Consider the following 40688-nt stretch of genomic DNA (forward strand, 5'->3'; position numbering starts at 1 on the left):
GGCTCTAAATCTATAAAATAAGATTTTATTTTCTTGATGATTGAATAATTAATGGTATCTTTGTGTTTGAAAGGAGAAAACTATATGGATACTTCTATAAATCTACCGGATAATTATTGGGATAAACTGTTATCACTGAGCGATGATATGAAATTACGCATCATAAATAAACTGTCAGAAAGCTTGCTGAATAGTGGGAATAAACGGCATGTGCATGCGCGAAAAGAGAAAACGGTGAAAGATGAAACAATGTTGCCTAAGGATATTCAAGAGCTGATAGGCATTGCCTCAGGTGTAGATGATGCCGAAGATGAGCGTCTTAATTATCTGTTAAACAAATGATGAAAGCTTTTATTGATACAAATGTCTTGATTGATTTGTTATCGGAAAGAGAGGGTTATCAAGATGCTGCAGCAATTTTATTTTGCCAAAAAAACGAAAATGTTCTTTATATCTATCGTCGTTGACAATGGCGAATATTGCATATATTCTTCGAAAGAAGTTCAAGGGAGTAGAATTATATAATGCTTTAAACAGATTAAAGGTGTTTTTTTGTGTTGTAGACTTAACTGCATCTAATGTTGAAGATGCATTGGCGTTACAAGCGAGTGATTTTGAAGATGCATTACAATATTTTTCCGCTTGCAAAGTGAAAGCAGATGTTATTGTGACGAGAAATGAGAAGGATTTCTATTTTTCTACAGTAAGAGTTGTGTCACCAAAATGTTTTTTAGAAGATTTTATTTAGCTATATCATCCGCATGGGTAGTTTACTATCACTGCTGATTTATAGCAACTTATAATTTTTTCTCAGAAAAACTGCTCTCACCGCCCTTTTTTCTTCTTTTATTAGGGATTTAATCCTCACCTTTGCATTATCGTTGATCAGCGAAGTGAATTAAAACGGAATTTAAATCTCTAAATGAAAAAAGTAGAATGAGTGTAATTTTTAGAACGGTGGAGAGACCGTCTGACCCTCGGGTGGAGAATTCTCCCAAAAAGTATTTCCCGCAATTAGTGACTTTAGGGCAAAGTGTAGATTTGGCATTTGTTGCCCAGAAAATGCAGGATCGTTCATCGTTGTCTATCGGTGATATCAGAAGTGTAGTACAGAACTTTGTGGAGAAGTTGAAAGAACAGTTGTTGGAAGGTAAGACGGTGAATATTGCCGGGTTGGGCGTATTTATGCTGGCTGCCAAGTCGAAAGGAGCGGATAAGGCGGAGGATATTACAGCCAAGAGCGTGGATAGTGTCCGTATCTGCTTTCAAGCCAATAAGGAGTTGAAGATAACCAAGACTGCTACCCGTGCCGGTGAAAAGTTGGATCTGGTCAGCTTGGACGATTATCTGAAAGGGTTATCGAATGTTCCTACGGGAGGTGGTTCGGATAGTGGTTCGGGAGACAACCCGGGCGGCGGAGGATTGGATGAAAATCCTCTCGGTTAACGAAAACTAATAATTAAAGCTAAAGAAGATTTCTATGAAGAAAACGAGTTGGAATGTGATATTAAAAGTGATTATTGCCGTAGCCACTGCCATTGCAGGTGTAATCGGAGTACAGGCAATGACGCAAGGATAAGAACTGTTTGAAATAAGCCGGAAGTGCATTTGATTTGCACTCCCGGCTATTTTTTTTAGTAGACTGGAAAGTTACTTTTCAATCCATTTCACTATTTCCTCCGATAACGGATTGGTACTTGAACCATAGGAAGCTACCCATTTCCCGTTTTCATCAATCAGGAATTTATGGAAATTCCAACCGACTTTTGCGTCTTGCACACCGTTCTCGCTCTTCTGGGTTAACCATTTATACAAAGGAGCAATGTCTTTTCCCTTTACAGAGATTTTAGCCATCATAGGAAAGGTTACTCCATAATTCAATGTACAAAATTCTTTGATTTCCTCATTAGTGCCCGGCTCCTGACTCAGGAAATTATTAGCAGGAAAGCCGATTATTACAAAATTATCCTTTCCATACTTCTCATATAACTCTTCGAGCTTAGCGTATTGCGGAGTAAATCCACATTTGGAAGCGACATTAACTACCAGCACTTTTTTGCCTTTAAAGGTGGAAAGTGATATATCTTCTCCATCAATGGTCTTGACTGTAAAGTCGTAGAAACTCTTTTGCTGTGCCTGAGCAGCTATTGCCATCATTGCCATAAAAATACTTATAATAATTGTTTTCATCTTTATATTCTGTTTATCTATAAAAACAAAATGGAGACTCAAATAGTTTATTATTGAAATAAAAAAAACACTACCTTTGCGCCCTGGTAAAAGATTAGTTTTTTGTAGGTAAAAATAGGCATGAAGAAGAGTCTTATCGCATTAGCATTCGGTACCTTGGGATTAGGAATTGCCGAATTTGTCATGATGGGTATCTTGCCCGATGTGGCTAAAGATTTAGGTATCAGCATCCCTGTTGCGGGACATTTTATTTCCGCATACGCTTTGGGAGTTTGTGTAGGTGCACCTGTATTGATCTTAGCCCGTAAGCATCCATTAAAACATATCTTATTGGCATTGGTTACCTTGATAATGGTAGGAAATACCTGTGCGGCACTGGCACCTAACTACTGGGTGTTATTGCTGGCACGCTTTATTTCCGGACTTCCTCATGGTGCATATTTCGGAGTAGCCTCTATTGTGGCGGAAAAGTTGGCTGATAAAGGAAAAGGTTCCGAGGCTGTATCAATAATGATAGCTGGGATGACCATAGCCAATCTGTTTGGAGTTCCACTGGGTACTTCTTTGAGCAATTCCATTTCCTGGCGTGTCACTTTCTTATTGGTGGGTTGCTGGGGCGTGATTATACTTTATTATATCTGGCGTTGGGTGCCTCATGTGGAAGGATTGAAAGATACTGGATTTAAAGGGCAATTCCGATTCCTGAAAACACCGGCTCCCTGGCTGATTTTGGGTGCAACGGCTTTAGGAAACGGAGGTGTTTTCTGCTGGTATAGTTATATCAATCCGTTGCTGACGGAGGTATCCGGATTTGCTGCGGAAAGCATTACCGGACTGATGGTATTGGCGGGCTTTGGTATGGTGGTAGGTAATCTGGTTAGCGGACGGCTTTCCGACCGTTATACTCCCGGGAAAGTGGGGACTACTGTGCAGGCTATGATCTGTATTGTATTGCTGTTGATATTCTTCTTGTCTCCTTACCCGTGGTTATCTGCATTACTGATGTGTCTTTGTACGGCTGGTCTGTTTGCGGTTTCCAGTCCGGAACAGGTGCTAATAATCCGTGTGGCAAAAGGGGGAGAGATGTTGGGGGCAGCCTGTGTACAGGTGGCATTCAATCTCGGAAATGCTATTGGAGCCTATGTGGGAGGATTAGCTATTAGTGGTGGATACCGTTATCCGGCACTGGCTGGAGTGCCTTTTGCTATGGTAGGTTTTATCCTGTTTCTGACCTTCTACAAGAAATATCAGGCGAAATATTAAAACATTTCAATATCTTTTCGTATTTTTGTCCGCAAGTATTAACTAAACGAAACGAATTATGAAAACTTTGAATGTTGGAAAAATATTACTGCTATGTGCTTTTGTAATAGGATTGGCGTCTTGTGGAGATGATGTATATTATACAATGGAGAATGATGATAAGAAGCTATGCGACAGGACTTGGATAGATGAATATGAAACAGAGGAGGGCTTACCCTGTACTTATCAGCTTCGATTCTACAAGGATAATCAAGGGCAGGAAGTTACAACAACGTACGATGCCGGTGGAAAGGTAATAATTGACAGAGGATTTACTTGGCGCTGGACCGATGGAAGTAAGGAAGCCTTGAGGCTGACTTTTAATGATGGGAAAGTTAAGTACTTTGAAAATGTATGGGTACGTGATCATTACCTCAGTGGTAAAATGGATGGAAAGATTGTAATGATGACGGATGCCAGCTATACGCAGAATTAATTAATAACTGAATAAAATGAAAAAATATCTATATATTATATTTGCATGGGCACTGACTATGAGCCTGACATCTTGTGAGGATGATGATCAGTATAGTATAGAATCAGTAATCATAGGACGTGCATGGACAGGAGATGTCGGCATGAATGCAGAAAACGGGGAGCCGATTTTTAGCACATTTACTTTTGGAGGTGATGGATTTGGTGAAGAATATCAGTATTACTTATATGATGGAAAACTGTATGATCATTTCCGTTTTCAATGGATGTGGGAAGATGGATATAGTAATAATCTTGTATTAGATTATGGTAGGGCAGGTATTTCATATATGGATGATGTTTTTGTAACCGGAAACAGATTTAGGGGTACATTCCATTTGTCGGCTGATAGTCCGGGATTTGATTTTGTACTTGAGATGGAGTAATTGCCAAAGTATATAAATAAAACAGGTCACTCTTTCGAAGTGACCTGTTTTTGTATTATTCATTATTTCTTCAAAAATAACTTCTTGAATTCATTCGGATAAGGCGTTTCAAACTTCATCAACTCTCCCGTAACCGGATGGTAGAAACAAAGCTTGAAGGCATGAAGCGCCAAGCGTCCAATGGGGTTTACGTCTTCTATTCCGTAGCGGCCATCACCAATAATAGGATGCCCTAAGTCCTGCATGTGCACACGAATCTGGTTCTTGCGACCGGTCTCAAGATCCAACTCTACAAGAGAATAACCGTTGGCACGCTTAATTGTGCGATAGTGTGTGATTGCTTTCTGCCCTCCGTCATCTGTTGGACTGGAATAAACATAAAGCGTACGATCAGTAAGCCAGGATATGACACAACCTGCATTCTTTTCCATTTCTCCTGTGACTACGGCTACATAGCGACGGTCGGTTACAATCTCATGCCAGTTGTCACGCAATGTGCGTTGCGTTTTTTCATCCTTTGCAAACATCATCAGTCCGGAAGTGTCACGATCGAGGCGATGAACGATGTATACGCTGCTACCACGTCCATTAGAGCGTTGAACATATTCATTTAGAATATGGTATGCTGTACGTTCCTTCTGGCGTTCACTGCTGACTGACAGCAGGCCTTGCATCTTTTCCACTACTATGATGTATGCATCCTCATATACAATCTTCAGCAGGTTGTTATGGAATTCTTTCTTGCCTTTATCACGACTGATTTGTACTTTCATACCCGGTTTTAACGGGAAATTATATTGAGTGGTTATCACACTGTCTACGAATACCACTCGCTTGCTGAGCAATGATTTTAGTTTGGTACGGCTGGCATCCGGCATCTTGGCTGCCAGAAACTCCATAAGTTCCATCGGTTCGTTTACTGTGTAGTCCGTATATTGGGTGCGGGCTCGCGCTACTATTTTTCCTTTTGCCACGTTGATAGTGATTAATGGTTAGTGATTAGTGATAAAATTCTCAGTCTTCATTTCTTAATTCCAGGAGCACTACGTTTTCTACGTGGTGGGTGTGGGGGAACATATCTACCGGTTGTATGGCTTTTACTTTATATTTTACGTCGAGCAGTTGCAGGTCGCGTGCCTGTGTGGCAGGATTGCAACTTACATATACGATACGTTTCGGTTCGGCAAACAGGATAACATCTACCACATCCTGATGCATTCCTGCACGCGGAGGATCGGTAATGATAACATCCGGGCGGCCATATTGATTGATAAAATCCTGAGTCAGCATGTCTTTCATATCACCGGCAAAGAATAATGTATTCTTAATCCCGTTGATTTCTGCATTTACCTTTGCATCTTCGATAGCTTCGGGTACATATTCGATACCAATAACCTGGCGGGCTTGTTTGGAAACAAAGTTGGCAATGGTTCCTGTACCTGTATAAAGGTCGTAAACCAACTCCTTACCGGTCAGTCCGGCGAAATTGCGTGCTATCTTATAAAGATTGTATGCTTGTTCGGAGTTTGTCTGATAGAATGATTTAGGACCTATTTTGAAGCGTAATCCTTCCATCTCTTCGAAGATGTGATCTTTCCCCTTGAAAGTGTACACATCCAGGTCGGTAATGGTATCATTACGCTTATTATTAATAATGTATAGGAGAGAGGTAATTTCAGGGAATGTATCTGCTACATATTGCAGGAGTTGCTTGAATAATCTCAATTCTTCTCCCTCTTCTTCTATTTTAGCTATGAGGATAACCATTAATTCTCCGGTGGTAGATGTGCGGATGATCATGTTGCGCAACATGCCTTCCTGTGTGCGGAGGTTGATGAAGGAATAATTGTGTTCGTAAGCATAATCACGTACGGCATTGCGGATACGGTTGGATATGTCATCTTGCAACCAGCACTTCTCTATAGCCAGTACTTTATCGAAAGCGTTGGGGATATGGAAACCTACGGCATTCATCTGTTCGTATACCACATTCTGTTTTATTTCTTCTTCCGTCAACCAACGTTTGTTAGAAAAAGTGTACTCCAGTTTATTTCTGTAGAATTGTGTTTTCTCTGAACCGAGGATCGGAGAAATTTCTGGAAGTTCGATTTTACCGATGCGGGTAAGGTTGTCCGTTACTTGTTTTTGCTTGTACTTGATTTGCTCAGAATAGGGAAGAACTTGCCATTTGCAACCGCCACATACGCCATAATGTTGGCAAAATGGGACAGCTCTTTCACGAGAATATTCGTGGAACTTCACTGCTACAGCTTCAGCATAATGATGCTTTTTTCTCTTAATTTGCAGGTCTACTACATCTCCGGGAACGACATAAGGTACGAAAATAACCAAATCATTAACCTTTGCGATGGCTTTTCCTTCGGCAGCCACATCCGTTATTGTCACTTTCTCCAGTAGAGGAAGCTCTTTTCTATTTCTTGCCACTTTTACACCAGTCTAATAAATTATTCTGCAAAAATAGACATTTTTTCGGGAATTCTCTATATGAAGTGAAATATTAAAGATTGCAATGTCGAAATTGCATTTTGATAGAAAGTTTTTTCTCAAAAAGTTTTCTAGTATGCGAAATATACTTAGATTTGCGAACAGAAAAAAATCACAATTGAGAAACTTAAATTTATATTATGGACAAGAAAAGAGTTTATACCTTTGGTAACGGTCAGGCAGAAGGAAAGGCTGACATGAAAAATCTTTTGGGGGGTAAAGGCGCCAACCTTGCCGAGATGAACCTTATTGGGGTTCCGGTTCCTCCCGGTTTTACAATCACGACTGAGGTTTGTACCGAATATAATGAGATGGGGCAGGAAAAAGTGGTTGCTCTGTTGAAAGGCGAAGTAGAAAGCGCCATAGCAAGAGTGGAAGAATTGATGTCTTCTAAGTTCGGTGATATAGAAAATCCCTTACTGGTTTCAGTACGTTCCGGTGCTCGCGCCTCCATGCCGGGTATGATGGACACAATCCTTAATCTGGGTCTGAACGATGAAGTGGTAGAAGGATTGACACGTAAAACTGGCAATGCCCGTTTTGCATGGGACTCTTACCGTCGTTTCGTACAGATGTATGGTGACGTGGTATTGGGTATGAAACCGACTAATAAGGAGGATATCGATCCGTTCGAAGCTATCATTGAAGAAGTGAAGCATGCGAAAGGTGTGAAGCTGGATAACGAATTGGAAGTGGAAGACCTCAAAGAATTGGTGAAGAAGTTTAAAGCTGCCGTGAAGGAGCAAACCGGAAAAGATTTCCCGGCTTGTGCTTATGAGCAGTTGTGGGGTGCTGTTTGCGCAGTATTTAACTCCTGGATGAACGAACGTGCTATTCTGTATCGTAAGATGGAGAGTATACCCGATGAGTGGGGTACAGCTGTCAACGTACAGGCAATGGTATTCGGTAATATGGGCGAAACTTCAGCTACAGGTGTTTGCTTCAGCCGCGATGCCGGTACGGGTGAAGACTTGTTTAATGGTGAATACCTGATCAATGCACAGGGTGAAGACGTTGTGGCAGGTATCCGTACTCCGCAACAGATTACAAAGGTCGGTTCGCAACGCTGGGCAGAACTTGCAGGCGTTAGCGAAGAAGAGCGTGCAGCCAAATATCCGTCCATGGAAGAGGCTATGCCGGAGATCTACAAGGAACTGGATATGCTGCAAACTAAATTGGAAAACCACTATAAGGATATGCAGGATATGGAGTTTACCGTTCAGGAAGGTAAGCTTTGGTTCCTCCAGACGCGTAACGGTAAACGTACCGGTGCAGCTATGGTGAAGATTGCAATGGATTTGCTGCATCAGGGTATGATTGATGAAAAAACAGCTTTGATGCGCTGTGAGCCCAATAAATTGGATGAATTGCTTCATCCTGTATTTGATAAGACTGCTTTGAAACAAGCTAAAGTTCTGACTCGCGGTCTTCCTGCATCTCCGGGTGCTGCTACTGGACAAATTGTGTTCTTTGCAGATGATGCTGCAGAATGGCATGCTGCCGGTAAGCGTATTATAATGGTACGTATCGAAACTTCTCCAGAAGACTTGGCCGGTATGGCAGTTGCAGAAGGTATTCTTACTGCCCGTGGTGGTATGACGTCTCATGCAGCAGTAGTGGCCCGTGGTATGGGTAAGTGTTGTGTGTCGGGTGCCGGTGCTTTGAATATTGACTATAAGGCTCGTACGGTAGAAATAGATGGCGTTCTGCTGAAAGAAGGCGATTATATTTCATTGAATGGTAGTACAGGTGTGGTTTATAAAGGTCAGGTAGAAACGAAGGCTGCTGAACTTTCAGGAGATTTTGCAGAACTGATGGATCTAGCTGATAAGTATACGAAACTCCAGGTTCGTACCAATGCGGATACTCCTCATGATGCTGCTGTGGCTCGCAACTTTGGTGCTATTGGTATCGGTCTTTGCCGTACGGAACACATGTTCTTTGAAGGTGAAAAGATTAAGGCTATGCGTGAGATGATTCTTGCGGAAGATGCAGAAGGACGTCGCAAAGCGTTGGCTAAGATATTGCCCTACCAGCAAGCTGACTTTAAGGGCATCTTCCAGGCTATGGAAGGTTGTCCGGTAACTGTTCGTCTGCTTGATCCTCCTTTGCATGAGTTTGTTCCCCACGATTTGAAAGGTCAGCAGGAAATGGCGGATGCTATGGGTGTTAGCCTGCACTATATCCAGCAACGTGTAGAATCGCTTTGCGAACATAACCCGATGTTGGGACACCGTGGATGCCGTTTGGGTAATACATATCCTGAGATTACTCAGATGCAGACGCGTGCCATTCTTGGTGCTGCTTTGGAACTGAAGAAGGAAGGCGTGGAAACACATCCGGAAATCATGGTTCCGCTGACTGGTATCTTGTATGAGTTCAAAGAACAGGAAAAGGTGATTCGTGAAGAAGCTGCTGCACTTTTCGCTGAAGTGGGTGACAGTATTGACTTTAAGGTGGGTACAATGATTGAAATACCTCGTGCTGCCTTGACTGCCGACCGTATTGCTTCTTCTGCTGAGTTCTTCTCATTCGGTACGAATGACTTGACACAGATGACATTCGGTTATTCACGTGACGATATTGCTTCCTTCCTCCCGGTTTATCTGGAAAAGAAAATCTTGAAAGTAGACCCGTTCCAGGTTCTCGACCAGAACGGTGTGGGACAGTTGGTGCGTATGGCTACTGAAAAAGGTCGTGCTATACGTCCGGATTTGAAGTGCGGCATCTGTGGTGAACATGGTGGTGAGCCTTCTTCTGTGAAGTTCTGCCATAAAGTTGGTTTGAATTATGTGAGCTGTTCTCCGTTCAGAGTGCCCATAGCACGGTTGGCGGCGGCTCAGGCAGCTATTGAAGACCTGAAATAACGAAATAATAACCCGTAAGTAATTGATAATAGGCTATATAACCCTTTTGTGAGGGTTGTGTAGCCTATTTTGTTTTATTGACGAAATGCACGAAAAATATGCCTAATAGTTGGTAGTGTTTAGAAACTGTTTCGTATTTTTGTGCATGAGTTTAGAACATGTTTAGAGTATGTATTAAACTGTAAATCAATATAATTATGGCAACTTTTAAAACTTGTGTTCAGAAACAGAGAAAAGATGGCTTCTATCCGGTGTATATTCGAGTGACTCATAACCGGAAGTCTGCCTATATCAAAACCGACAAATTGATAGATTCTAAAGGATTGAGTGCTGCTGGTGATGTGAAAGATACTTTTGTCCTGAAGTACTGTATTGATAAGATAACGGAATTTATTGATCGGCTTAACAAGGTTGATACGGAGAAGTGGACTATTAATGATGTAGTAGACTTTCTTCAGCAGATAGATGAAGATATTTGCTTCTCTGATTATGCTCGCAAATATAAATTTGAGATGGCTAAGAATGGACAAGAGCGAAATGCCCGGAACTATGAATTAGCTTATCAACATTTAGAGCGTTATGCTGGAACAAATAAGTTAATGTTCTCTCGATTCACAACTAATTTTGTTGATGGATGGATTCAATCTTTGATGTCAAGCGCGAGAGCTAAAGAGATGTACCCAATCTGTATTCGGCAAATATTCAAAGCTGCCATACTTGAGTATAACGATTATGACCGTGGGCTTATAAGGATAAAAACAAACCCATGGTTGAAGGTAAAAATACCTGCTGCTGATGTGCCTGAAAAACGTGCGATTGATCCTGAAAAGGTCAGAGAGTTCTTCTCTGCCGCAATACCGGAAAGCAACTATAAGTTGTCTGTCCCAGAACTTGGTAGAGATGTAGCAATGATGATAATGTGTCTTGCAGGAATTAATACGGTTGACTTGTACCATTTAAAAAAGGCAGATCTGAGAGATGGTATTATACACTATAATAGGCGCAAGACAATGAAGTTCCGTCGTGATCATGCTTATCTTGAAATTAAACTCCCTGATATACTAATGCCGCTTTTTGATAAGTACAAGGCTGGGCCTGATAGCCCCTATTTATTCATGTTTGCGGAGAGATATAGTAGTGAAGACAGTTTTAACGCTAATGTGAATATCGGTATAAGAATTCTATGTGAAAAAAGTCTGGGGATGCAAAAGGGGGAACAATATTGCTGTTATACTTTTCGGCATACGTGGGGGACTGTGGCACAAAATAATTGTGGCGCAACTCTTGAAGAAGTAGGCTTTGCAATGAATCATTCGTCTGCTCACAAGGTGACACAAGGATATATCAAACCTGATTATACTTCTGTTTCTGTTCTAAATCAGAAAGTAATTGATTTTCTTTTTTTCTGTGCACCGGAAGAAAAGAAGAAAGAAGAGAGTGATGGCATGGAACTGAGAATTTCTCCTAAATATCAGGTTAGGGGAGAAGCTTTCTTCCGTGGAAGAAAGATAGCCTCACTTTGTGATATTGGGTTTAATAATAAAGAAGAAGTTATCACTTCATTAGTTGGGCAACTCCCTGATGATATTCCGAACAGATGTATGGTACAGTTCCGGGTGGAAAATGTGGATAAGGATCAGGTAGCTATTTATGAAAGGATGAAAGGGAAAGGTTTTTAACTGAATAGAATGTAAAAAATACAAATACTGGCAACTATATACAAGGTTTCTTTGTTTATTTGCCACGATGAAAAGGAACATAGTAATACATAAGATTGACATATCCTCAAGTCTGCCATTACCCTATGCAGACGAAGGGGTTCGTGCAGGATTTCCCAGCCCTGCACAAGACTATCTGAAAGAAGCTATAGACCTAAATAAAGAAATAGTTAATCATCCAGCAACAACTTTCTATGCACGTGTAGCAGGCGATTCTATGCGTGATGAAGGCATAGAAGACGGTGACATTCTTGTTGTAGATAGATCGTTGGAATTGCTGGACGATGACCTTGCTATTTGCTATGTTGATGGCGAATATACCCTCAAGCGGGTACGATTAGAAAAAGATGCCGCTTGGCTTGTTCCTTCAAATTCTAACTATCCCCTAATTAAAGTCACTCCCGAAAACGAATTTGTAGTTTGGGGAATTGTAACTTACACAATAAAGAAAAATCGGAGGAGACGTTAATGTACGGTCTTGTAGACTGCAATAACTTTTACGCATCATGTGAGAGAGCTTTCAATCCCTCACTGAATGGAAAGCCCGTCATTGTACTAAGCAATAATGATGGATGTGTTATTGCACGCTCTAACGAAGCAAAAGCATTAGGTATTAAGATGGGAGTTCCGGCTTATCAGATAAAGGACTTGGTAAAGCAATATGATATTGCCGTGTTCTCTTCGAATTATGTCCTATATGGCGACATGTCTGGGCGTGTTATGACACTGTTAGCTGACATGGCGCCTGAAATTGAAGTCTATTCTATTGACGAAGCATTTCTCAACCTGGCGGGAATTAAAGACCTGCAATCACTCGGAGCAAACATTGTACGGAAAGTATCTCGTGGTACCGGTATACCTGTAAGTATTGGCATTGCACCAACTAAAACACTTGCAAAGATGGCAAACAAATTTGCAAAGAAGTACCCGGCTTACAACCGGCTATGTATCATTGACACCGAAGAAAAGAGAGTTAGGGCATTAAAACTGTTTGAAATAGGCGATGTATGGGGAATTGGTCGCCGGCAAGCGGCAAAACTGGAAAAACGAGGCGTAAAAACAGCTTTTGATTTTACACAACTGCCCGGTTCATGGGTTAGAAAGAATATGACTGTTGTCGGTGAACGTACATGGAAAGAACTGAGAGGAATATCGTGTATTGATATGGAAACGGCACCACCAGCTAAAAAACAAATATGCACCAGCCGCTCTTTCGGTAAAATGGTAGAAGATATTGATACCATATCAGAGGCTATAGCAACTCATGCCTCCACTTGTGCGCAAAAACTTCGGGAACAGAAATCTTTCGCCCAGTCACTCATGGTTTTCATCCATACAAATAACTTCCGGGAGGATCTTCCTCAATATTGGAAGAATACAATTGTACAACTGCCGGTTCCTACCTCTGATACTTTAGAAATAGTGCATTATGCGCTGGAGGGATTAAGAAGAATTTTCCTTCCTGGATACCAATACAAAAAAGCAGGGGTTATCATCACTGAAATAACTGATAATGCACAATTGGGACTCTTTGATTCTGTTGATCGAGAAAAACGAGAAAGACTAATGCAAGTAGTAGATAAGATTAATGGAAAGTTTCAGCATCATGTCAAACTTGCAGTACAGGGTTCAGGAAGAGATTGGAAACTTAAACAAGAACAACTATCTCAATGTTATACTACTGATATCAATGAAATAATAATCGTCAAATGTAAGTAAGCTATGTGTTTCCATAATTCCATGAATGCTAAGGCAATCAAACTGGCTGCTCGATATGGCCGGAAGTCGGATATAGTTGAGATATACCAAGACATTCTCAATGAGCAATATCATGTTAATGCTTTCAACTTTCCAAAATACCCAATAATCACAAAGAGTGATGAAGTTCAGGTTTTCAATTGGGGATTAATACCTTTCTGGACGAAGGGTGAAACTAATGCTGACGAGATCCGGAGAATGACACTTAATGCCCGGGCAGATACTATCTTTGAAAAGCCCTCATTCCGTGAGCCGATTATGAAGAAACGTTGTATAGTCCCATCAACTGGTTACTTTGAATGGAGACATGAGGGAAGTAAGAAGATACCCTACTATATTTATCTGAAAGATGAGCCTATTTTCTCTATGGCCGGAATATATGATACTTGGCTGGATAAAGTGACTGGAGAGGAACATACAACATTTTCCATCATTACGACAGATACCAATCCTTTGACTGATTATATCCACAACTCCAAGCACCGTATGCCGGCAATCTTATCTCCAGAGGATGAAGAAAAATGGTTGAAATCAGATTTATCAAAAGCAGAAATATCATCTTTATTGAAGCCCTATGATGCAAAACTGATGGACGCCTATATTATAGAGAATGACTTTATAAAAAAAGCACCAACTGATCCATCAATTTTGCAAAGAGCATAAAAAAGGACGGTTACTCCGCCGTCCCTTCTACGAATTCCTTCAGTCTATAAAGTCGGTCAATTGCCGGGTTATAGAATGCATCTGGGTAATGTTGCTTAATGTCGTTGATATTAGCACGAACATATATCTTGGTGTCGGTAATATGTTCAGCCTCACTTAAAGTTACCTCTTGGGGTAACTGCGCGGTCTCAGCCCAGTTAATTAGAGCTTTCACGCTCTCTTCATCATAATTGTATGCCATATTGTTTTTGAAACAAAGATAAATCATAGCAGGGAAAAGGCAAAGGAAAAGGCTGTTTATTCGGTTGTCTTAAGCTTTTCTACCCAATTGGAAATAAGAGCCGATAAAAGGATATTAACCATATCCGGCATATTTCCCTAGTTTTATGAGAAGTAGTTTTCATGCAGCGAAGATGCTATTATTATTGTTGGTTCATCGAATTGCATGCTATAATTGTTTGTTGGATGAGATTATAACTATCGCCTTTTTTTTCTCCTTCTTCTCCTTCATCTGACATCTTACTAAAAAAGTCAGAAATAACCTTTATTGTGTTGTTGACCTTATTGAGGTCTGTTTCTTCTTTCACAAGGTCGATTGCTTTTTTGACAGCTTCCTCAGCAAGCTCATTCATTTTGGTATAGTGTTTATTGATAAAGTTGGTTTTTACCCTTGCCAGATTCAACTCTACACTTTCGGCTATTATCTGTACCTTATTGGTGTTATCAATGTCGTTCATGTATCGGGCAGACCAGTTATGTAGAGATGAGATAGACACACCAGTTTGAGCGGCTGTGAGGTAATGATTGAAGTTGTTTTCCTTCAATAGTCTTACAGCCTGTATCTTTTCTTCTTCAGTGTATGAGTTCTTCTTTTTCTTTATGAGTTTCTTCATGTGGATTGTAATTGTTTAAGTGATAATTTAATTAAATCACAAATATAATTGTAATACAGCATATTATTGTTGTAAAAGCGCAACTATGATATGGCGATAAATCCTTTTTTTTGCTCTTAAAAAAATAGCTATTATGATAGGAACTGCAATTGGAATAGGTGCCAGTTTGATTGGCGGAGTAATGGGAGCAAGCAAGGCGGCAAAAGCGGCCAATGCCCAACAGCAGATGCTTAACCAACAGCGTAATAAGAATGAGGCTTGGTATAACCGTAACTACTATCAGAACTACTTAGATAGTAAAGAGGCTCAGTCTGCTATAAAGAGAGTGGAAGATACATTGCGTCGTAGAAATCAAGAAGCACAAGCAACTGCCGCTGTTACAGGAGGTACTCCGGAGGCTGTGCTTGCACAACAGGAAAATGACCAGAAGATGATGGGAGAAGTTGTTGGAAATCTTGCGACTCGTGGTGATGCTATAAAAAGGCAGGTCGATGCTCAGAAACAAGCTAATGATAATGCATTAATGCAGCAACAGATGGCTCAACTGCAGGCAAACGAAGCGGGTGGTACGCAGTTATTGGGTAATAGTGGATCGTTAATTAGCTCAGCTCTGAGCCTGTTGGATAAGAAAGGGTAGACGTATGGCATTACTAGAATATCTTAATAAACCGGCTCTGGCTTCGATGGATGAAGTTGTAACTCCGGTAGTACCTGAAGGACATAAAGTTTCTGAAATAAGACCGGCTGGTCCTCATATACCGAAACCTGCCTCAATGGATGAGGTTATAGCACCTGCTCAACCTGTTGCTCATGTTGTATCTGAAATAAGACCTGCTACTCCTGAACAGCCCAATTATGCGGATGCGATTGGCCAGAAAGGTCTTTATGGCTTTTTCAAGGACTTCTACCGGAAGCCGGATCTTGAAAAAGAAGAGAAGATTACTCGACGGGAACGTGCTCTTTCTCTGTTGGGGGACATTGCAAATTTGGGTGGCCAAATGTTCGCTTCTTCAAAAGGTGCCCGGCAATTCGCTCCGATAAATTCGCAGGTACCTAAGTATAACGAACGGTTACAACGTCTTCGGGATGCTAAACGCGCGAATGATGCTGACTTTCAAAATAAGTCTCTCTCTGCCATTTTTAAAGACTATGAGAATAAACATGCAGACGATTTGTATGAACGCAAACAAGAGGCGGCAAAGGCAGCTACAGAGTTGAAATATAACCGTGATTTGACCTTAAAACAGATAGACCAGGCATTCCAAATAGGAATGTTGGATGCTAAAGGGAAACAGGCCTTACAGCAGCAAGCAATAAAGGCTAAGGATGCGAAAGAACTTGCTGCACTCAACCATAAGTATAGATTAAACGAGATTGAAACAAAAGAAAATAGCAATAATTCCAAGATTGTGGATAGTGTTATTGGAGGTGATGGTAATGTCTATACTCGTAATACAAGACTTACTCCAAATGAAGCCCAACAAATTGTGCTCGGATCTGGAATGGGAGAGGACGACTTGACTCCGTTCCTTTCTCATGAAAGGGACAATATGGGAAATATCACAAAGACTAAGACTGATTGGCAAGCTGCTGCCGCTTATGCATTGCAGAACGGTATGATACCAGCCGAAGAACTGAAAAGTAGAGGGTTTAAGTTAGGAGGGGCAACAGATAAGAAAGAAGTTGCTCCGTGGATTAGTAACAATCAATCATCCAATAATAAAGCACCATGGCTGAAGTAAACATGAATGAAAATCGTAAGTGGCTTTATGATGTACTTACGAACAAAGGCGTTCAAATGGGCGCCTATGAGGAATTTGATAAAAATGTAGATGCAAATAAAGACTGGTTGTATAATACTGCAAAAAGTAAAGGTGTAGATATTGGGGATTATGATGCTTTTGACAAAGCTATGAGTAATAGTCAGATACCAGCTGTTACTGTTCCTCATCCAGGACAACAACAATTGCAACAGCCACAACCACGTCCGAAATCTCCATACGTTGAGGGTAAAGGTGAGGATACAATGATATTTGGTGTGCCTTATGCAGATTATCAACAGATGACTCCGGAAGAACAATCGAAACAATACAGTGCCGCAATAGAGAAAAGGAAGAATGATGAAAAAGATTTCTTCTCGAATTATATCAGTGGTCAGTTGGGTGAGATTGATAGTGAATTGAACAAAGAGAGAGAGCCGGTACCTATGCCTGCCGGTTCCGCTTTCATACCTTCTTCTGCCGTTGGTGCCGCACAAAGGTTTGGTAATGGTGATACCAAAGAGACGCAGGATCGTTATACATCGCTCCATGCAGCAAAGAACTTACTTGATGATGCTAATAAGCTTGTAGAAGAGGCAAAGAAAGGCGATACGGGCTTTTTCTCTTCACTTGGTAGAGGTTTCAAAGATAAGTTTATGGATACAGACAACTGGACCATGGGACTTACAGATACGGTATATTCCGGTTTGCTCAGAAAGGCGATTGAGAAAGAAGAGAGTGGAGAAGAACTTTCCCCGGAAGAATCGAAGTTACTTGATGCTGCGGCTGTAAACATGGCTACACAGGCTTACTTCTCTTCTGATATGAGTAGAGGTTATAAAGCTGGTAGTACGACGGCTCAAAGTATTCCTTTCATGCTGGAATTTGCTGTTAATCCAGTTTCTTCTTCCGGCAATGCATTAGCAAAAGGTTTGCTGAAACATGGTTTGAAACGCTTTGGCCGTGTAGCAACAAGTAATGCGGCAAAGGTTGCGGGCCGATTGGTTGGTGATGCCGCAGCCGCTGCCGGGATGACAGCTACTTCAAGTATAGGTCGCGTAGCTTCTGGAACCAACGAACGGATGATTGGTGATGTTCAAGCGACAGTAGAAGATGGTGAGATTAAGTATGCAGGCCGTGAGAATGGCATGGAGGTGGGCGAGGCCTTGGGTAAATCAGCTGTCTCTAATTTCCTCGAAAATCAGTCGGAAATGGTCTTTAATGCGTTCGCTGGTGGTGGCAAGTTGGCGAAAGAAGCATTGAGCAAGTTTATTCCTGACTTTTCTAAGCTTTCCAATAGCGAGATTGTGCAGTTCATCAGCAAGATAAAGAATAATCCTACTATCAAAAACGTTGCTGAACGTACACAGTTTCATGGGCTGTTAGGAGAATATGCCGAAGAGGTATACAACAACTTTGCCAACATTCCACTGGGAGAGATGACTGTTGAACAAGCTACAGATTTAGACAACAACATTGATACATTTCTGGGACTTGCACCGACGTCTGCTGCCTTTGGTCTGCTAGGACTTGGGGGAATGGCACGTGAGAAATATACTACTCAGAGGAACTTACACAGGTTTAAAGAAGGGCTGAATGAGGAAGACCAAGCTTTATTTGATGAATTGCAGCAAGTAATAAATGCCGGTGACAAAGAAACGACTAAAGCATTTATCAAAAGGACGCTCGCAGATGAAAAACTAACTCAAGAAGAAAAGAAAGAACGTGTCTTTGCTGTTCAGGATATGCAGGAAGAAAGGGTACTTGAAGATGTGCAGAATGAAGATGTGTCTGCTGGCGTTACTTCCGAAGATATTGAAGCAAATAAGATTGATATTTACCGTAATTTTAAACGAGCTGAGAGAAAAGTAAACAGTCTCTTGCCTGAGGAAATTGTTTCTCAGTTGGATGCTGTTTCAGACCTTGGGCAGTTTGCATCGACCAATAACCTGAATGAACAACAGGTTTCGGCTCTGGCAGATTATCTTCCGGTAAAGGAGATATTCTCGCAGTACGTCGATCATACCAACAAAAGAAAGGAAGAGGCAAAGATGCAGGCCCGCGAACAGGCAATGGCCGACATCGAAAAGATTAGTAATCCGGAAACAGGTTTTGTTGTTCAGGCGAAACATAAGTTTGCCGATAATCCAGTTTATCTTGTAGGTGGTAATCTGTCATTTGGTGAGGATGGCTTTCTGGATCGGGACAATTCAAGCGAGACTATTTATTATGTCGATGAAACCGGTGAGCGAAAGATGGCCCAGGCTGAGGACTTTGATAGCGTTCTGTCCGAGGTCCCTATTGATGATATGATTGTTCAGGCTGAGATTAATGCTGAACAAGATTTCGTCACTAATGAGGAAGAAAGCCTCCGTTCTCCTGATATTCCTGCACCTGTTCGTGGAGAAACTGTTATGATGGATGGTAGTCGCTATCTAATAGAGGGTAATAATATGGCTGATCCTGGTTTAAGCGTAATGGCGATTAAGTTGAATGCCGCCGGGAAAATAGAAGTGCCTCCTGGATTGGGCGCGCGGACATCTATTTCTCCCGATGAATACTATGCAGCCAAAGAAGCCGAACTGTGGCCAGATGAAAATCGAGTGACAGAAGTAGAGGATGCAGAAAGTGATATCCCTCAACAGAAAAAAATCCTTCCTGACGGTAGATTCGCTGTGCAAACGGGTACGGATGGAAGTGAAACCTCTTATGACATATTGGACAGAAACGGAAATGTGGTAGATAGCGATATCATGCCATCCATTGATTATTCTGCTTTAGCCGATTACGTAATGGAGGAAGAGTCTGTTTTGCCGAATGATGGTATTCAGGGTACAGAAGATGAGCCACAAGGCTTGGAAGAAGGTACTGTCTCGCAGGAAGAACAACTGCAGGATGAAGCGGAACAGCAGGAAGAGCCGGAGAGCGCACTATCCCGTATTCCTCTCAATGAAGCGCAAGAACCCGACTTCGAGTCTGCAACTATGGAAGATACCGGTGCTGCCCTTCTGGAAATGAACGACGGGGATGTAGATGAAGCAAAGGACACGGCTGTGCAGATGGTTTCTTTCTACGATGGTGAGTTGAAGAAAGCCGAGAAAATGAAAACCTATGCATCCAATCCGATGCAGATACAGAAGCTGAAAGCTGAAAGGCGTGCGAAGATAGATGAGGTTAATGCCAAGAGAGGGTACTGGCAATCTGTTGCAGATGTCATAGAGCAAGGACGCAAGAAAGCCACCCTTATTGATGAGGCCGCAGTGCAGGTGCAGAAGAACGAGGAACGTCTTGCATCCATGGCCCCGGAAGAACAGTTGGCTGCACAACAGAAAGTACAGGAGAAGATTGATAAAGGTGCTTATTCGAAGCCGAAATCATCTTCTTCCGTACGTTATATAAAAGAAGATGGGCAGCTTGGCGAAGCTGTTACTCCGCAGGAATATGTGTTGCGTGAGATTGCAACCGGACGCATACGGTTCAAGTGGGGGGATAAAGGAACTACGCATGGGCTTGCCTCCCACACCGGACTTTCCGGGTCGGAGAGTGAACGAAGAAGTCGCGTCTGGGCATTCGCAGCCGATGGGATGACTCCCGAAGAGGCTTCGGAGGTGATGTTTGATAATATGCCGGACTATGTGAAGAAGGGTGTAGAGCAGACAGACGTATTCAATATGGTTCTTGACGCGTTCCAGTCGCACAAAGGACCAAAGGCTATGTTCGATGAGGCAAAACGCTTGCATGGTTCTGATGTGGAAGAAGAGCAACCGGGATACGATAAAGAGATGGAACGCCAACGTATGGAATGGGAGGCAGAACAGAATTATATGAATGTGGAGGATTATCAGGCATATCAGGAAACAATAGATCTTTATTCAGAAGAACAGTATGACATGATGCTTGATAATGATTTAATGAGTATATTTGCGGAAAAATACATGGCCGAGATGGAGGAACGGGCAGCGAAAGAAAAAGCTGTGACTTCCTCTGTAGAAGCCGACAAAGAACAACAAGGATATGAACGAAGCGGAAGCAACAATGATGTTCGGCAAGGAGTACCTGAAGGAGAAAAACTTCCAGGAAGAAATACGGAAGGCGATACGATATTGCCTGAAGAACCAACTGTTGAGTCAGGAGGACGTGGACCGGGCGAGGGAAGCCGGACGGACAGCTATGATCAAGGTGAGCAACAAGGCGTTGGCGAACTATATCCGGGCATTGTACTTGGAGAGCAAAAAACAAGCCTAAGCGAAGATCCGAATAGCGGAGTTGTCTCCAATGAGTCATTAGAAAACATAGATAAGCATGGGTTATTAAATGCAGAACAACCCACAGCGAGTGATTTGTCTGTTGCAGAACCATCTTCCTTGCCTCAGGAAAATGGTAGCGATGCTTTGAACTATGAGGATAATTCTGCACCTTTGCAAGGTGACAATCAAAAATATCACGAAAATGGCGAAGTTTCTGAATCAATTCCACAAGGAGAGCACGGAACGTTGTCTGAAATATCTGGCGAACAGGAAGAATCGATTTATCAATTACGACGAAGAATTGAAGAGGCATCAAGAGATGCATCGGAAAGCGAAGGAAGCAGAGGCAACCAGCAAAAAATAAAACCTATCGGAGTAGGATCATTTGGCGCTATTTATAATCAATCTAACAAAGAAGCGGCAACGCCTATTGACAAGAAGACAGACACTGGTGAAAATCAAATTGATCTGCAGAGTGACACGGCTCTACTGCAAGATGTGGGTTCTTCTTCTGTTGACAGAGATAGCGAACTGTCCGTAAATAAGCAAAAAAATCCTCGGTTTACTGCACCTCAACCTGAGGCTGGTGAAGATCTAATTGATTACGCCAGCAGAATATCAGAAGCTAAACGTTTATTTGATGCTGAACAGGAAGTAGATACTACCCCTACTGAGGCACAGAAATCAGCTGGCAATTATAAGAAGGGACATATCAATATTGGTGGATACGATATTACTATAGAAAATCCTAAAGGCAGTGAACGTTCGGGGGTAGATGCTAATGGACAGCCATGGAGTGTCACAATGAATAATAGCTATGGTTACATTCGCGGAACAGAAGGGGTAGACGGTGATCATATTGATGTGTTCTTATCGGACAATCCGGCTGATGGTAAGGTGTATGTCATTGACCAAATAAATGAAGACGGTTCTTTTGATGAACACAAAGTGATGTATGGTTTCCCTTCAGCAGAAACTGCACGTGCTGCTTATCTTGCAAATTACTCTTCTGGTTGGAAAGGTTTGGGTACTATTACAGAAGTTTCGAAGGATGAATTTAAGAAGTGGATTAAATCTTCTCATCGTAAAACTAAACCGTTTGTAGATTATAAGAGTGTAAAGACGGATTTCCTCTCACCGCAGGAAAATAGCAGTGAAACAACTGTAAATTTACCAAAAAGCAAGTCTGATACTAAAAACAAGAAACGAGCTGCCGATATTAAACGAGCACGTTATGAATTAATGGATGCTAAGCGGGAGCTTTCGGTTGCCCAAGCGACAAATTCAGGCTACATTCCAGAGGAGGTTGAAGAAAAGAAGAAAAGAGTGGAAGAGGCAGAGAATGAACTAAAGAAGCTAGCTGGCATAAAGAACGAGGATAAGAGTGTGTTTTCTGCCACTTCATCCTCAAAATCAGAATTCGCCCTTGAAATTCCTGCAATGACAGAAGAAGAATACATTGCATCGAAAGGATATGGCTTTTCGGGTATTGGTGATGTAGCTCTTCATAAAGGAAAGCAAAGAACAAGTAAGCAACAAGACAAGGCTGTAAAATCCCAAGCAAAAAAGGATAAAGACTATACAGATCGCCGTGAGGTGTTGCGCAAAGAGTATCGAGATAAACTCAGCAAAGGCGAATTACGAGAACCGAACACAATAGAAAGATTGCTGAAAACTGCTAATGGGAATCCAGATAACGAAGGTACACATGCGGCTAGACGTGCATTGCAAAAACGTGGAATAGATTGGCAGGAAAACAGTATCCGTTTTCGTGAAATGGATGACAGTGATATAACCTCTTTTGCTCAAAAACATAATCTTAATGAAGATGATGTGAGGAAATATGAACAGTCTATGAACATTGGTAATTTGGGTGGTGCCAGCTATGCTTTTAAAAATATAAAGAGAAATATACGCCTTTTGAATTCTGATTTGTCTTTAGGTGAATTTGTAAAAACGTTTGCTCCTGTCGAGAAGGAACTATATGAAAAGTTTGGAAATGTAGATGCCCTGCGTGATGAATATGTGCAACGGGAAATGGAGAATCGCAATGTTATGGAAGCTGCCCGTAAGCGTGCAGAAGAAGTAGCAGAAGCAGAAAGAAAACGTCTAGAGAAATTTGAGCTGATGACGGACGAAGAAATGGACGCATCTTATTTCAATGCGTTAGAGGAAAATAGCGAATCTCGTATGCGTGACATAGTGAATGAGGCTGCACGCCGGAAAGGATATGTATCAGCGGATGAATTTAGAATGGCGCATCGCGCACCATCGTACGATGAAGAAGGCATTGACAAGAATATGGTTGATATTGCTGTAAATAAAGACCAAATACGTGAGTCTTTAGACGAGTTGCTCCATATGAACCGGGATAAATATAGAGATGAAAGTGCGTCCGCTATTAATGAAGCATTATCCGCTATCGATGAAGGGAAACGTCCTATGGTAACTATTTATCGTGCCGTTCCTAAATCATTAAAAGAAGGTAAGGTGAGAAACGGTGATTGGGTTTCATTGTCTGAGTCTTACGTAAAAGTACATGGTGAACATGTATTGAATGGTAATTATAGGATAATGAGAGAGAAAGTTTCTGCTGAAAATCTTTATTGGGACGGGAATGACATCAACGAATGGGGTTATGATGATCGTAGTGATTACCACTATAAGGACACAAAAAACAACCGTAAATTAAGTGATTTGATAACCAGGGATGATAGTGGGAATATCATTCCTCCTTCTAAGCGTTTCAATACTAGGAAAGCAGATACTCGATTTAGAGAAAAAGACTTTTACTCCAAAGAGGAACAATCTATAATTGACAAAGCAAAGGAAGATGGTTCTTACATGAAAGCGCCCAATGGAAAGAAAACAAGTCTTTCGGATAAACAATGGGTACAAGTGAGGACTAAAGCATTCAAAAATTGGTTTGGAGACTGGGAAAACAGTCCCAAGGATGCTTCTAAAGTGGTGGATAAGAATGGTGAGCCTTTGGTGGTTTATCATGGTACGCTTTCCAAAAGTATAGAACGGTTCAGAAAGGATATGATTGGGAGTCGATATTCTTACGATGAATCGGGATTCTTTTTTACGGATAAAGAGAGTATTGCCAAGGACTATTCCACTTCAGAATTTGATTTTGCAGTTAAGGGAGACATAATTCCTGTATTTTTGAATATAAGAAAGCCGATAATGGCTGACAATAGATGGGCTGTAAAGAATGGTTTGGGGAATGCCTTAAAAAACATGGATTCTATTGAGTTTTGGGATAATTACCAGTCTTTTATGCTTGATGAGATTGAGGATAAAAAAACTGATGGAGCAATTATCAATGATGGTTCTTCTAAAATGGTTGTAGTTTTTGAGCCTAATCAGATAAAATCTGCAACAGAGAATATAGGAAGTTTTTCTTCCTATAATGATGCTATCCGTTTACGTGAGAACAGTGAAGACCCACATGAAATAAATACGGTGAAAGTCTTAGCTGCCATTACTAAACTGTCTGATGTGCTGCATACTCCCATTCACATGCTCCGTACAGTGGAAGAACTTCCCGACGGAGTTGCTAAGCGTGCTATTGAAAGAGGAAGGAATATAAAAGCGTGGTACGATACAAATACAGGTGAAGTATCTGTGTATATTCCGAATATAAATAATGTTGCCGATGCAGTGACGTCCGTCCTCCATGAAGTGGTAGGGCACAAAGGACTGCGTGATTTGTTCGGTAAAGAGAAATTTGATGGCATGATGGAGAAACTGTACGCACAACTGCCGGATGATGTCAGAAAAAAGGTTCATGATGTTGCAGAGAATAAATATAAAGGAAATATTGCTGTGGCTATGGACGAATATTTGGCAGAGCAGGCAGAAAAGGATGAGATACCTTCATGGTGGAACCGGATTGTTTCCGCCGTGCGTGACTTTCTCCGTGAAATAGGAATTGATGTGAAGTTGACCGGCAATGATTTGAAATATTTATTGTGGAAATCAAAGAACCGTCTGATGAACACTGATGATGGTATTGCTGTCATCAATAAAATTGCAGCTGATGAGAGCATGAAGGAAAGGTTCCATATCGGTGAGTATTCCCGTACTCCGGCACAAGAGAAAGCGGATTATGACAGGGCAACCAAGGTTGTGAGTGATTTTGCGAAGAGCCATACCGGGGCAGCTAATGCATTGGTTGTCCGCTCAAGAGAAATGTTGCGTGAGCAATTGGAAGCTATAGGTATGTCGGATGAGTCCATTGATGAAATAGAGGGTGCTTTCAATTCAGGAGAAGTGGTCGCTGTATATAATGAAGAAGCAGGAAGAGTGATTATTTCTAATAACGGTGCATCCGATAAGGAATTAAAAGCCTATCTTTGGCATGAGAATACTCATAGGGCAATACGGGAAATATTTGGAAATAAAGCAGAGGAAGTAATTGAACCTATTTACGAATGGCTATCTGCAAAAAAACCAAAAGGCTGTGAGATTGTAAGAAACAAATATTCCGAAAGGAACGATGCCGCTCAAAAGGAAGAGTGTATCGTAAAATTCGTGGAGGATAAAATAAAAAAGTCAGGAGAAGCAACTTTTCAGCAGGAACTGGAAAACGCTTCTCCTATAATAAAAGAAGTATTTGAAGGTATATTTAATTTTATAGCATATGGAACAACAGAAAGAACCAGAGAAGAAAGTAACAAACTTTTGGGACGAACCTTGGGAACCGGATATGAGTTGGAAGTGCGGAACTCCGGCAATGCAAGAGCTGGAGAAGAAAAGAAAGGGGCAGAAAGCGAAGGAGCAAGAAACGAAGCCGGAAGCGGAGAAAGACAAGAGTCAAACGACAAAGGAGTAAGATTCCGTGAAAGTGATAATTTTGCCAATGAGCAAATAAAAGAGCTGAATTCCCGTATTGCATCTTTGGAGAAAAAAATAAGTAAATTTGAAAATCAAGAAGAGTTAAGGCGTTCCGTTACAGAATTCATTCGGGGGGAAATCGATTCGTCCTTGGTCGGTTATTTTGGCAAGCAGGATTTGAACTCCCTGCTTGTACAAGCACAGAACGCAAAGAGTATAAAGTCATTGGAGAAGATTGTGATGAATGTCAAAAATGTGATAATGAACGCACAACGTCGCAAACTTCAACGTATGATTGACAAGCTGCTTTCTCTTCAAGTACAGGATGTGAACGGAAAGAACATGTCCATAGCCAAAAATGTGGATGACAGTACCAGAAAGATATTCTCTTTTCTCCGTGGGAAAGTGTCCGACTTGGTTTTGTCCGGGTTTGAGGATGACATGAAGTATCTAAGACGTAGTGGCAGAGAGAAGCGGGAAGAAATTACCCGTTTGCATAGTTTACTTACTACTGCTAAGACGGAGAAGGAAAAGAATAATATTAATGAACAGATATCTTCTCTTGAAACGGAAGTTGAAGAAGGAAAGTCTCAACTGAAGGACTTGCAGGCTGAAGCTGATGCGGTAAAAGAGCAAATACTTAATGCCGGTGACGTAGATATAGATGCGGAAATGAAACGCCTCGATGAAAAGATGGATAATGCCGCTATGGGGAAGGATACCTGGACGCAAGGCGACACAGAGCGTATGGCTGCATTGAATATCCTTCAAGGAATATTCACTAACAGGAAGCATGATGCCGGAATCGAAGGTATTGAGGTTGACAAGCAGAAACTTATCCTTAATAATTCAGACCTCTATAGAAAGCGTATAGGTAAAAACGAGACAGAACGCAAAAGGCTCACCGAACAAATCAACGAGAACCATCGCCGTATTGTGGCATACGACCGTCTTGTGAATGACATCCGTTCCACTCAGGTAAAACAGATGGAAATGACTGTTGAAGAACTGAATGAACTTATTTCCAATGGGAGAAATAACTTGCTGAGACGTAAAGAGAAAGAGATGCAACGGAAGTGGGAACTGATAAGCGGTGCCATCCGTTCGGTGGAAGGGAAGCCGATAGATATATTCAAAAAGAACCAAAGCAAGGAACATTGGGCGAAGAAATTCTTTTCCGCTCCGATGGGCAGCTTTGAGTACATGTGCAAGCGTGTAAATACAAAGACACTGGGCAAGGACGGCTTTTTGTATAAGTGTTTCATTGCCGGAGACGAAGGAGTGCTGAAGGCTTATGATACCTACGTATCAGGTATGAAGGAACTGAGAACCCGACTGGACGATAAGTGTGGAGAGGTGTTCGGGGAAAGTTTTGAAGCTGTTTCTTTGAAAAGTGATAAAGTGGTGGAAAAGTCGGGTGTTTATGTCACCCAGTCCGAAAACGAGCGTGGCAAAGGCTATGGGGTACGTTATGAGCTGCCGCTTACCAAAGGGCAGGCCATGTATATCTACCAAGTCTGGAAAATGAACGACGGACGTACTAAATTGGAATTGCAGGGATTCGATGAAGAGTCTGTCGCACAGATAGCGGACTTCATCGGGACGGAGTATGTGCTATTTGCCGACTGGGTGCAGGATGAACTTTTGAAAGATTTGCGGGAGAAGTACAATGCCAAATACCTTGAAATGTTCAACACCTCCTTGGCTGAGATTGAAAACTACATTCCTCTGAAGATACGTAAGGAAGCCGTAAGGCAAGAAGCCTCTTTGTCCGAAGACGGAAATAAGCGGAAAACGCTGGAGGAAAAGGCTGGCAGCCTTATAAACCGCACGGTGAACACAAAGCCGGTTGACATTACCTACAGTGGATTTGATGTACTTTTAGAACATGGCAGCCAGATGGAAGAGTGGAATGCTTATGCAAGGGTGCGGAAGGACTTGGACTATATACTAAGCAGTATAATGTTTCGGAATCAGCTTAATGCCAATGTCAGGGGAAGTTATGAGAGCTTCTATGATGCGGCAGAGGTTGCTGCAAAAGCCAACCATCCGGATAGTGCCAAATATGGTGACGAAATTCTTGGGAAATTGTCAAAAGGAATTGTGGGAGGCAATATTGCATTCCGTTTGAATACGGCATTGAAGCAAGTTTTATCCGCTCCAGCATTCTTGGGGTATTCGCAGAGTCCATTGTATATAGCACATTTGACAAAGAATGCGGTAAAACCATACGCTGACGTTCAATGGTGTATGAAGAATATCCCTTCCTTTTATGAACGAGTGAAAAGTGGAACTGCCGGAAATGAAAAGCTTGATGAAAAGAGCTTTTCAAGATGGATGGATAAGTATATAGAAATAGGTATGATACCGAACAAATTGGTCGATGCCATTACTTGTTCTATCGGTGCCAAATCCATCTTTGATTATAAGTTTGCGCAACTGAAAAAATCAGGTCTCAAGGAAGAGGAAGCACGCAACCAAGCTTTGGCAGAGGCTGATATCTATTATAATGCCACGCAGCAGTCATCTCATCCGGCTTTCATGTCGCCCATGCAGATGAGCCGCACGTTTACTGACCGCATGCTGACTACTTATCAGAACTCAAATATCGGTTATGTACGCAAGCTAATGGCTGCTTTTTATGATTTGTCGCGAAGCTTGAAGTGGCAGGAACTAAAGAAAAACTATACTGAAATATACATGAAGGAAGAAGGCTTGTCTGAACTGGAAGCAGAAAGTAAAGCATACCGCAGACTTTTGAATGAGAATAGGAAGAGCGTAGTTGAAATAGCTCTGTTCGGATGGGGATTGAATATACTTTGGAATATCGGCAGCCAGGGGTTACTTGGGTTCTTCCGTGGAGATGGGGATGATGATAAGTGGGCCAAGGATTTGGCTTTCATGCTGACATCTCCGATAAAAGGTGTTCCTGGAGGAAATTTGCTTGAATCAATAGCAAGTGGATATGGGATGAATCCGTTCCTTGTGTATGACGAGCTTGACAAATTCATGAAGGAGTCCAAGAAAGCCATTGAGGAAGATGGGTTGATAAGTCCTCAAATGGCATATATTACGTTGGCGAAAGCATCACGTTACGCCGGTGTTGATTTGGAAGTGTGGGGCAACGTCTATCTTGGCGTGGAAGGATTAGTTCGTGATGGTGCTTTAGAAGATGATGGTATTATTGATTTGATGTATATTCTGAACTCTCCCAAGAGCAGCCGGGTAACTGTAGCTAAGGATTTGTATAAAAATGAGCCGATACTTGAATATGCTAAGAAGATAGCGCGTGCCTACAAGTATATTCCCAAGAAAAATGCTTGGGAGAACTGGGTTCCGGGTGCTAAGCCTCTTACTAAACGGAAAGAGAATGAAGTCAAGAAGGAAGCTGAAAGGATGCAGATGACGCCCAAAGAGAGGGAGGATATTGATAAAATGGAAAAAAAGAAAAAGCATCTTCGGAAACTGAAAGAATTGTCCAACGATCCGGAAGCCCAACAGAAATACAGGGAAAGGTATAAGGAGGAAATAACTCCTTAATACCTCTTATGCGACACCCGTCCCGTGTTTGCCACATCGGTGGCTCTCATAGTGGGATATTTGTACTGCAATTGCAAGCGATACAAGTATTAACTATTAAAATGACAGTGAAACGATAAATGGATAAAAGTGTATGAACGAAGATATAGAACGTCTGAAATTGACAATTTACAGATTGATAGGCGAGAACAATGGATTGAGATTCGTTGTAGGCCTTCCGGAGAAGAACTATGAATTGCGTGGCTGTGAATTGTATTGTGGCAATGAGCCTTGTGATAATAGCAAGGAGAAGAATAGTGGATGTATAATACTGGATATAAGAACTGGCAAGAAAGTGGTTTGATAAGGTTATATTAATAAATCCCCGCCAATTGACAGGGATTTATTGTTTCAATTATCTTTAATTTGCTTATCAATAATAGATTTGAAGTCTTCAAGTTTGTTATCTGAACGAATTAAGAATTCTATTTCTGGGTTAGATAGTAGTATTATTTTAATATTCTCACATGAGCTCCTTATTGCTTCTTGAAAGACACTCGATTTCATATATCCTGTAGTAATAAGAATGCCAAAGTTAGAAAGCCCATTGGAATTTTTAATTTTCTCTTTAAAAACGATAAATACATTTTTATCTACTCCAGTCTCAGGATAGTTTTTACATTCAACAAGGAAATAAGGACTAAATTTGTTGAAAAAGGAATCATCTAATTCGTTTCGAATAGCTAAATCGATTTCATTAGGAGTGCGATCTTTTACTCTGTAAAGTATTTTTTTAAATCCCATTTGTCCAAAAAGCATAGAAACAAAATACTCAAATGCTAATCCCTTCTTTCTTGGATCAGTTTCATTTTTTAGAGATGAATAATAATCTCTTAATGCATTAATAGATACATCTTTGCAACTGTTTATTTCTTCAATTCTGATATTTATTAGTTCTTTTATATTATTCCTAAAAATAGAAAATGTTGCTTTGTTAACAAAGCCCAGGATGTTACCTAACGAAAGTACTCTATTTAATTCTGATTGATATTCTTCACCATATGCAGATACGATTATTATTTTGGCATAAGGGTTGATTTCTTTGATTTTTTCAATAACCTGAAATCCATTGATACTATAATCGCTCATGCGCAAATCTACGATGGCTAAATCGTAATAACAATATTCTATTTTTTGCTGAATATCTTTTTCTTCAGAAGCTGTAAATATTGAAACACCTTCTGGAAAATCTTGTAAAATGGCTTTCTGCAAGTTTGTGACTTGAGTCTGCTCATCATCAACTATTAGTATTGATAGATTGTTCATATATAGGGAATTTTAGAGTAAATATTGTATTATAATTATTGTCATTTCTTGAATATGAAATACTTCCATTCATAGATTCAACGATATATTTAGCATGGTATAACCCGATTCCACTTCCTCCCGTTGTGGAAAAATGTAAATTAAATATTTTTTCTTTAACACTATCTTTGATTCCAATTCCATTATCACAAACTTTTATAATAACTTCTTCATCTTGAATTTCAATTGAAATATATAATCGTTTATCTTTTGTTTCTGATAAAGCCTTCGTTGAATTTAATATTAAATTGTTAATCATCTGAGTGACATTGTGTAGAGATTGTTTGATAACAACTTTATTATTTTTGTCATACTCATAGGTAACAGTAATATTATTAGTATTTAAAGTTCCCCTATTTAATAATTCAACAGCTTTACCTAACTCGGATAAATGAAACTCGTTTTTTGATTCATCAGGTGATAAAGTCTTGAAGTCTGAAATCGTTTTTCTAATATTTTCAATGCATTCATTTATCGTTGCTATATCCTCTTGTTTAACGTTTGAGATGTCTAATGTGTTCACATAACCATCCAAATTATGAATAGCATTCTTTAAATCATGGCTAGCAAAATTAGTCATTAGAGCAATATACTCATATAGAGCGTGCTCCTTCATTTCTGCCAACCTATTATTCTTATCTATTTTCTCATTAAGCATAGATATTCTTTTCGAAAACTCTTCAGGATTAGTCCCTTTTTTGGGGATATATTTTTTTTCTCTCCTTTTGGGAGCTTTAGGATTGTTCTTCTTCATCAATAGAAAATTATAATCTCTACAAAAAAACACTATTTTGTTCTGAAAAACAAATATCTCTTGCTTTTTTTGAAGATATCACTAAAAAAATCAAATATATAGGGTATATTATTTTAAATATTTATTTCATTATGTAAAATACGAATATTTCACTTTTTGTTGTAAATCAACAGCTATCTAATGAGTTAACTATCTTACTTTTGTGAAAAATGTGTAGCTATGAATAAGTTCTTAAATAGAAGTGTAAAACCAGTACGTAAGACAAATGTTTCTCGTGTGCAAAGACGCAACGAGAAGCATCTGGATATTTTGGATGAGTTTAGTAAGTATTGGGCATCATTGGATGAGGCCCGGAGGAAAATGCGCCGAAGCGTCATGTATGCTTACGAGGATCAATGGGGGGATTATATAAAGGACCCGGAAACAGATCTGATGATCAGAGAGGCGGACTTAATCAAAAAGAATGGTAAGGTTCCATTGAAAAACAATATGATTAGTCCCATTCTTAAAAATATTGACGGGCAGTTTCGTAATAATGTAACTCAGTCTATCTGTACAGTCCGGGATCAGAAAGAGGCCAAAATCGGAGAGATGATGAGTATTGCGGTTGAATATGTCCATGATCTTAATGAAATTCGGGAGTTGGACTCTGATAGTCTCAGATTAATGTTATGCGGTGGCTATGTGGGCCAGCGTGTGGAATATGGCTGGAACCCGACTAAACGGATGAATGATGTTTGGGTTTATGGCTGTAATCCAGCGCGTATGTTTTTCAATACGAATATTGAGGATGTTCGTACCTGGGACTTGAATTGTATCGGTGAAGTGTATGATATGCCACTCGATAAGGTGGTTTCCCTATTTGCTAAAAGCCGGGCTGATAAAGAGTGGATAGAGAACATATATCGTGTGAGCGACACATATCTTACTTATGATGGTTTGCAGGGAAGGGAAACGAAAGATTTAGATTTCTACACCCCATCTCGTCCTGATTTGTGCCGGGTTATCTTTGGGTGGAGGTTGGAGAGCCGGGAGGCATACTTCTGTCATGATACACTGAAAGGTACATTCTACTATATAGGATTGAACGAAAAGAAGGAAATTGATTGGGAGAATCAACAGCGAACGAATGAGGCACTTGCTCATGGGGTTTTGCCGGAGGACATATTGTTGATCGAATATGAGTATGGCAATGAACAGTATTGGTATTACCGGTACATGTCCCCTTGGGGAGACATTCTTCAAGAAGGCCGGAGCCCTTATTGGCATGGTTCGCATAACTATGCTTTCCATGTGTACCCAATGATACAGGGAAAGGTCTTCAATTATGTAGAGGATTTCATAGACCAGCAACGTGCTATCAATCGAACAATGACATTGATTGATTTCATTCGTAGTTCGTCTTCCAAAGGTGTGTTGATTGTTGATGAATCAGCTTTTGAAAGTATGACTCGCGAAGAAATAATTGACGAATATGTGCGTTATAATGGAGTTCTGTTCTGTAACTTGAAAGGTGGTCAGAATCTCAGTAATGTCGTTCAGCAGTATAATGGGCAGGCGGCTGTTGCCGGTGATTATGAACTATTGAATTTGCAGTTGAAGCTCATCAATGATATTTCAGGCGTGAATAGTGCTATGCAAGGTAAACAGCCAAGTGCAGGCACAGCCGCAAGTTTGTACGCACAACAAGTTCAGAACTCTTCATTGAATCTGAAAGGAATGTTTGAATCGTTCAATTCATTCCGTAAGAGAAGAGATTATATGGTTATGCAAACCATCCAGCAATATTATACTTCTGCCAGACACATTGATTTGTCTGGGAGGGATTATTCGGAAGAAGCAAAGTACTATGATCCGGATAAAGTTCAGAATGCACAGATTGATTTGAAAATCACTGAGGGCACTAATACTCCATCATTCCAGATGCTACAGAATGACTTCTTGATGCAACTCTTTGAACGGAATGCGATTGATGTCAAGACATTGTTGGAGAATTGCTCTTATCCGTTTGCTACAAAGATACTTGAAGCTATCAAGCGAAACGAGCAGGCTTTAATGAATCAACAGGCAATGGGGGGTGTTCCTGGAGAAATGATGCCACAAGGCAACGCGCTTATGCAACGTGCCGGAAATGATGCGTTTGCATCTCCTGAAGACGGAATGGTGCAGCATGCAGCTTAAATTGAGGCCTCGCTAACAATACGTGTCTTTTGGGTTCGCTTAAACTCCCGCCTAATTCGTGGGAGTTGCCATTTGTAGCATACATATACAAGGATGGCCGTTGCCATAAGGTAGTCGTCGTGACAACCTTCGGCAGCGCCCATTTCCTTACCATTCTCTTTGAGTTCGTAGGTATCCATCTCGAAGGTCGTAGGTTTACTACGCTCGATGTACAGATAATCACGCATGGCAGATTTTAGGAAGTTAATGATTGTCGGTTTAGTTTTGGGATTGGTGTGGAAACCATATTTGACTGGTAACCCCTGCTTAATTTGCTCAGGAGATGTACGAGAATAAAGGTTGTCGTAGTACTCTACCACTTCATCCAAAACGTAGTCAAAATTATCTCCTTCGGTTCCTTCAGTTTCAAGCGTGTTGCTTTCAATTACAAGCACGGCATTTCCGTATGCAGCCGCTATCTGTACAGCTTTCCATATCAATAAGTCGTGCTCGATATGTCCATGCCATTCGGCGACAATTTCCGGTAGCCCACCTTCTTCCAGCATTGGGAGCCGGTCAGCCACTTTAATACACGAGAAGTCCGCGGCTTCCGATGTACCACCAATGTCGACACTAACCACATATCGGTCATAATACTTTTCTGTATAGTCGGGAAGTGCCCATACCCACAGGATGTTATTCAGGTCCTTTGTAGGCTCTATGTGCTCAAAACGAATATTAGATAGTGCGTTCTTACCTTTAATATCGTTTGCCACAAATTCGCCATAAAAACAAGGCGGGAGAGTGGCTGTCCGAACTTGTTCGACGTATTTTTGTGGGAATATTCTCCGGCCCGTGCTCTGGAATGCTTCTGCGGCCGTAGACGGATACTCAGAACACATACGCCATTTATCTTTAAATTCCAGCGATTTGTCTCTGTACCAAGCAATAGCTTCTAAAGTTGCACCAATCTCAAACAGCCAGTATTCATATTCGGTCATGGTGGCAATAAACGCATTGTATGTTTTTGGATCGATGCGTTTTGAATATATATCAATCATGAACCAGGGAATGAACACTGGAGTGAAATTGTTACGCCCTTCGACTGCATCCAACCAAGTACGGTGAAAATAGTTACCTACTCCTTTGGCGGTGGATTCCAAAACCTTGATAGTGTAGGGGCCGCTAAGTATTGACCCGAATATGGATTGTACAAGGTCTTCCGGTTTCTTTCCCTTAGTTTCTTTCCATAAACCCACTTCTGTCAAATGGGCCATTGAAATATCTTCTGAACGAAGACTTTCCGGTTTCTCTGCCGAACCTATAGAATATCGGCTATTCGTTGTATTGATGGAACGCGTCTTCTGTGAGCCTTGATAAGGATTCGTTTTTAGGCGAATACCGCCCGTTGCCCATGTAGGCATATTGTCGACAGCTTTTTGAAGCATACCAGATACATTCCGGGCTGCGGATTCAATGTGTCCACAGATAGCAGAGTTCCAATTGGAACGGTGTATAAGCTGTATCCACAACATATAAAGCTGAGTAAGTGTGGAACCACCCCATTGCCGGGCCTTACACAGAATAATGTCAATAGGGACACCAGCTATGCGAAGCTTTTCCAGTTCTTTTAAATAGTATCTTTGTGCCCGATTAAGTAAAAATGCTATGTCTTTTCCTTTTCCTTTCGCCGATATCTGAATACATGAATAGGCCCAGTATTCAAAGTCATAATTTATTCGTTCCTGGCAAAATGATGTCCAAAGCTCATTCCTTATCTTATCCGATATACCCTGTTTGAGGATGAACTTGATATATCCATTAAATCCAATCTCAATGAGTTTTTTCACAAAACCGGTTTCCGCGAATTGTTCCGGAAGATACATTTCTTCAATAGGACAGTCTTTTATATAGACCTTTTTCCGGGAAATAGATGTTGATCCTTCGCCGGTTATCGGATTATATGGACTTCGTATTATCGCAAGCCGTTCTCTGTTTTTCTGTATTATTTCATTTACGGTCATATATAAACCTCCTGGATAAGAGGCTTACCGCAAATGATATTAGAAAGCTATATACGTGGATAAGCGTATTGATATGTGGAGCGAATAAGCCCGTGGTTAGAAATGAAAATGCAAGTAGGAGAATGATTTTCGGCATATAACGTCGTTCAATGCCGGCTGTAATAATGCCTACCATAGATAAGACTATTGCTGAGGCACCAACTGTCGGTTCCTGATAGGTTGCAAAGATTGCTGAGAGAATAGGAATTATAGCCATTATTGGCATAATGATATACAGGTTGAAGTTCCGGAGCCTTCTCCAGTAAAACAAGAATAATGCAGAATTGATACTTAGATGAAAAAAATTAGTGTGGACAAAGCTATAAGTAATATAGTTCCACCATTCGCACCCATTGTATATACCTAATTGCGTAGTGTCGCAATAAAAACCAATGGAGTATATGAATACAAGGAAAATGATAAATATCATCTTATCTGTTCTTTATTGATTTATAAATGATGCCTCTCATTGTATCTATTGCCACGTAGTAAGAAGGCGCTGGCTGTTCTATGATATATTTTAATACGCAATAACCTGGCGCCTTCATTTCTTGTTTGTACTTTAGAAATCTGGCGTATAAGTCTTTATACATACACAATTTATTTTCATTGGAAACTTTGATAGGTTTTCCACGATGCATAAGTGATATAACCCTACGTGCATTATCATAAGTTATGAAAAAACGAGGTGCCTCTTTCTTCATAACTTCCTGAATAATTTCTTCGGTTGAAATATAAGGCATACTTTTTCGTAAGCTTTTCAATGCATCAAAGTATGCTTCTCTTATAGAATTGTCTCTTATTTCTCTGAATATATCATCCATTATAATAATGTTTTATGCAAATATAATTAAAGTAATACTTTAAAAGTTGCGATTTTACTAAAAACGCAGCTTTTAGTTGTAAAAACGCAGGTATAGTTTTCCATTTTAGTGCTTTTTTTGTGCATCAAATAAATAAAGAATTTGCTTATGGAAGATATGGAAGAAAAGAAGGGGGAAACGGTAGTTGACAATACAGATTCAGTTCCGGGCACCGAACAAGTTCAAACTCCTACAAAACGGGATCAGTTGAGATCACTTTTGAGCGATGAAATTCCCGGTTATAATGCAGATGATGATGAATCATCGGCTGAAATGTTGATGGGATATATCAACGGAAATAAGGAACAACGCAATAAGCTTGCCGAAGCTTTGCAACAAGATCCTCGTTTGGCTCAGATGCTTGCCGATATTGTAAACAAGAAACGTGGTGCCGGTAATGCAATGGCGCGCTATTTTGGCAAAGATTTGCTTACTGCGGAAGAAGGTACTCCGGAATATGATGATATTCTGGCAGCCGAAGAAGAACGAAAGCAGGAAATGGAGGCGATGGAGGCTAGCAAGAAGGAATATAATGATAACCTTGAAAAGAGCATGCCTATTGTAGAGGGATGGTGTCAGGAGAAAGGTTATGATATTGAGGAGTTTCTTGATAAGGTTTGGACGAATGTTATTTCTCCGATCATGTCGGGAAGTTATTCCCGTGAAATATGCGACTTCTTGGACAAAGGTTTGAATTACGACAAGGACACCCAAGATGCTTTGGCCGCTGGTGTAGTGAAAGGCCGTAACGAAAACATCAATAAGATGAAAGAAGAACGTGGAGACGGACTACCTAAAGGGATAACGAGTGTTCCGGGAAATCCTAATATGCGAAAAAGAAACTCTATCGTTGAGGCTGCTTTAAATGCTTGATTATTAACTGTTATAAATTAAAAAAAAGATGAAAGTATTTAGTTTTTTGAAAAGAGAGAAATGGACGGTTCTTTCCGTCCTGTTGACGCTTATTTGCGTCTTTGTTGGTGGCGGTGTACTTATGGCTGATGCTACCGTAATTACACCGGGTTCCACACCATCTCCGGGAAATGCAGGCGAACCTACTCAATTACCAGGTAGCCCTACAACTGTTTCCGGAGTATCAGATGCTACTGGAGGTGTTGGTGGCGGCAATCTTATCCAACCGGATATTGATGACGATATTTTTCAGATTGGTACGGATGAGACTGTTTTAGATGGTATCATGCGTAAAGCTAAGAAGAAGGTTCGCGTTACAGGGTTTGAAGTAGATCACTTTGTTATCGATGAACAGAAATCTTCGGTGTTCACTACTGAAGATTATGCTGCTTCTGGTGACCAGCAAGCTCCTATCAGCGTCCCTTCGGATGATCGTGGATTATTTCAGGAAAATGGTACGGTGTTGGTGAAAGGAGTCAACGGATATACTGAAGATGGAAAAACGGAAATCAAGGGAGTGGACCTTATGCTGTTTATTACGGGAAAAGATTCGAGTGGTAAACCTATTGTCATGGCAATTAATGGTCCGAAGACGAATGAGGGTGATGCCTATTGCAAACTTCCTACAATTCCCAAAGGAACAGAAATTGTTATTTTGACAAATGCATGTGCTGAAACTCAAAAGGAAGTTGCTCCTGATGTTGTATTCCCGACTCCTAAGCGAGTTTACTTACAGAAGACTATCATGAATGAGGTAGTATCTGACTATTTCGATGCCCAGAAAAAACGTATTCCTTTTAATCAGGCCCAAATTGCTGAAGCTATGATTAAGCAACACCGTAGAAAGAATAATCGTTCTTTATGGGTGAGCCATAAGGGCAAATTAATGGTTGACCGTGGTAAAATGGGGCGTCAGTTGGTATATACTTCCGAAGGTGTTCGTTGGCAATTTAAACGTGAGTATGAACATATCGGCCCGTGGACATTTGCTGATATTATTGCTTTAGCAAAATTGAAATTCACAGGTCAGAACTGTTCTAAAGAAGCATGGTGGCTTATGGGGCGTGATTTATTGGAGCAAATTCAGAATATCGATTTCACCAAACACAAGGACATCACAATGACTTCCGATCAACAATGGGGGTTCTCATGTACTAAACTTCACACTGTGTTTGGAGACTTCTATTTGAAGCATGAACCGACTTTGGATTATCTGGGATATTCTTGTAGTGGTGGCATTCTTGATATGTCCGGTATTGTTCGCTACTATATCAAGAACGAAGAAACCAGTTCTGAAAAGATTGAGGGTGAAGAAGCAAAGAGAAAAGCAATCATTTCTATCAATGCTTTGGCGTTGAAAGGCTATTCTCATATCTGGGTCAATGGTGAAGATATTGATGGTGATAATATCCCTGGTGCTTCGGCTATCACTAATTGGAGCAATGCTACCAATGCACCTGAAAATCCAAAGTTGAATGATGTTATTTATTTAACTGCTGCTTGTGCCGCAATTACCGGATCGAAGACGGGTGAAATCTATCAGTATAATGGTACTACCTGGGAGAAATATACGGGTGTAATTTATGCTCAAAATTGATTCTGTGAAATGTAGGGGCGGAGTATAGTACTCCGTCTCTTAATTTTTAATTATATGAAAATTTACAAGAAAAAATACGCAATTTATGGGATGATAGAACAAAGTTCTGTTTTCCCTATGGGTACTGGACATGTTCGTGTTGACTTCCGTCATGGTTCTTTAACAACGGCTGGTATTGTCCCTGCCACATACACTACTTCAAATCCAGTAATTCAGCAAGCTATTGAAAATTCTCCCAAATTTAAAGCGAGGATTATCAAAGAGATAGAATCTGTTCTGATTCGAGATACGGGTACATTGCAAGTTCAAAGAGGAGGCACTCAGAAGTTTGATAAAGTTGTTGTGGAAAGTACAGAGCAAGATACTACTTCTGATATATCAGAATCTGGTGAAATAAGTGGCGGTGCTGGGGTGTATCCAGATGTGAAGAATTCGCAGCAAGCGAAAGATATCTTAATGGGTGAACCTTATAATATCCCTCTTGCTGATCTTGGTAATAAAGCTGCAATACAGGCTAAAGCTGCTGCAACTGGTGTGTCATTCCCTAACTGGAAATAATGATGACTGAACAGGAAATCATAAGTAAAGTCAAAGCAATACTCAACGAAATAGGAGAGGAAGAAACTCTTTCTCTCCTATCAGAAGATACGGTCAAGATTGAAGAGTATATAAAAGCGGTTATACCAGATGCTGTAAGTTTGGTACAAATGAATTCTCCTGTTAGATGTGTCAATAAGAAAAATGGTGTTTCTTCTGATGCTACTGTGACCTCGGATAGTGAGGGGAAATGTCTTATACCTGTTCCTGATGATTTTGTCTCTTTGATTGCGATCAAACTTTCTAATTGGAAGAGAACTTGTATTGTAGCTTTTGATTTAAACTCAGAGGAATATAAACAGCAATGCAACTCTTATACAAGGGCTGGGAGTTACAAACCTGTGTGCATAATGGGATATAATAACTCTGGTAATAGAGTACTAATGCTATACTCTGCAAAGTCTGATTCTAAATTAGAAATGTTCGTGTATGAAGCGAAATATACCCTTGGTACAGACTTAGATATTGATCAGAATGAACCTGTATCGCAAGCTATCTGCTATATGGCTGCTAGTTTAGTGTATTCCATCTTTGAGAATAAAGTAACATCTCAAGAGATGAGGAACATTGCAGTCAGTCTTATTCCACAAAAGTAATATGTATCATATAGATGAAGAAAATAGCGACGTTATTTTTGAGGTAAATGGTAATAAGGTTGCCTTGAAAATAGTTTCTTCTCCCGGAGAAGGTGGGGGAGGATCATCTATCTATTTGATAAAAGTAGGGGATACTACAATTCCTACGAATAAAAACACATATTCAGCCTTAAGAATATTGGCTGAGATTGCAAATAACAATGAGATCTTAAAAGATATATTCCTCCGTAAGGACAAAATCGATAGTACTGACTATCTATTACGTCTTTTTGGAGGCTTAGAGGTTGGCGAAGCCATAGATTCACTTATCGCGGGCAAGGGCATAATTGCTGAAAATGGACGAATACAGGCTGACCGCATGGAGTTGCGGTCATCGCTGACCGTTTTAGAGCTTATCTTCAACCGCTTGTCTGCTATGGAGAGCGATTATTCATTTTCTGAGTCAGGGACTATTGAGAGCGTCGAACTCCTGGAAGACGGTACATATCGGCTTCCACTGCGTAAACGTTGGGAGAATGATTTCACAGCTCTTGACGAAAATGATGTCGTTTATGGCGTGGTGAATAATCTTGCTTCAGGTACCGGAGATTATTATACTTCCTGGTTGCGTGTCCTGAATGTAAACACAGTGGCCAATACCATAACTGCCGTCATGTA

The 40688-nt window shown here is 40.7% G+C and carries 32 protein-coding genes and 1 pseudogene; 23 read left to right on the forward strand and 10 right to left on the reverse strand.

From position 1 onward, the window contains the following. The first annotated feature begins 84 nt into the window (after positions 1-84). The 5 genes from BN161_RS14115 to BN161_RS29885 all read left to right on the forward strand — a co-directional run bounded on the left by BN161_RS14115 (position 85) and on the right by BN161_RS29885 (position 1579). Positions 85-342 (forward strand): hypothetical protein, encoded by a 258-nt coding sequence (locus tag BN161_RS14115; RefSeq protein ID WP_125910834.1) that lies wholly within the window; start codon positions 85-87, stop codon positions 340-342. Further along, the gene (locus tag BN161_RS30570; RefSeq protein ID WP_244436502.1) at positions 339-467 is read left to right on the forward strand and encodes a PIN domain-containing protein; all 129 of its coding nucleotides are present in this window, start codon (positions 339-341) and stop codon (positions 465-467) included. Before BN161_RS14115 ends, BN161_RS30570 begins: the two co-directional genes overlap by 4 nt. A gap of 2 nt (positions 468-469) precedes the next feature. Beyond that, entirely contained in the window at positions 470-748 is a 279-nt protein-coding gene (locus BN161_RS14120) for a PIN domain-containing protein (RefSeq protein WP_044267276.1), read from the forward strand. A gap of 188 nt (positions 749-936) precedes the next feature. Continuing rightward, the gene (locus tag BN161_RS14125) at positions 937-1446 is read left to right on the forward strand and encodes an HU family DNA-binding protein (RefSeq protein WP_044267277.1); all 510 of its coding nucleotides are present in this window, start codon (positions 937-939) and stop codon (positions 1444-1446) included. Positions 1447-1480: 34 nt separating this feature from the next. After that, complete coding sequence (locus BN161_RS29885; protein WP_167332543.1) at positions 1481-1579, forward strand: smalltalk protein; 99 nt, start codon at positions 1481-1483, stop codon at positions 1577-1579. A 71-nt stretch (positions 1580-1650) separates the two neighbouring features. On the opposite strand, the gene BN161_RS14130 is transcribed toward BN161_RS29885, so the two are convergent. Next, positions 1651-2190: a glutathione peroxidase gene (locus BN161_RS14130; protein ID WP_044267278.1), complete on the reverse strand. Its 540-nt coding sequence runs from the start codon at positions 2188-2190 to the stop codon at positions 1651-1653. 120 nt (positions 2191-2310) lie between these two features. Between BN161_RS14130 and araJ the strand changes: the two genes are divergently transcribed. Genes araJ through BN161_RS14145 form a run of 3 tightly spaced genes read left to right on the forward strand, consistent with a single transcriptional unit; the run spans position 2311 to position 4352 of the window. After that, positions 2311-3453, forward strand: a complete 1143-nt coding sequence (araJ, locus tag BN161_RS14135) for an MFS transporter AraJ (RefSeq protein WP_044267279.1) — start codon at positions 2311-2313, stop codon at positions 3451-3453. A gap of 58 nt (positions 3454-3511) precedes the next feature. Beyond that, entirely contained in the window at positions 3512-3928 is a 417-nt protein-coding gene (locus BN161_RS14140) for a hypothetical protein (protein WP_029328403.1), read from the forward strand. Positions 3929-3944: 16 nt separating this feature from the next. Further along, positions 3945-4352 carry a hypothetical protein gene (locus BN161_RS14145; RefSeq protein WP_044267281.1) on the forward strand — a complete coding sequence of 136 codons (408 nt, stop codon included), beginning with the start codon at positions 3945-3947 and terminating at the stop codon, positions 4350-4352. 62 nt (positions 4353-4414) lie between these two features. On the opposite strand, the gene BN161_RS14150 is transcribed toward BN161_RS14145, so the two are convergent. Next, positions 4415-5326, reverse strand: coding sequence for an RluA family pseudouridine synthase (locus tag BN161_RS14150; RefSeq protein ID WP_044267283.1), 912 nt, complete (start codon positions 5324-5326; stop codon positions 4415-4417). A 40-nt stretch (positions 5327-5366) separates the two neighbouring features. Further along, entirely contained in the window at positions 5367-6797 is a 1431-nt protein-coding gene (rlmD, locus tag BN161_RS14155) for a 23S rRNA (uracil(1939)-C(5))-methyltransferase RlmD (protein WP_044267285.1), read from the reverse strand. A gap of 200 nt (positions 6798-6997) precedes the next feature. Here rlmD and ppdK point away from each other — a divergent pair, with 200 nt between their 5' ends. From ppdK to BN161_RS14180, 5 genes are all read left to right on the forward strand, one after another. Then, complete coding sequence (ppdK, locus tag BN161_RS14160; RefSeq protein ID WP_029328406.1) at positions 6998-9724, forward strand: pyruvate, phosphate dikinase; 2727 nt, start codon at positions 6998-7000, stop codon at positions 9722-9724. Between the two features lie 197 nt (positions 9725-9921). Continuing rightward, complete coding sequence (locus BN161_RS14165) at positions 9922-11403, forward strand: tyrosine-type recombinase/integrase (protein ID WP_044267286.1); 1482 nt, start codon at positions 9922-9924, stop codon at positions 11401-11403. A gap of 67 nt (positions 11404-11470) precedes the next feature. Further along, positions 11471-11911, forward strand: coding sequence for a LexA family protein (locus BN161_RS14170; protein WP_044267288.1), 441 nt, complete (start codon positions 11471-11473; stop codon positions 11909-11911). After that, a complete protein-coding gene (locus BN161_RS14175; RefSeq protein WP_044267289.1) occupies positions 11911-13161 on the forward strand; it encodes a Y-family DNA polymerase in 1251 nt (416 codons plus the stop codon). The genes BN161_RS14170 and BN161_RS14175 overlap by 1 nt, the downstream gene beginning before the upstream one ends. Before the next feature lie 3 nt (positions 13162-13164). Then, positions 13165-13863: an SOS response-associated peptidase gene (locus tag BN161_RS14180; RefSeq protein ID WP_044267290.1), complete on the forward strand. Its 699-nt coding sequence runs from the start codon at positions 13165-13167 to the stop codon at positions 13861-13863. Positions 13864-13873: 10 nt separating this feature from the next. On the opposite strand, the gene BN161_RS14185 is transcribed toward BN161_RS14180, so the two are convergent. Beyond that, entirely contained in the window at positions 13874-14104 is a 231-nt protein-coding gene (locus BN161_RS14185; RefSeq protein WP_044267320.1) for a DUF6965 family protein, read from the reverse strand. Positions 14105-14285: 181 nt separating this feature from the next. Next, a complete protein-coding gene (locus BN161_RS14190; RefSeq protein ID WP_044267291.1) occupies positions 14286-14756 on the reverse strand; it encodes a transposase in 471 nt (156 codons plus the stop codon). Between the two features lie 133 nt (positions 14757-14889). Here BN161_RS14190 and BN161_RS14195 point away from each other — a divergent pair, with 133 nt between their 5' ends. From BN161_RS14195 to BN161_RS14210, 4 genes are all read left to right on the forward strand, one after another. Continuing rightward, a complete protein-coding gene (locus BN161_RS14195; RefSeq protein ID WP_044267292.1) occupies positions 14890-15393 on the forward strand; it encodes a hypothetical protein in 504 nt (167 codons plus the stop codon). A 4-nt stretch (positions 15394-15397) separates the two neighbouring features. Continuing rightward, positions 15398-16498 (forward strand): hypothetical protein, encoded by a 1101-nt coding sequence (locus BN161_RS14200; RefSeq protein ID WP_044267293.1) that lies wholly within the window; start codon positions 15398-15400, stop codon positions 16496-16498. Then, positions 16486-29145, forward strand: coding sequence for an ADP-ribosyltransferase-containing protein (locus BN161_RS14205; protein WP_044267295.1), 12660 nt, complete (start codon positions 16486-16488; stop codon positions 29143-29145). The genes BN161_RS14200 and BN161_RS14205 overlap by 13 nt, the downstream gene beginning before the upstream one ends. 133 nt (positions 29146-29278) lie before the next feature. Next, a complete protein-coding gene (locus tag BN161_RS14210; protein ID WP_044267297.1) occupies positions 29279-29488 on the forward strand; it encodes a hypothetical protein in 210 nt (69 codons plus the stop codon). A gap of 47 nt (positions 29489-29535) precedes the next feature. Here the strand turns inward: BN161_RS14210 and BN161_RS14215 are convergent, their stop codons facing one another. Next, on the reverse strand, positions 29536-30450 hold the full coding sequence (locus BN161_RS14215) for a response regulator (protein ID WP_044267299.1): 915 nt from the start codon (positions 30448-30450) through the stop codon (positions 29536-29538). After that, on the reverse strand, positions 30422-31243 hold the full coding sequence (locus tag BN161_RS14220) for a sensor histidine kinase (protein WP_044267301.1): 822 nt from the start codon (positions 31241-31243) through the stop codon (positions 30422-30424). The genes BN161_RS14215 and BN161_RS14220 overlap by 29 nt, the downstream gene beginning before the upstream one ends. Positions 31244-31462: 219 nt before the next feature. On the opposite strand from BN161_RS14220, the gene BN161_RS14225 reads away from it, so the two are divergent. Beyond that, complete coding sequence (locus BN161_RS14225; RefSeq protein ID WP_052356292.1) at positions 31463-33424, forward strand: portal protein; 1962 nt, start codon at positions 31463-31465, stop codon at positions 33422-33424. Here the strand turns inward: BN161_RS14225 and BN161_RS14230 are convergent. The 3 genes from BN161_RS14230 to BN161_RS14240 all read right to left on the reverse strand — a co-directional run bounded on the left by BN161_RS14230 (position 33421) and on the right by BN161_RS14240 (position 36290). After that, the gene (locus BN161_RS14230; RefSeq protein ID WP_125910835.1) at positions 33421-35253 is read right to left on the reverse strand and encodes a hypothetical protein; all 1833 of its coding nucleotides are present in this window, start codon (positions 35251-35253) and stop codon (positions 33421-33423) included. The genes BN161_RS14225 and BN161_RS14230 overlap by 4 nt on opposite strands. Before the next feature lie 160 nt (positions 35254-35413). Beyond that, positions 35414-35896, reverse strand: a complete 483-nt coding sequence (locus BN161_RS31035) for a rhomboid family intramembrane serine protease (protein ID WP_044267305.1) — start codon at positions 35894-35896, stop codon at positions 35414-35416. 1 nt (position 35897) lies between these two features. Next, the gene (locus BN161_RS14240) at positions 35898-36290 is read right to left on the reverse strand and encodes a hypothetical protein (RefSeq protein WP_044267308.1); all 393 of its coding nucleotides are present in this window, start codon (positions 36288-36290) and stop codon (positions 35898-35900) included. A gap of 147 nt (positions 36291-36437) precedes the next feature. On the opposite strand from BN161_RS14240, the gene BN161_RS14245 reads away from it, so the two are divergent. The 5 genes and pseudogenes from BN161_RS14245 to BN161_RS14265 form a co-directional block, all read left to right on the forward strand. Further along, positions 36438-37202, forward strand: coding sequence for a hypothetical protein (locus tag BN161_RS14245; RefSeq protein ID WP_044267310.1), 765 nt, complete (start codon positions 36438-36440; stop codon positions 37200-37202). Positions 37203-37230: 28 nt separating this feature from the next. Further along, a complete protein-coding gene (locus tag BN161_RS14250) occupies positions 37231-38838 on the forward strand; it encodes a hypothetical protein (protein WP_044267312.1) in 1608 nt (535 codons plus the stop codon). 54 nt (positions 38839-38892) lie between these two features. Further along, a complete protein-coding gene (locus BN161_RS14255; protein WP_125910836.1) occupies positions 38893-39396 on the forward strand; it encodes a hypothetical protein in 504 nt (167 codons plus the stop codon). Continuing rightward, the gene (locus BN161_RS14260; protein ID WP_125910837.1) at positions 39396-40031 is read left to right on the forward strand and encodes a hypothetical protein; all 636 of its coding nucleotides are present in this window, start codon (positions 39396-39398) and stop codon (positions 40029-40031) included. Before BN161_RS14255 ends, BN161_RS14260 begins: the two co-directional genes overlap by 1 nt. A 1-nt stretch (position 40032) precedes the next feature. Then, positions 40033-40688: pseudogene (locus BN161_RS14265) on the forward strand (hypothetical protein); the annotation flags it as partial.

The organism is Bacteroides timonensis (assembly GCF_000513195.1).
GTDB classification, from domain to species: domain Bacteria; phylum Bacteroidota; class Bacteroidia; order Bacteroidales; family Bacteroidaceae; genus Bacteroides; species Bacteroides timonensis.

Bases quoted from the DNA above. Each gene is read 5' to 3' on its own strand.
- BN161_RS14175 (WP_044267289.1), top strand. From the start codon at position 11,911: ATGTACGGTCTTGTAGACTGCAATAACTTTTACGCATCATGTGAGAGA.
- BN161_RS14145 (WP_044267281.1), top strand. From the start codon at position 3,945: ATGAAAAAATATCTATATATTATATTTGCATGGGCACTGACTATGAGC.
- BN161_RS14220 (WP_044267301.1), bottom strand. From the start codon at position 31,243: ATGAAGAAGAACAATCCTAAAGCTCCCAAAAGGAGAGAAAAAAAATAT.
- BN161_RS14170 (WP_044267288.1), top strand. From the start codon at position 11,471: ATGAAAAGGAACATAGTAATACATAAGATTGACATATCCTCAAGTCTG.
- BN161_RS14115 (WP_125910834.1), top strand. From the start codon at position 85: ATGGATACTTCTATAAATCTACCGGATAATTATTGGGATAAACTGTTA.
- ppdK (WP_029328406.1), top strand. From the start codon at position 6,998: ATGGACAAGAAAAGAGTTTATACCTTTGGTAACGGTCAGGCAGAAGGA.
- araJ (WP_044267279.1), top strand. From the start codon at position 2,311: ATGAAGAAGAGTCTTATCGCATTAGCATTCGGTACCTTGGGATTAGGA.
- BN161_RS14125 (WP_044267277.1), top strand. From the start codon at position 937: ATGAGTGTAATTTTTAGAACGGTGGAGAGACCGTCTGACCCTCGGGTG.
- BN161_RS31035 (WP_044267305.1), bottom strand. From the start codon at position 35,896: ATGATATTTATCATTTTCCTTGTATTCATATACTCCATTGGTTTTTAT.
- BN161_RS14240 (WP_044267308.1), bottom strand. From the start codon at position 36,290: ATGGATGATATATTCAGAGAAATAAGAGACAATTCTATAAGAGAAGCA.
- BN161_RS14255 (WP_125910836.1), top strand. From the start codon at position 38,893: ATGAAAATTTACAAGAAAAAATACGCAATTTATGGGATGATAGAACAA.
- BN161_RS14195 (WP_044267292.1), top strand. From the start codon at position 14,890: ATGATAGGAACTGCAATTGGAATAGGTGCCAGTTTGATTGGCGGAGTA.
- BN161_RS14185 (WP_044267320.1), bottom strand. From the start codon at position 14,104: ATGGCATACAATTATGATGAAGAGAGCGTGAAAGCTCTAATTAACTGG.
- BN161_RS14140 (WP_029328403.1), top strand. From the start codon at position 3,512: ATGAAAACTTTGAATGTTGGAAAAATATTACTGCTATGTGCTTTTGTA.
- BN161_RS14130 (WP_044267278.1), bottom strand. From the start codon at position 2,190: ATGAAAACAATTATTATAAGTATTTTTATGGCAATGATGGCAATAGCT.
- BN161_RS30570 (WP_244436502.1), top strand. From the start codon at position 339: ATGATGAAAGCTTTTATTGATACAAATGTCTTGATTGATTTGTTATCG.
- BN161_RS14225 (WP_052356292.1), top strand. From the start codon at position 31,463: ATGAATAAGTTCTTAAATAGAAGTGTAAAACCAGTACGTAAGACAAAT.
- BN161_RS14120 (WP_044267276.1), top strand. From the start codon at position 470: ATGGCGAATATTGCATATATTCTTCGAAAGAAGTTCAAGGGAGTAGAA.
- BN161_RS14205 (WP_044267295.1), top strand. From the start codon at position 16,486: ATGGCTGAAGTAAACATGAATGAAAATCGTAAGTGGCTTTATGATGTA.
- BN161_RS14210 (WP_044267297.1), top strand. From the start codon at position 29,279: ATGAACGAAGATATAGAACGTCTGAAATTGACAATTTACAGATTGATA.
- BN161_RS14250 (WP_044267312.1), top strand. From the start codon at position 37,231: ATGAAAGTATTTAGTTTTTTGAAAAGAGAGAAATGGACGGTTCTTTCC.
- BN161_RS14190 (WP_044267291.1), bottom strand. From the start codon at position 14,756: ATGAAGAAACTCATAAAGAAAAAGAAGAACTCATACACTGAAGAAGAA.
- BN161_RS14260 (WP_125910837.1), top strand. From the start codon at position 39,396: ATGATGACTGAACAGGAAATCATAAGTAAAGTCAAAGCAATACTCAAC.
- BN161_RS14245 (WP_044267310.1), top strand. From the start codon at position 36,438: ATGGAAGATATGGAAGAAAAGAAGGGGGAAACGGTAGTTGACAATACA.
- BN161_RS29885 (WP_167332543.1), top strand. From the start codon at position 1,481: ATGAAGAAAACGAGTTGGAATGTGATATTAAAAGTGATTATTGCCGTA.
- BN161_RS14215 (WP_044267299.1), bottom strand. From the start codon at position 30,450: ATGAACAATCTATCAATACTAATAGTTGATGATGAGCAGACTCAAGTC.
- BN161_RS14200 (WP_044267293.1), top strand. From the start codon at position 15,398: ATGGCATTACTAGAATATCTTAATAAACCGGCTCTGGCTTCGATGGAT.
- BN161_RS14180 (WP_044267290.1), top strand. From the start codon at position 13,165: ATGTGTTTCCATAATTCCATGAATGCTAAGGCAATCAAACTGGCTGCT.
- BN161_RS14165 (WP_044267286.1), top strand. From the start codon at position 9,922: ATGGCAACTTTTAAAACTTGTGTTCAGAAACAGAGAAAAGATGGCTTC.